The organism is Microtetraspora sp. AC03309 (assembly GCF_020826795.1).
GTDB classification, from domain to species: domain Bacteria; phylum Actinomycetota; class Actinomycetes; order Streptosporangiales; family Streptosporangiaceae; genus Microtetraspora; species Microtetraspora glauca.
The window spans coordinates 1-48,338 of sequence record NZ_JADDIL010000076.1 but is presented as its reverse complement, the minus strand read 5'-3'; the positions used below and the strand labels follow the sequence as shown (position 1 = coordinate 48,338).

Genomic DNA, 48,338 nt, shown 5'->3' with positions numbered 1-48,338 from the left:
AGGCTCCACGCCTGTTTCCGGCGTTCTCTGTTCGTCCGCGTGTCTGCCCGCGTGTGATCGTTTCTGCCCAGGAAAGCCCTACTGTCCGAGTCGATCACGCTGAGAAAACGTCATTCCATCGGGAATGCGCGCTAACTCGGGCATCACGGTCTCCCCAATTACGCCTATATCAGGCCGACCATGATCATAGCGATGCCACCCTGGGCGGTACAGGTGTCCTCACGAGGCTCTGCCGGCCGCGCTCCTTTAATGACGGACGTCCGCCTTTGCCGCGCGATTATTGACTCTCCGGGTTAATACGCGTTACATCCTATTCCACCCATCATCATCCGGTCGCGTGATGGTCGTGGCGACGACGACCGTTCCCGACCATCGGCCATTACCTGACGTGGAGATCCCCTGCGGAGAAGCACCTCGACGGAGCACCCCGTCCCGCGCGGCCGTCCGGACCGCCGAACAGGGACGATGCGGCCACTGATCCAAACGGCGGCAACACAAGTCTTTACTTACACTAAATCAGAATAATTCGCACTATGCCGTCAGTTAAAAGCTATTCTATTCGACCGCATTTTCAATGATTTGCGACACTACGGGTGATAGTGTCGCAATTGAAAGATCACGGAAGCCAGTCTGAGGGAGGCACCAAATGAGCCTTACCAAAGTCTTTCCGACAGGGCAGTTCGGTTCCTGGGGTTGGGGCGGAGGCTGCGGAGGTGGTGGCTGGGGATGCCGCCGTCGCTGCTGCTGGCGCCGCCGTAGGTGCTGCTGGCGTAGCTGCTGGTAAGCCCTGGCTGATCTGAAAGAGAGCCGGCGGGATTTCCCGCCGGCTCTCGGTCATCACAGAACAGGTATCCGACGTGGAAAAGAACCGACCTACCGACGAGAAATACGAGGGGCGTGCCGGGGACCCCACCTCCCCCACCGGGGAATCGCCGGCGAACCCGGCAGGTCTTCCGGCAGCACACCCGGCCCCGGCCTCCGATACGGCGCCGGCCACCACGCCGATCGTCTCGATCCGCACCACGCTCAGGGAGTTCTGGCCGCAGACCCGTGGCGTGCGCTGGCTGTTCGCGGCCGGCGTCGTGGCCGCGGTCGCGGCGTCCGTCTGCGAGGTCAGCGCGATCGGCCTGTTCGGCCTCATCACCGACCGCGTCCTCAGCGCGGGGAACCTCGGCGCCTTCTGGGCTCCGGCGGGGGCCTGGGTCGGCGTCGCCGTACTCGCCGGGTTGATGTCCTTCGCCGGCGCGTACGCCACGGCCCTCGCGGCGGAGCGCTTCCTCCTGCGACTGCGCGACCGGGTGTTCTCCCACCTCCAGACGCTCACCCCGGACTATTTCGAGAACCGGCGCCTCGGTGACCTGATGGCCCGCCTCACCGACGACATCGAGGCCATCGAGGAACTCGTCGGCTCCGGGCTGGTACGGATCATCACCACGGTCGCGGGCGCGGTTCTCTTCTCGGGGGCCGCGTTCTTCATCCGCTGGGATCTCGCGCTGGTGACGTTCGCGATGGTGCCGCTCTTCCTGCTGGTCTCCAGGGGGTTCACGTCGAGGTTGCGCAACGCGTCCGCGCGCGAGCGTTCGAGCAACGGCGCGATGAACAGCGTCATCGAGGAGAGCCTGGCCAACCAGTCCCTCGTCCAGGCGTACAACCGCCAGGACGCCGAGGCGGCGCGGCTGCACCGGGAGGGCCGCACGTGGCTGCTCGCCAACGTCGCCCAGGCCAGGCTGTCCGCACTGTACGGCCCGGCCGCGCAGATCGTCGAGACGCTCTGCCTGCTCGTGATCATCGGGGTGGGCGCGTGGGAGATCGCCTCCGGCCGGCTCACCATCGGCGGGCTCCTCGCCTTCGCGGCGTACCTGGCCTACCTCTACCCCACGTTCCAGGGACTCGGGGAACTGGCGCTCAGCGTTTCCTCGGCGGCGGCGGGCTCGGACCGTGTCATCGAGGTGCTGCGTACCGAGCCCGCCGTCACCGACCCGGAGGACGACGGCGTGGGCAAGGGCACGGGCCGCGCGGCGACGCGGAGCCGGGGCCGGGGCCGGATCGAGTTCCAGGATGTCGGCTTCACGTATCCGGGCCGGACCAGGCCGACCCTGACCGGTCTGTCCTTCGGCGCCGAACCGGGCGAGCTCATCGTGTGCACGGGCCCGAGCGGCGCGGGGAAGACGACCGTGGCCAAACTGCTGCTGCGGTTCTACGACCCCACGGGGGGTCGCGTGCTCCTCGACGGAGTGGACATCCGCGAGATGCCGCGCCGGGCACTGCGCGAGAACATCACGATCCTCCAGCAGGAGAGCCTGCTGTTCTCCGGGAGCGTGCGGGAGAACATCGCCTACGGCCGTCCGGAGGCCGGCCTGGCCGAGATCGTCCGGGCCGCCGCGATGGCCGACGCGGACGATTTCATCCGTGCGCTTCCGGAGGGGTACGACACTCCGGTCGGGCAGCGCGGACGGCTGCTCTCGGGCGGGCAGCGCCAGCGGATCGCGATCGCCCGCGCCATCCTGCGCGACGCGCCCGTGCTGATCCTCGACGAGCCGATGACCGGGCTGGACGCGCCGACGGCGGCGCGGATCATGGAGCTTCTCCGCCGGCTCATGGCCGGCCGGACGACGATCCTCATCACCCATGATCTCCGGCACGTGCCGGAGCCGAGCCGGAACGTCGTGCTGGAGCCCGCGCACCGGCCCTTCACTGTGGGCAGCCCGGTGGACCGCCCGGTGGATGGGGATCCGGCCGCCCTGTCGTGAAATCAGCCGACGAAGTTCCTGGCGTATTCCAGCAGGTCGATGCCCAGGGTGAGCTTGAGCGAGATCCAGACGATGGCGGTCGCGAGCGCGGCGGTGAGCAGGGTGGCGACGATGCGTACGAACCAGTTCTGGCGGCCGAGCCAGTCGGTCGCGGCCGTCACCGTGCGCTTGGCGAATCCGAGCAGGCGGTGCGCCCACGCGAACTCCGTGGCCAGTACGGCGAGGCCGGCGAAGACGACGAGCCAGCCCGGCCCGGGGAACGGCACCATGATGAGACCGGTGACGACGAGCGCCGCGCCGATCACTCCGACGATGATCTTCAAGGTCAGGCGGCCACCGGGACGGGCCCGTACGTGATCGAGCCAGCTCCCCGGGCCGGACGCGTCGTGCGCGGGCCCCCGTGCCCCGGTCGATCCGGTGCCGCTCTCCTCGTCGCCGCTGAGCGTGTTCTCGGTTATGGCCACCTGGTCACCCCCTGAGAACAGGATAGACAGGCAGACAAAAGCCGATCTCGTCCTTCCGGACGAAACGGTCTCCACCCACGGACGGGGGCCCGGGACGGGACGGCGCAGGCGGGAGCGGCCCGGGGCCGTGCGGGGCCCCGGGCCGTCCCGGTTCAGGTGCCGCAGCCGGTCAGGAGGCTGTGCACGTCACGGCCGCGGGGACCGCGTTGGTGCCGGACCAGCCGGCGTTGAAGCCGAACGTCGTGCTCGCGCCGGAGCCGAGGCCGCCGTTCCAGCTCAGGTTCGTCACGGTCACGGCGGAGCCGGACTGGGTGAGGTTGCCGCTCCAGAGCTGGCTGATCGTCTGCCCGTTGGCGTACGTCCACGTGACCGTCCAGCCGGAGATCGCCGCGGTGCCGCTGCTCTTGACCGCGACCTCGCCCTGGAAGCCGCCCGGCCACTCGTTGACCACCTTGTACGTGGCCGTGCACGCCTTGCCCGCCGACGGGCTGGCCGAGGGGGACGGGCTGGGTGAGGGGGACGGGCTGGGTGAGGCGCTGGGGCTCGGCGACGCCGACGGGCTGGGACTGGCCGACGGCGAGGCGCTCGGTGAAGCGCTGGGCGAGGAACTGGGCGAGGAACTGGGTGAGGCGCTGGGCGAGGGCGACGAGGTGCCGGTGCGGTCGCCGTAGATGATCCCGCGGCCGTTGGTTCCGATGTAGACCCGACCGTAGATCCGCGGGTCACCGGTGATCGCCTCGCCCCAGTTGCCGTACTGGTGCCGGTCGTCGTTGATCCGCACCCAGGTCGCGCCCGCGTCGTCGGACCTGAACGCCCCGCGGACGCCGTCGATCTTGGCGATCGCGTAGAGGGCCATGGACGACTGTCCGGGTGCGGCCTTGCCGAAGCCGATGTTGTCGGCCTCGGTCACGTTGGCCAGCTTCGTGAACGACGCTCCGGAGTTGGTGGAGTGCCACAGGCCGTACGTGCCGCCGGTGCCGCCTGCCAACCAGATGTCGCCTTCCTTACCGGGTACGGCCTTGAAGTGCACGTTCCCCGATGACGGCAGCCCGGCGGCCGCTGTGGCGGTGAACGTGGCGCCGCCGTTGGTGCTCACGTAGAACGTGCCGCCCTTGAAGGCGTAGAACTTCTGCGCGTTGACCCGGTCGGACTCGACGATCGCGTTGGCCGGAACGCCGCTGGACGCCGTCCAGGAGTTGCCGAAGCCGACCGAGTAGACGACCTGGAGGCCGGAGTCGCCGGGCGCCCAGACGAACCTGCTGCCGTCCGCGGCCGCCGCGACGGTGCCTCCGCTGTTGACCCCACCGGGCTCGGTTCCCTGGAACCAGTTGCCGCCGCCGTCGGTGGAGAAGGCGACGTGGCTGTCGTTCGGCCGGTCGGCGTCGGTGAAGTTGCCGGCCCGCACCATCACGCTCGGGTTGGTCTCGGCGTAGTCGAGCGAGGTCGACGACGTGAAGTTGGGCTGGGTGAACATCATCGACGGCACCGCGTCGAGGTTGGTGTGGCGGAAGCCGCCGATGTCGCCCAGGGCGCTGACCAGCGGGGCTCCGCTCGGCGGACTGATCAGGTCGAGGACCGCGGTCTCCTCCAGGCCCTTCACCATCGGCTTGATCGTGAACTGGCCACCCGAGACGTCCCACTGCCTGAGGTCGGTGGTGCCGTAGATCGTGGCGCCGGTGCCGTACATCATGCGGTTGGAGTCGAACGGGTCGATCTCCATCGACTCGGTCATCCAGCCGAGCTTGGGCGTGACTTCGGGCGGCGAGGGGTTGCCGCCGAAGGTCAGCCACGGGGCCGAGGAGATGTCCATCTTGTAGCGGAAGCTACGGCTCGGGTACGAGGTCCAGTCCCAGACCCTGGTCCAGGTGGCGCCGCTGTCGGTGCTCCTGAAGAAGATCACGTCCGGCCACCAGGAGATCTGGGTGGCGACCATGAGCGTGCCCGGGTTCTGTCTGTCGACCGTCAGGCCGCTGTAGCCGAAGTAGTCGTCGGAACTGCTGGACGGGATCGGGCTGATCTGGGTCCAGGTCCCGGTCGCTGTGGCGTAGCGCCACACATCGCCCTTGGCTCCGTCGTACGGCCCGCCGGTGTCGCTGGTGGCGATGTAGAGGTAGCCGCCCGCGGTGTCGAGAACGCCCTTGTGCGCGATGTAGCCGGTCGGCTGGCCGGCGACGCGGGACCAGGTGGCGCCGCCGTCGGTGCTCCGGTAGACGGTGTTCTGCTTGTCCGCCACACCGACGTAGACGGTCTGGGTGGCGTTGCCCGAGGTGCCGGTGCGCTTGTCGAAGGTCACCCAGACGACGCCCTGGTTGTCACCGAGGTACTCGCCCTCCCCCGCGACGTAGTTGCCGGGGTTCGGGAACGCGGCCACCTTGGCCCAGGTCGCGCCGTAGTCGGTGCTCTTCCACAGGCCGTTCCCGCTCGGCGCGCCCAGGTAGAGGATGCTGTTCTTGTTCGGGTCGACGGCGAGGCGTTCGCCCATGCCGCGGCCCGGCATGTTCCCGCCGAGCTTGAACGGCAGCGGCGTGACCTGCCAGGTGTCGCCCTTGTCGGACGAGCGGAGGACGGCCCCGTTGTTCGGGTCCCAGCTGTTGGTGTACATGCCGGCCGCGACGTAGACGCGGTTGGCGTCCACCGGGTCGGCGGCCAGGCTCACCACGCCGTTGTAGCCCCAGTCGGTCCAGCCGACCCAGTCGAGCAGCGGGGTCCAGGACTGGGTGGACTGGCTCCAGCGGTAGGCGCCGCCGATGTCGGTGCGGGCGTAGATCAGGTCCTTCTGGGCGGGGCTGAAGACGATGCCGGGGACGAATCCGCCTCCGGCGATCTGGACGTTCTTGAAGGCGTACGGATCCGCGGCGACGGCGGCCACCGGCGCGGTCCTGATCACCGCCGTGAGTAACGCCACGACGGCGATCGCGAGCAGGCTGACGAGTTTTCGCATGGACGGATATCCCTTCGGGCGTGGACAACCGCCATGCACGATCAGGTGGGGACCCTGACCGTCCGCCCAGCGCGTGCATGGAACTGCCGAGAGATTCACACAGGCGTCACGACTCCGTCAATAGTTTGGAGTATGAACAAAGCAAGCCCGCTGCCGCGATCCCGACATATCACGATCATGGGCTACATTTCGGGCGGCCAGCGGCCCCACCGGATCACGCACGAGGACGTCGGACCCGATCCGACGCTTCAATAGTTTACCTACACGACTAATTCACGGCCCCGGAGGGAACCGCGATGGAGAACACGCCGACCGGACGTACCTGACGGGACCTGACAGTCGCTCCGGCGAGCATGGTGCCCATGGACCAGATCCGCGAACTCAACAAGAAGACCATTGAGCAGTTCCGGGAGCACAGGGGCGACGGCCCGCTCAGGGGGCGGCCGCTCCTGCTGCTCACCACCCGTGGCCGAAAGAGCGGTCGGCCGTACACCACGCCCGTGATGTACCGGCCTGACGGCGACCGCCTGCTCGTCTTCGCGTCCTGCATGGGCGCTCCGTCCCATCCGGACTGGTACCTCAACCTCGTGGCCGACCCGAAGGTCACCGTCGAGGTGGGGGCGGAGACCTATGAGGCGACCGCCGTCGTCGTCACGGGCGAGGAGCGGGAGCGGCTCTGGGCGGTAACCAAGGAGCAGTACCCCTTCTTCGCCGAGCACGAGGCGCGCACTGAGCGCGAGATCCCCGTCATCGCTCTCGAACGCCTTCCATAGCTCGCCGTACCGGCGGGGAGGGCGAACGAACGCCTCCCGACAAGATCGGCCAACCCGGCCGATCCCGCTGACGACCCCGCCTACCCGAGGACGGCCGCCTCGACCTCCGACGCCTGGCGCTCAGAACAGCCCCGCGGATCGGCACGCGGCGCGAAACTGGGACGCGCATATCTCGGCGGCCGTCCAGTAGCCGTCCTTGATCACTGTGCTCTTGATGTTGCCCCTGTCGACCACGATCGGTGCGATCATCGCGGCCGGGATCGAGGTCACGGTCCCGTTGGACAACGTGGTCGTGCCGGACACGGTCCTGCCGACCCCGAGATCGATCGCGATCTTGGCCGCGCTGCGCGCCACGGATCTGATCGGCAGGTAGACGGTCATCGTCTGGGTCCCCAGCAGGATCCGCCGTACGGCGTCGAGCTCCGCGCCCCGGCCGGTGAGCGGGGTGCCGCGCGCGGCGCCCGCGCTCCGCATGGCCGTGGCGATGCCGCCCGCCATGACGTCGCTGGCCGCGTACACGCCGATGACCCTCTCGGCCCCCAACGCGGTGAGGGCACCGTTCACCGCGGCGCCGGCCCGGTCCGGGTTCCAGCCCGGCGCGTCGTACTCCTTGCCGATGGTCACCTGCCCGTCCAGGACCTGATGCGCCCCCTTCTTGAGGTCGCCCGCGTGCTGGTCGGCCGGCGAGCCGTTGACCATCACGATCTCACCGCGCCTGGGGTCCCCGCCGATCCTGATCGCATCCAGGAGGGATCGCCCCTGCATCCGGCCCGCCTGGATGTTGTCGAACGACGTGTAGGCGTCCACGGGACCGCCCGCGAGCCGGTCGTACGCGACGACCCGCGCGCCCTGGTTCTTGGCCAGGGCCACCCAGGAGGCGATACCCCTGGCGTCCACCGCGTCGAGGATCAACACCTTCACACCGTCCGCGAGCATCGAGGCGAGCTGGCGCTGCTGCCGCTTGGGGTCGCCTCCGGCGTTGCTGTGGATCACCTCGCATCTGGGGCATAACTGCGCGACGCGCTGGATGATGTACGGACGGTCGAACTTCTCGTAGCGTGCCGCCTTGGCGTCCGGCAGGAGTAAGCCGATCGTGAAACCGTCGCTCAGCGAGCCGACGGCGACGCTGGTGGGGCCACCTCCCGACTGCCCGGCCGTACCGCACGATTCCAAACCCAAAAGGACGACGACCACGACGCCCGGCACGAGCCGGCGAACCAGATTTCTGCCCACGGCGAAACCCCTTCAGCCTGTTCGGCCGTGCCGTACCCGGACATCGAGGACATAACGCCTGATCACGGACGCAGCGGAGCCGTTCTTTGCGACCGCCGTACCAGGGCCCGGGCAGGCCATGGGCAGGAACGAGAGCGATCAGGGTGCGTGAACCGTTCCCACGTCGGCTGCCTCCAGCTCGACTGTCGGTCTCATTTCGATGTGATCGGCTGATCCGCTCAGGCGCTAAGTTGTGAGAGACTCCACCATTGCGGGGCGGTAGCTCAGCCGGTCAGAGCATCGGACTCATAATCCGTGGGTCGTGGGTTCAAGTCCCACCCGCCCTACTCATAGAAGTACGCCCCGCCTGGGGTTTCTTGACCCTCACGGAATCCGTGAGCTCGCCGCGGCCCTTATGGGAGACCGAAGGGAGACCGCCAGTTCCGGACGCCTCCCCCACGGCAACTGCACGGGGCACCAGAGCGGCGCTCGCCTCGGCCGCTTCATGAGCCACCTCCGGAAGAACCGAGGTGTACGTGTCGCTCGTGATCGACAGGCTTGAGTGACGAAGCATCGCCGACACGATCTTCATGTCGGTGCCAGCCGCGAGCGCCAAAGTCGCGGCGCCATGCCGAAGGTCATGCAGCCGGATCGGCGGAAGGTTGGCCGCGAACGTCAACCGCTCGAACTGCTCACTCACCCAATCCGGCTTGAGCTCGGAGCCGTCCTCTCGTGTGAAGATCCTTCCGGAGTCCTGCCACGCCTCACCCCACGCCAGGCGCTCCTCGTTCTGCCGCCTCCGATGCGCCTTCAACACCGCAACCGTGCCCTTGTCGAGCGCGATCGTGGCGTCGCTCGCCTCGGTCTTCGGATCGCCTTCCTCGACCACCTTGCCCACGTGAACGAGCTGCTTTGCCACGGCCAACAGGCCCTCATCGAGCTCGGCGTCGATCCACCGAACACCGCACGCCTCGCCGCGGCGAAGGCCCCGAAACGCGATCAGGTGGTAGAGGGCGTACAGCCGATCCGTCACGGCGTGGTCGAGGAACACGCCGAGCTGCGCAGGGGTCCACACCATGACCGGAGACGGCCTCGGCGTGCCGAGCCACACCTTCAAGGCACTCATTGACTTCGTCTCGGGATCGTTCCGCAGCTCAACCAGACGCCGCTCATAGTCGGCGGAGAACGCCTCGACGCGCTGCTTCGTCCACACCAGCCCCTTGGCCTTCTTACCGGGGTCGAGCTTGACCAGCTTGGCCGCATTGAAGCTGACCAGCCGCTCCCGCTCCGCATCGCTCAGGACCGTGCGAAGCGTCGCCCGGATTCGCTGCTTGGTCACCGGGCCGGTCGGCCGCCTGCCGCGCACCGACGCCCGCACAGCGGGGTCCGACGACTCACGGGCCTCGATGATGGCGGCGTTCTTCTCGTCGATGCGCGTGAAGACGCGCTCCACGACGTTCACCCATAATCGGTCCATGCGGACACCCGCGAGGACCTCCTTGATGTGTACCTCGTAGTGCGAGATGTAGCCGAGGAGAGTCGTCTTCCGTATGTCACCCAAGCGCCGGCGTCGCTCGACCCATCCCGCGAAGTACTCGCCGAACGTGACGGATTGAAGGGGCTGGCCGGCCTTGAACTTGCGGTGCAACTCCTCGCGGTCCGGGAGAGGCGCCTGCTTCTTGTGCGCAGCACGGATCATCTCCAGGATCTCCATACGCGCCTCATGGCCATCATGTCCGGCATCCGGAATGTCGAGCAGGCGCGCGGCCTGCACATAGAAGGTGTCGAGGTCCGCTTCGCTACGGAACCCGCCCAGTCGGAGATAGATGCGCTTACCGTCCGGGCCGGCGGGCACCTCTTCCTTGCCGTACCAGGACCCGTGGTTCGGGTTCCACGACCCGTTTGCACGCCGGAGTTTGGGGCACTTCGCGCCCCGCTCTCGGCCGTTCTCGTCGCGGCACTTACACCGCTTAAAGCCGTTGCTACTCACCTTCCCTCCCCGGCCCGATGGCCATCTGCTCGACCCGCTGCGCAGCTAATGCCGCCTGCCCCTGCTCTGCCCTGGCCGCTTTCAGTTCGTCTGTCCGCTGCTCGTAGCGCTCTCGAACCTCCCTGTGTGAGATGAAGACGTAGCTCCGCTCCTCGGGCGAGAACGACAGATAACCTTCCCGAGCGTCGATTAGGGCCTTTTCCACCAGCCATTCCGCCTTTTTGATGCTCTTGGCGATGGTCTTGACGTCCTCCCCTGCACGGAAGCGCTGCACGACGGTTCTCGCAAGCTTCTCCGGGAGACGCTCGGCGTAGGCCAATCCGAGTCTCTCGTGGAGGTCCTCTTGAACTGCGCCGATGTCGCCGAGGACTTGACGAAGCGCCTCGTAGTGCTGCCTGGCCCGTGCAAGCTTCTCCTCGAGCAACTCGCGCTCCGCTTGTTCTTGCCAGGGAACACCCCACGCTTCCTGTGCGTATGTTGGCTCGGCGCCGCCCTCGATGACCTCTCGGCGATAGAAGGTCAAAGCTGCGTCTAGCCGGTCCCGGTATCGCTCGTTCACCTTCTGGAGGGTGCGGAGCGTCTCTATCAACTCCTCGCCGTATTCCTCTTCGTCGCCTTCCTCCTCGGCCCACTCGGATCCGCCGGTTTGGGTGAGTACGTCGATGAGGTCCCACATGGTCGTGCAGTTGGTGAGGGCGTCTCCATGAGGCAGATCCATTAGGTACCGCTGCTTCACACCGTCGTCTTCAGGAGGCAGAAAGAACGCGATCAAAGGAAGGCCGAAGATCGTAGCCAGGCTCAGGATCACGTCTGCATCAAACTGCCGTACACGCTTGCCGTCCCACGATCTCTCCGCGGCGCTGACGGATGCGTTGGTCCACGGCGCACTCTTCTCGTAGAAGGCGTTCAGCTTCTTGGCCAGCTCGTCCTGCGTGTAGCCGGCCACCTTGCGCCAGTAAGCCATGTTATGGGCGACCAGCCTGTTCGGCGTGATGTGCACGCCAGGGAGCTCGGTGTACTCGGCCCCGTCCTCCGCCACCGTGACGCTTGTCGATCGGCTGCGCACCTCAGGCTTTTCGGTCTCAGTGAGTTGAGTCTGTTCGGTCTCGGTCACGGACCGACTGTAGCCGCAGAATCAACACTGGTCCAGAAAGCATCGGCATGACTTGGCACGTTCTGCCTACAGGTTGAAATTCTGGATCACATGCGGCACTCTGCTCCCATGCGGAACGCCGAGGAGGATCCGTCTACAGACGGACTCGCTCCGGACGCGGGGTCGCTACGCAACACCCGGATTCGGTTGGGCCTATCACTCAGATCGGTCGCGAGCAGGGCAGATGTTGATCCCGCCCACCTCTCACGCATCGAGCGCGGCGAAGCCAACCTCACCGTCGATGTGCTCTACCGGCTCGCGGTGGTCCTGGAACAGTGCGACCTCGCTCAACATCTACACCCCCACCTTTCGAGAAGGCAGCGACAGTTATGAACGACTGCGAGATGACCGAGGAGGAGCTCTTCGCTCTCCCTGTCAGCGTGCCCCTCGTGACCGCTGGCCGCGCTCTTGGGATGGGCCGCACGAAGGCCCACGAACTGGCCCGGCGGAACGAGTTCCCTTGCCGCGTGCTTCGGCTCGGCGGCACCTACCGCGTACCGAAGGCAGACCTTCTCCGCCTGCTGGGCCTCGAGCGGGAGGCCCGCCCCCGGGAGATGGCAGGCATCGCCTCGTAAGGCGGGTTCCAGTGCACCGTTCCCAGATCAAGCACTACCCGAGGGCACCCATGAAGTCCGACCTTGTCAACAACGTCCCAGACCAGAACCGGCTGGAGAGGTGGGCGTGACTGTGGGGATCAGGCTCGTCGCCGAGGTCCTCGACAACGCGCCCATGGACCTGACGCCTGCCGAGCGGCTCATGCTCGTCGCCCTGGCGGAGGACGCACGCGATGAGACCCGCGTCTGCTGGCCCGGCATGGACAAGCTCGTCCGCCGCACGGGCCTGCAGCCGGACAGCATTCGGCGCGTCTTCCAGCGTCTTGCAAAGCGGGGCCTCGAGGTCCGGGTGCCGATCGGGAAGGACAAGCAGGGCCGGCCGATCTTCGCTCGCGAGCACGTCCAGACGAACTATCGGCTTCCGGTCCTCATGAGGCGGGACGAGGGTGCCACCTCTGAGGCGGGACCAGAATCCCCCCTGAGTGGCGGGACGACAGTCCCCCCTCAGAGCCGGGACGAGAATCCCGCCACGCTGTTTGAGGCGGGACCACAGTCCCCCCCGGAGGCGGGACGAGAATCCCGCCCATCCCCTCAACCCCCTCACAGCTTTAGAGAAGAACCAAATCCTTCTCGTTCCAGATCCCGCAAGAAAGCCGCATCGGCCGAGGAGCCGACGCGTATCGACGTTGAGCAGCTCTGCAACCGGATGATCTCGTGGCTGGAGGTCAAGGACTACCGGAAGCGCCCCAAGGCCGTCACCGACGCCTGGCGCAAAGAAGCCCGACTCCTGCTCGACGAGGACAAGGTCGACCTCAGTGAGGCTCTCGACGTCCTCGACTGGTCCCAGCGGGATCACTTCTGGAAGACAGTCCTGCACAGCATCCCGAAGTTCCGCAACAAGTTCGCAGACCTCGAGGTCAAGTCCCGCGGCCTTCGCGGCGGTGCCCCTGCGCGCACACCCGGCCGCACCCAAGCCCCTGGGGCCGACCCAAGGAATTACAGAGATGAGGAGTTCCATGTCGACAACTTCGGATGAAGAAGTCACCCCACCCACCCCGATCAGGCCACAGCAGATCGTCCCGCCCCACCCGGACGGCTGCGACGGCCACGGCTGGGTCGACCCCGACGGCGTTGGCGGCGCCTACCGGTGCCCCGGCTGCGAAGCCACGAGGGTCCTCCGAGGGCTCGCCGGCTTCGTTCCGCCGCGGTTCAGCAAGCCGATCGAGTTGCCCCCGGAGATCTTCGCCTGGATCCAGAAGGGTCGCGAAGCCGAGGGGCTCTACATCTGCGGACCAGTGGGAACGGGGAAGACCCACACCGCCTACATGACTCTCGCCGCCTGGTGTCTCGCCACTGGCACCGTGCCCGCGAACGCCGAAACCTCGCACAACTACGGCGAGACCCGCCGCTACGGCCCCTCCGTCGTGTTCCTCCGTGCCACAACGCTCTTCGACGAACTCCGCCCAGGCAACCAGCCAAACCGACAGCTCATCGTGGACTGCCAGCGGGCCAAGCTCCTGGTCATCGACGACATCGGCGCGGAGAAGCCGTCCGAGTTCACGGCCGAGAAGCTGTACGAGATTGTTGACGAGCGATACGCCCAGGCTAGGCCGTTCATCGTGACCAGCAATGTGCCGCCGAAGAAGCTGGCGGATCAGGTGGGCGAGCGGGTCGCGTCCCGGTTCTCCGAGTCGTGCGACATCGTGCCCATGACGGGCCCGGACCGGCGCAAGACCGCGTGACCGGGAGAGCTAAACCGTGACCACCCCAGTCCCCCGACCGCGGCGCCTGCCGCTCCTCGCCCGCGCCATCCACACCGCAGGGCCTTGCCGAGCCTGCTCACGCCTTAAGCGGGCCGACACCGACGGGTGGGAAGCCTGCGAGTACTGCGACACCAACAACCCCTACGAGCTGCAAGGAAGACCGTGAGCATCTCCACTTCAGGCGGCGAGTCCGCAGTGGCCGCGTCCGAGCGTGAGCCCCGCCACCTCGGCTTCACCTCAGAGGAGAACTGACCGTGTCCGCAAACCAGATCCCCGGACCACCGGCTTCCTACAGCCGCCCGACCGAGCACTCATGCCCCACCTGCTGGAAGAACGGCGGCCCCGGGCACCCGCACCGCGAGATCGCGGCTGCCCTGCGAGACGAGATCGCGTGGACCGGCCTGACGACATGGGCGGACGGCTGGCCAAAGGCCGACACCAGAACCACCTCATCGGGACGGTTCTGATGGAAACCGTGATCGCCCTGCTCGTCTTCGCGCTCATCGCCGCCACCGGCTGGGCTGTTTGGCTCCGCGCCGAACGGAACGGCCTCAGGGAGATCCTCAAGCGTCACGAGCAGGCCCGCACATCCACCCCGATCGAAAGGACCCTCCTGTGACCATCACGATCAACCCGAAGGACTTCGGCCACGACGGCCAGTGTGACAACGAGGGCGACTTCTCACCCGACTGCGACCGGCCGGCCGTCGCCGCTGTACTGTCCGCCACCCCGCCGGACATGTGGACTCTCGGCGCCCCCGCCGCCTCGATCGCCTTCTTGTGCGCCGACCACCTCGACGCCGAGCCGATCGCCCACCGCGAGCACGCCGAACACAACGCCCGCGGGGCTGAAGGCGGCTCCCGGCGGATCTGGCAGGCGCTGCTGGACAGCTACCCGAACCCGATCCCGCTCATCCCGTGAATAAGGCTTCGGCCGCCCCCGCTGGACCCGGGGGCGGCCGCCCCAAGGTAACCACGGCCACAACCGAGAGGTGCAATGTGACCCCCTCGACGTTCACCACCCCGACCGAGACCGACATCCTCCGCTTCTGCGTCGCCCTCTGCGAAGCCCGTAACGACGAGGACAAGGTTGGACAGGTCATCAAAGAGCGCCTCGCCGGCCTACCCGGATTCCTGCACGCGGCGTTCCTCACGGTCACCGTGCGGGTCGTCGTGGCCCAGTTCCTCGCCCCGGCCGCCCGCCGACTCGACCACGAGCTCGGCTTCGACTTCGTAGACGCGGGCCTCCGCCTGCAATCCCTGGCCAACGACGGACTTCCCGAGAGTGTCACGGGTGACACCCTCCAAGCTCCGACTCTCACCGTCGTGCCCAAGCCCGAATCCTGATCAACCCGGGCCGGGGACATCGCGTCCCCGGCCTCCCAGCGCCAGCCGCACACCAAGGGGGACCGCTTGAGCACCACAGATCGCAGCTATGAGGCACTGTCCGCCGTCCGCACCGCGCTTCCGCTCTTGGGCGCGGCCCTGGTCCCCGGAACCCCGCGGCGATGGTCGCAACGCGACCTCACAGACGAGCAGCGGGCCCGCCTCGACCAGCTCGCCCGCGCCGAACGCGAAGCCAAGCACGCCAACCTGGCCCGCGGCATCAAGGTCCTCGGCACCGGCCCCGCACCGCTCCGCCTCGACGTCCTCGACGTCCAGGCGGACATCGCCGCGGGCGTGACCGAGCTCGAGGACGCCGTCACCGAGAAGCTGGAGCTCACCCTGCTCGCCGGGGCCTCCACCGCCGAGCGCATCAGCCGGATCATCGGCCTCCTCGACCGGATCGCCGTCCATGAAGACCTCGCTGACCACGTCCACGCGGAAGCCGTACGGCTCCGCCGCCTGGCCGCCCGCGCCCTGGGAGAGGATGAGCAGGTGGTCAGGCTCAACGCCAGATGCCACGTCTGCGATGCCCGATCACTGCGTGCCTTCCCGGAACGGGAGGTCGTCGCCTGCCTGAACAACGCCTGCCGCTGCGACGACAAGGAATGCCCCTGCCACGACGACCCGCCTCGGCGCCATCGCTGGGCCTTCTCCGAGTGGCCGTGGCTCGCCCAGGTCATCGCGGAAGAGATCGGCGTCCAGCCCATCAACGCCCTGGCCGACTACGGCACCCTGAGCGGGCGCGCATGACCACGGAGGAGCTGTTCACCGCAGCGGAGGCCGCCGCCGAGGTCGGTGTCGAAGTCCAGACGATCTACACGTGGACCCACCGCGGCGCCCTCGCGCCCGCCAGCAAGCGGGGCGCATCTAACCTCTACCGGCTCGCCGACGTGTTCCAGGCGGAGAAGACACGCTCACGAAAGCATCGCAAAAGGTCACAGACGTGCTAGCCTCTAACTGAAAGATCAAAAGGCGTGCGGTAGCCATGCCTAAAGCCCGGCCACCGAGCCGGGCTTTTGCATATCCGGCCCCTGCCTGCTCGCCGCTCGACTACTTGGAGCGGGTCTTGCCGGTGCGCTCCAACCAGGGGCCGATCTGGGACCACAGCCAGGCTGGCGAGCCGTTAACACTCGCCGCGATCGGGTCCGGGAGGGGCTCGTGGTCGGGGCGGGAAGCACTGCGTACGGGGCGGCCAGCCTTTTCCCAAGCGGCGCGGCGCTTCTCCCAGCTCCTGGCGGTGTCGGCGGGAATGGTCACACCGTAGGTCTCGTGGGCACGGGCGACGATCTCGACGTAGCCCACGACGTCATCTGCCTCGATCTTCATGCGTGGGACTGTACCCCAGGCGCGATGGTGACTGTGCCGGAATGGCGAACATCACAGACATGTCACAGTGTCGTGAAATGAATACCATGACTGTCGTGAAATCGGTACAGTGGAGTCATCGCCACGAAGACCGAGGAGGACAACATGACCGCCACCGCCACCATCGCCGACACCACCACCGAGGCCCTCGCTGACGCCGTCACCTACGCCATGCACACCCGGATGCGCGCCGACGCCCGCGCCGAGATCCTCGCCGAGATGACCCCCCGCGACCGCCGCCGCGTCGAGGCCGCCATCGCCCGCCACAGCCTCCGCCAGCGCACCCGCAAGGCGTGGAGCACCGAGCGCGTCACCACCCTGAAGGTCACCGACGAGTACAGCGTCTGCATCTACCCCGGCGACCACGGCGGCTGGACCATCGCCACCGAGTGCGACTCCATGACCCTCGCCGCCGACGGCCGCTGGATCGACACCGCCAGGCTGATCGCCCGCGGCGACGACGCCCCGCAGTTCGCCACCCAGGCCGACGCCGTCGAGGCCCTCCTCGCCACCCTCTGACCGCCCCGCGGCAGCCCCCCGAAAGCCAGCCCCGCCTCCGAGCGGGGCTTTCGCATGTCCGGCCTCACGCTGCCGCGACCTCGAACAGTAGGCCAGGTGATCCGATGTCGTACGGCATGATCAAGCAGCGCAGCCGAGCCGCCCGAGGCCCCCTCCCCCGAGGCACGGTCACTCTCGTATGCGGGCCACCCTGCGCAGGCAAGAACACCTACGTCGACCAGCACCGGCGTCCCGGCGACCTCGTCTTAGACTTCGACGCCCTGATCACCGCCCTTGGCGGCGCAGGCGATCACACCGTGCCCGAGCAGCTCAAGCCGTACGCCTACGACGCGCGGGACGCAGTGCTCGAACGGCTGCTCAACCGCCCCACCCCCGTACGCGCGGCATGGATCATCCTGTGCGCCCCCACAGCCGCCGAGCGCCGGCGCTACCGAGCACAGGGCGCGCGAGTCGTACTACTCAACACCGACCAGGCGACGTGCCTCGAACGCGCGGCCGCGCACCGGCCCCCCGAGTTCGCCGGCCACGTCCTGGAGTGGTTCGACACCTACGAGCCGGGCCAGGCCGACGAGATCGTCGTCCCCAGCCGTACGGCCCCCCTGTAGGCACGGCCGGACATGCCGCGCCGGCTCCCGCCGCCCTGCAGCGTCCCGTCCTGCCCGAACCGCAAGCCCTGCCCCACCCACAAGACCAGGCGCCGCAGCGCCCGCGCCAAGGGCTACGACACGCGCTGGGAGAACACCCGCCGCGAGTTCCTCGACGAGCACCCCCTCTGCGAGTGCGACCACTGCCTGCCCCTCCCACCCGACCAGCGGACGCCGGCCGAGCACGCCGACCACATCGACGGCCTCGGCCCCAACGGACCACGCGGCCACGACTGGGACAACCTGCGCGCCATGTCACAGCGCTGCCACGCCCGCCGTACCGCACGCGACCAGCCCGGAGGCTGGAACGCCCGGTAACGACCCCAGGAGATCACCATGGCCTCAACGCCCGACAGCGACTTCGACTTCGGCCGCGCGCTCGACTACCTCCGCCAGGGCGCCCGCGTCACCCGGGATGGCTGGAACGGCAAGGGCATGTGGCTCGCGCTCCAGGTGCCCGACGAGCACTCGAAGATGAACCGGCCGTACATCTACATGCGGGCGGTCAACCGCGAGCTCGTGCCGTGGGTCGCCTCGCAGACCGACCTGCTCGCGGACGACTGGCGGATCGCCTGACGCCGCACCCTGATCTCCTGGCCTGTCCGCTGCCGCTGGGGTACCGGCGGCGGCCAGGCCAGGCCCCACCCCTGCTACCCCGCGGAGAAGCTCATGCAGCTCGTCGGACGCCACCCGTCGACCAACCAGATCGCCCGCTACTTCGACTTCGAGCACCTGCCGCCGCACCTCCAGGCGATCAGCCGACCGTGCCACGACCTCGCCGCCGCGATGATCGAGCAGCTGCCCGACGGCCCCGAGCTGACCACCGGCCTGCGCAAGCTGTTGGAGGCGAAGGACTGCTTCGTCCGCGCCGCGCTGGACAAGTCCTGATGGCTGTCTCCACAGGCAAGCTGCCCATCTATCTCCGCGTCGGGATGAGTCCCGAACGGGAAGTCGGCCACATCGAGGTGCCCCTCAACTACACCACCGGCAGCGGCCAGGTGAGAGTGACGATGAACGTCGATCAGGTTGAGATCCGGCGCCACACGGCGGCCGCCCTGCGAGCTGTCGCCGACGTACTGGAATCCGAGGCGCAGCCATGAAGATCTACTACGACACCGAGTTCGTCGAGGACGGCAAGACGATCGACCTCGTCAGCATCGGCATGGTGGCCGAGGACGGCCGCGAGCTGTACGCCGTCTCCTCGGAGTTCAGCATCTCCGGCCTGCTCGGCAACCCCTGGCTTGCCGAGAACGTCTGGCCCTCTCTGCCGCTCAAGAAGCACGATCCCGGCGTGCCGTGCCAGTGCTCGCGTCGGAAGAACGGGCACCTGGACTTCGACCACCCCGACGTGCGACCCCGCGCGCAGATCATCCGCATGGTCGAGGCGTTCATCCTCGCCACACCCGACGTCGAGCTGTGGGCCTGGTACAGCGCATACGACCACGTCGCCCTCGCCCAGCTGTGGGGACGCATGATCGACCTGCCCAAGGGCGTGCCCATGTGGACCAACGACCTCAAGCAGGAGTGCATGAGACTCGGCAACCCGACCATGCCCAAGCAGGGCGAGGGCGAGCACCACGCCCTGGCCGACGCTCGGCACGTCAAGGTCATGGCCGAGTTCCTGGCACGCGAGACTCATCACACTGCGTGACGCTCACGTTTGCGCAGGTCAGGGACTTGCCGCACGTTTCCGCAGGTCAAGGGGTGGGGGATGACCCCCAACCGCGTGGGGGGACGGAACGCGGGGGAGGCGAATCTCTGGCGCCGCAGCTAAACCACTTTGCGCGGGAGCGCCCCTGACCACAGAGAGTGAGGTGGACCGTGGCCGATCCCCATCGGAAGCGCCCGACCCTCTCGGTGGTCCGCGAGGGCAACCCGGGCAAGCGGCCCGTCAAGGCCGGCGTCGTGCTGCCGGCGGCCGAGCTCGCCGAGCCGCGCTGGCAGGACACGTTCCCGGTCCTGCGGGACAAGGCGCAGCAGGCGCTGAACCGGCGGGCCCGTGAGGTCGCGCGGCGGGAGTGGCGCCGGATCGTGCCGGTGCTCCGCCACACGGCCGGCCTGGCCGATGTGGACGCGCACCTGCTCCTGGACTACTGCGTGTGCGTCGCCCGGATCGACCAGTGCGAGCGGGAGCTGTCGCTGCGCGGCCTGCTCTTGGAGGGCGAGCGGGGCTGGCAGAAGAACGGCGCGACCACAATCGCTTCCCAGTACCGGGCGCAGCTGAAGGTCTACATCCGGGAGCTGGGTCTGTCGCCGTCGGCGCGGGCGGGGATGACGCCGCCGGGAGATGGCGACGATGACGAAGATCCATTCGATTGAAACCCCCGGCGGACGCTGGCGGCGTCCCCGGGGCTGGCCGATCTGATGAGGAGATCGACATGGCCAAGACTATGGCGGAACGGTTCTGGGAGAAGGCCCGCCCTGCCAGGAACGGCTGCATGGAATGGACCGCGTACCGAAACCCGAAGGGCTACGGCCAGTTCAGGGCAGATGGGGCGATGGTCCTTGCGCACAGGTGGTCTTACGAGGCGTTCCATGGGCCAGTGCCTGACGGGCTTCAACTGGATCACCTTTGCAGGAACCGCGCGTGTGTAAATCCTGAGCACCTGGAAGCCGTGACGCCCCAGACAAACACGCTGCGAGGTGAGGGCGTGGCAGCCGTCCGAGCCGCGCAATCCACCTGCTCAAGCGGGCATCCGTTGTCGGGAACGAACCTGTACATCGACCCCCGCGGCTATCGACGGTGCCGTTCCTGTGTCGCCCGCTGGCAGCGGGAGTACAAGGAGCGATGCCGTGTCAGGACCTGCAGCACGGACTGAGGTTGCGCTCCCTGTCCCCCGTGAGGCGCTGCTCGAGCTCGGCCTGATCGAGGAGCAGATCGACGAAGCCGCGGCGGCCGCGCCTTTGGTGGTCGCCTTCCAAGCCGATCGGCAGCCGGGCGCGTACTTCGACGTCGGCCGGGTGAAGAAGGCGCTGCGGGCGCTGGCGGCGTTCAAGCACACGAAGGGCCGGTGGGCTGGCCTGCCGTTCCGGATCGGGCAGGGCCTGGCGCCGTGGCAGGTCGTCTGGGTCATCGCCCCGGTCTTCGGGTGGGTGTACTGGGACGACGAGGTCGAGGCCGTCGTCCGCGTCATCCGCGCGGTGTGGGTCGAGGTCCCCCGCAAGAACGGCAAGAGCACGATCAGTTCCGGCATCGCGAACGTCCTGCTTCTGGCGGACGGCGAGATCGGCGCGGAGGTGTACGCCGCGGCCGGATCGCTGGAGCAGGCCCGCCGCGTGTTCGACGACGCCAAGCGCATGGCGTCGACGTCGACGGCGGCGCGGCGGAAGATCCAGGCGCTGGCCGACGTGATCCGGGTGCCGAAGACCGGCGGGATCTTCCGCGCGCTGTCGCGGATCGCCGAGGCCGCGCACGGCCTGAACGTGTCCGGCGGCGTGATCGACGAGGTGCACGTCCATAAGAAGCGGGACCTGGTCGACGCGATCGAGACCGGCACCGGCGCCCGAACCCAGCCGCTGATCATCTTCATCACCACCGCGGATGAAGGCGACGAGGGCTCGATCTACGACGAGAAGCACTCCTACACGCGGAAGGTCGCGGACAACGTCGTCGAGGACCCCTCGCACTTCGGGGTGATCTGGGGCGCCGCCGAGGAGGACGACCCGTTCGACGAAGCCACCTGGCACAAGGCCAACCCGGGACTCGGCGTATCCCCCACGGTGCGGTACCTGCGCAAGGAGGCCAACAAGGCGCGCACCACCCCGTCGTACTTCCCGACGTTCTGCCGTCTGCACCTGAACCGGCGGATGCGCGGCCAGTCGAGGCTCATCGACGTGCGCGTGTGGGACGCGATGGCCGGCATGTGCGACATGGAGCGGGGGCACCTCCGCCGCGCGTGGGGCGGCCTGGACCTGTCCGCGGTCTCCGACCTGACCGCCTGGTGGATGGGCGTTGAGTCCCGGCAGCCCGGCGTCGAGCTGGACATGTTCTGGCGGTTCTGGGTGCCCGGGGATCGAGTCGAGGACCTGGAGCGGCAACTGCAGGTGCCCCTATCGAAGTGGATCCGGGAGGGCTGGATCACCGCGACCGAGGGCGACGTCATCGACTACACCGCGGTGCAAAAGGAAGTGCTGGCCGACTGCCGACGGGTGGACATGCAGCGGATCGGCTACGACCGGATGTTCGCCGGCCAGATGGTGCAGGAGATCGACAAGGCGCTGAAAGGCGTCGAGGTCGTGCCAGTCGCACAGACGTTCTTCGGCCAGTCCCCCGCCGTCAAGGAGCTGCAGCGGCTCATGGGCCGAAGCGGCAAGCAGGCCGGACCCGGACGGTTCCACCACGGCGGCAACCCGGTGGCGCGGTGGATGGCCTCGGTCGCCGAAGTCAGGGACGACGGCCAGGACAACTACCGGCTCGTCAAGCCGGAGCGGCTCAAGTCCCAGGCACGTATCGACGGCATCGCCGCGTGCGTGATCGGGCTGGACGGCTACCTGCGCCGCCCGGTCCCCAAGACCTACCAGGCCCACACGGCGTGAGGAGGGCGATATGGCAACCGCGGTAGAAGCACTGGCCCTCCTCGACAAGCTGTCTCGCGAGCTGGACCGGCGACAGCCCGAGCAGCAGCGGGCCGAGTCGTACTACGACGGCGAGCACAACCTGCTGTTCGCCTCCCCGCAGTTCCGCCAGTACTTCGGCGGCCTGTTCTCCTACTTCGCCGACAACTGGTGCCAGGTCGTCGTCGACTCGGTGGCCGAGCGGCTCACCGTGCGCGGGATCCGGCTCGGCACCGGAACCGACGCCGACACCGGCGCCTTGGCGGACGCGGAGTCGCGGCGGGTATGGCTGGAGAACGAACTCGACGCCGACTCCGGGCTGGCGTTCGTCGACACGCTGACGGCCAGCCGTACGCACGTCCTGGTGTGGGGCAACCTCGACGACGAGAAGACTCCCGAGGTCACGTTCGAGGCGCCGGGCGAGACGATCGTCGGCTACGAACCCGGATCGCGCCGACGGCGCCGGGCCGCGCTGAAGAAGTGGCGCGACGACGACAACGAGTACGCCACCCTCTACCTGCCCGGCGAGGTGTGGAAGTTCGTCAAGCCCGCGCTGAGCGTGCCCGTGGTCGATGGCCGCACCGAGTCCGGGCTGATCGTGGCGGGCACCGTGAGCCTGGCAGGCGAAGGGTGGCAGCTTCGCGAGGTGCCCGGCGAGCCGAACCCGCAGAAGAATCCGATGGGCGTCGTGCCGATGGTGGAGCTGCCGAACCGCTCCCGCCTGGCCAAGGACCCGGTGTCGGAGATCCGTAACGTGATCCCGCTGCAGGACGCTGTCAACCTCCTGTGGTCTCACCTGCTGACGGCGTCCGACTTCGCCGCCTTCCCGCAGCGCGTGATCATGGGCATGGACGTGCCGAAGAAGCCGATCCTCGACAAGACGACCGGCGAGATCGTCGCCTACGAGCCGATCGACTTGGCCAAGTACGCCGTCGACCGGGTCGTCTGGCTGGAGGACCCAAACGCGAAGATCGGCGAGTGGACTGCCGCTGACCTGGCCAACTACACCAACGTGATCGAGGTCGCGGTTGGGCACATCGCTGCCCAGACCCGGACTCCGCAGCACTACCTCATCGGGAAGATGGCCAACATGTCGGCCGACGCCCTGAAGGCGGCCGAGACCGGCCTCGTGAGCAGGGTGCGTGAGCGGCAGGTGTACCTCGGCGAGGCTATCCGGGAGATGTGGCGCCTCGTCGCGCTGGCCCAGGGCGAGGACAAGCGCGCGAAGGCGATCAAGACCGGCACGGTGCTGTGGGCCGATCCCGAGTCCCGCTCCGATGCCGAGCTCGTCGACTCGCTGGTGAAGCTCAAGGGCATCGGCGTCCCGGATGAGGCGCTGTGGGAGCGGTACGGCGCCGACATCGACGAGATCGAGCGGTGGCGGCGTATGCGCGATAACGCGGCATCCCGGATCCTCGCCGGCGACCTGGCCGCGCTCTACGGCCCGAAGCCCGACCAGCAGGCTGACGGCGAGAGCGACAACCAGCAGGACGGCCCGCCCGAGGACGTCTGACCATTTCGGTGACATCACCGAGGTGCCTGGTCACAGCCAACTGGAAAGAAATCCTTTCTAGTTCGGGGAGGTCGCCATGGCCACCGACGACGTCGCCGCCGCGCACTACCGGACACAGGCCGAGCTCGCGCGGCAGGCCGCCGTAGCGGGGCAGGAAATCTGGCAGCAGGTCGACCCGACGGCTGTGCTCGACTCGTGGCGGCCGCTCGCCGGGAAGGTAGCGAGCGTGCTGACGGCCGCGCAGCACGCGGCGGCGGCCCGCGCCCAGCCGTACGTGGCCGACCTGGCCCACAGCATGGGCGTGCAGCCCGACCCGGCGGCGATGGTCGACCCGGCCGCGTTCGCTGGCACCACGGCGGACGGCGGGGACCTCGCCTCGCTGCTGATGATGCCTGCGGTGCAGACCGCGCGGCTGCTCGCCGTCGGCGCCGACGACCCGACTGCGCTGCGGGCCGGGCTGGCGGCGCTGACGCGGATGCTGGCCACCGAGACGGCCGACGCCGGACGGGTCGCGACCTCGGTAGCCATGACCGCCGACCGGCAGTTCGTCACGTACGTGCGCGTCGTGCGCTCGCCCGCGTGCGCGCGGTGCATTGTCTTGGCCGGCAGAGAGTACAGCTGGTCGACGGGCTTCCAACGGCATCCGAAATGCGATTGCCAGATGGTGCCCCGGGTGCACCGGCCCGGCCAGGGGTACGACGTGCCCGCGCCGGCGAGCCCGGACGAGCTGTTCGCGCGCATGTCCCCCGCCGACCAAGCCCGCGCCTTCGGCAAGGCAGGAGCGGAGGCGATCCGCGACGGCGCCGACATCGGCCAGATCGTCAACGCCCGCCGCGGCATGCAGACCGCCGGCGGCCGTCTGGTCACCACGGAAGGCACGACCAAACGGGGCGTCGCTGGTCGCCGCATGGGAGCGACGTCGAAGCGCAAGGCCCCGATCCGCCCTATGCCAGAGCAGATCTACAAAGACGCCGGTGGCGACCGTGACGAGGCGATCCGGCTGCTGCAGAAGTTCGGCTACCTGGACAAGGGATCGATCGCGCGGCGCGAGCGGGCGGCCGCGGCGGCTGCCAAGCCGTCCCCGGCCGACCTGCGGCAGCGGATCGAGCAGCTGCGGCAGCAGGCGCAGGAACAGGCTCGCCGGCAGTTGGAGGAAGCACGCAGGGCCGCTGAGGAGGCTCGGCGCGCGGCCGAGGAACGCGCCCGCAAGGCAGCTGCCGAGGCGGCCCGCCGCCAGGCTGCCGAGCAGGCGCGGCGGGACGCGGTGCCGGTCGGCGCCCGCCCCTACCACCGGACCCTCGATGGCCTGGAGGACCTCGCGCGCCAGGTCGAAACCCAGAAGGTCACCGAGACTCGTCGCTTGGGCGGCGCGTCGGCCGAGACCGAGCTGGTGACGTTCGCGGACGGCACGAAGGCCATCCGCAAGCGGGCCCGTACGGGACTCGCCGACGCCCAGGACGCCGCGGCCGAACACGCCGCCTCACTGATCGCGCGGAAGCTCGGGCTCCGCGCGCCGCAGGTGTACCGCAACGACGCCACCTCCATCTGGATGAAGTTCGTGAAGGACGGCGTGACGGCGGACGAGGGCAGCATGATGAAGCGTCTGCGCGACCGGTTCACCAACGTGCCGGACTCCGCCCAGGGCAAGATCATGGGTCTGCTCGACCTGCTGACCAACAACGTCGACAGGAATGCCGGCAACTGGATGCTCGACAGCGACGGGCATCTGATCCCGATCGACCACGGCATGTCCTTCGGCGAGTTCATCGAGCCGGGCATGAAACCGACCTTCGAGTGGGTGCATTCGGATTTCGCCGCCCACTACAAGGACCGCGACACCGACAAGCCGAAGGCCAACCCGCTCACGAAGGCGGATGTGGCCGAGGTGCGTCGCCGCCTGGAGGAGCTCCGCGAGGACTTCACGCACCTTGGCCGGGGGCACTGGCTCGACTACTCGCTCAGGATGCTCGACGTCCTGGAGCGGCACGCGAACGGTGACCGGAACCTGATCGCGGGAGTACGGTGACCGCCATGACGACCATGAGGATCGTGTCCGTCCGCACCGGCGATGAGGTGTCTCGCGCCGAACTCGCCGCGGACGGCACGGTCACCTACTCGGGTGGGGAGTCGGCGGCCGCCGCCGTACGCGCATGGCGGCGCGGCCGCGAAGGGGCGACCGAGGCCGACGCCGTGCGCGCCCTGGTGGCCGAGGGATGGTCGAACGGCTATCTCATGGTTCAACTGGACGGCTAGGACCGACACCAGCCGCCCTGTTCGATCAGCTTCACGATCGCCTCCGCGTCGGCCACGTCGATGTCGGCCACGCCGTCGAACCGTAGCCGCGTCTTCTCGACCACCTTGTTTCGCTCCTCGCCTTGTAGGAGATCAGAGCAGGTGTTCCGGGCGCGGTCGATGGAGCGGGCCCGGTCGAGTTCCTTGTCGATCTGACGCAGCCCGTAGAGGAGATCTTCCGTCTGCTGCGCGTCAGGCTTCGGGATCGCTATCACCGCCAGCGGCGTGCTTGACGGCTCTGCTGTCCCGCGCGCGGCAGGCTTCTCCCCGGACCCGCTGACGGCCTGGAGGATCCCGCCCACCATGGCGAGGCCGACCACGACCGCAGCGACGATCATCCACATGCCCGGCCCGCGCCGCCTCTGAGGGGGTGGCGGCGCGGGCCGCCGCTGTTGCAGAGGCGGACCTCCGTACGGCTGCTGCTGGTATCCCTGCCACTGCTGGACAGGCTGCTGTGGTGGCCACTGCTGAGGCTGCTGCGGGGGGTGCATGCCCGCACCGTACGGCGGCCCCCATCGACTTCGCCCGGATTCATCCGGACGGATACCCAAAACGGTGCATTCCGTGCACCACCAAACCGCGCCAGCGGGAAGCGCCACGGCCGCGCTCAAGGCCGGTAGGTACTGCCGACGGGCTTACGGAGATCACATGAACACCATTATTGACCTGCCCATTCACCCTCGTACTGGTCTGCGCGCCATCGGCGTGCTGCCGTCCGGCCGCATCGTGTGGCCCGTCCTCGGCGGGTCCGGCGACGGCGACGGAGGAGACACGGGGCAGGGCGGCGACGGCGGCCAGGGCGACGCCGGCCAGGACGGCGGAGGGGACAAGACCTTCACCCAGGCCGACCTTGACCGGGTCGTCGCCGAACGACTCGCCCGCGAGCGGGCCAAGTACGCCGACTACAACGACCTGAAGACCAAGGCGTCCGCGTTCGACAAGGCGCAGGCCGACCAGCAGTCCGAGAATGAGAAGGCGATCGCCAAGGCCCGCGAGGAGACCAGGACCGAGGTGCTGACCGAGGTACGGCGCGAGCGGCTCCTGGACAAGATCGAGGTCCTCGCCGCGGGCAAGTTCGCCGACCCCGAGGACGCCCGGCTGCGGCTCGCCTCTCGCGTCGACGAGTTCATCACCGACGGCCAGGTCGACGTCAAGGCGATCGAGGGCGCCCTCGCGGCGCTGCTGAAGGACAAGCCGCACCTGGCCGGCGGCGGCCGCCGCTTCGAGGGTGGCGGCGACGGCGGCCCGCGCGGCGGCGGCAAGCAGCCGACGCTGGAGGAGCGGATCCGCGAGGCCGAGTCCAAGGGCGACTGGAAGACCGCGCGCCAGCTCAAGACGCAGCTGATGCTGCAGCCCAGCAAGTAATCATCAGGGCAGGCCGTCCGGCCGTGCCCGACCCAGTAGGGAGGACACCCCATGGCGGGTATCACCGGGCAGGGCACGACCTTCGGCCTGCCCAACTACGTCGGCGAGCTCTTCGCCGTCACCCCCGCGGACACCCCGTTCCTGTCCGCGATCGGCGGGCTGACCGGCGGCGAGGCGGCCGACGCGACCCTGTTCACCTGGCAGGGCTACGACCTGCGCGACGCCGACGACTCCCGGCAGCGTGTGGAGGGTGCGAACGCGCCCACCGCCGAGTCGCGGGTGCGGTTCAACGCGCACAACGTGGTGGAGATCCACCAGGAGGCGATCGAGCTCTCCTACACCAAGCTCGCCGCGACCGGTCAGTACGCCTCGACCGGCTCCAACAACGCCAACGCGGTTTCGGTGAGCGGGTCCAACCCGGTCATGAACGAACTGGACTGGCAGATCGAGCAGAACCTCAAGCAGATCGCCCGCGACATCGAGAAGTCGTTCATCACGGGCACGTTCGCCAACCCCGGGACGAACGCCACCGCGCGGCGCACCAGGGGCATCCTGGAGGCCACGGAGACGAACGTGGTCACCAAGGGCACCCTCGTGGGCACCGCCGTCATCGAGGCCGACGACGAGACGTTCACGATCGCCGCGCACGGCCTGGCCAACGGCGACGCGGTGGCCGTGTCGTCGCTGACCGGCGGCGCGGTCGGCGTGCTCAAGCCGAACACCCTCTACTACGTCGTGTCCTCGGCGACGAACACCTTCAAGGTCGCGGCCAAGCCGGGCGGGACCGTGATCGCGTTCAGCACGGACGGCGGCGCCGTGGTCACCAAGGCGACCGCACTGACCGAACCGATCGTGATCGACCTCATGCAGGACGTGTGGGACAACGGCGGCATTCAGGAGTCGGAGACCGCGACCCTGATGTGCAACGCCACCCTGAAGCGGGCCCTGACGAAGATCTTCATTACGGACAAGAACTTCCAGGAGACCAGCCGCACCATCGCCGGAGTCCGGGTCACCACGATCGAAACGGACTTCGGCGTGCTGAACATCATGCTGGACCGGCACATGCCGACCAGCGTGCTGTCGGTCGTCTCCCTCGAGGAGTGCGCCCCCAGGTTCCTTCCGATCCCGGGCAAGGGGTTCCTGTTCGTCGAGGAGCTCAGCAGGACCGGCGCGTCGGAGAAGCGCCAGGTGTACGGCGAGATCGGCCTGAAGTACGGCAACGAGCGCAAGCACGGCAAGGTCCTCAACGTCACCGCGCCCGCCGGGGCCTGACGATGAGCGTCTTCCGCTGCGAGCGCTTCCCTACGGGGGACGTGCCGATCCGGACGGCGGCCGGGATCGTCTGGTTCCGGGACGGCCTGGCCGTCGTCGACGACCCCGAGATGGCGGCCGCGCTCCCCGATCTGCCGGCCGTGTTCGGCATCACCGAAGACGACACCCGGGAGCAGCCGGCCAAGACCAGGCGGCCGCGCCGAAGCTGAGGAGGTCGCCGTGGCACTTCCCCCGCTCGCCGAGCCGGCTGACCTCGCCGTACGGCTGCGCACGACCTTCGCCTCTGGGTCGGTCGAGGAGCAGGCGGCCGAGGCGCTCATCGAGGACGCCTCGGCCCTGGTCCGGTCGGCGACCGGTCAGCACATCTACCCGGTCGAGACCGACACGGTAGAGCTGACCGGCGGCGACCGGGTGCTGAACCTGCCCCAGTGGCCGGTCGTCGTCGACGACACCCATCCCCTGGTCGTGGTCGAGTTCGACGACTACTGCACCTCGTCGATGCCGCTGGTCGACGGGCTGGACTTCGTACGGCACGGGCACCAGCTGATCCGCGCGCCGGGGCCCGCCTCGTGCACCGACGGTGCGGTACGCCGCGGCGGTGGCATGTGGGCGGAGAAGGTCGTCGTCACCTACACGCACGGCCTCGCCGAGGTGCCGACCGACGTCCGCGCCGTGGTGCTCGGCATCGCGGCCCGCGGCTACGTCAACCCCGGCGCGCTGCGATCCAGGACGCTCGGCAGCTACTCCGAGACCTTCGCCACCGAGACGGTGGGCACCGGGGAGCTGACCGAGGGGGACATGCGCCGCCTGGCCCGGGCCGGTTGGGCGGTGCGTGTCCACAGCGTCCGGTCCTCCCGAAGGGGGCCGTGGTGAGCCTGCCGGCGGACATGCTGCCCCACCAGGTGCAGGTGGAGCCGTACCAGGGGGCTGGCCCGGCCGGGCCGCTGTACGGCGGCACCGTCACCTACCCGGGATACGTGGAGGACAAGCGGCAGCTCGTCCGCTCCGCAACCGGCGATGAGGTGATCTCCGAGACGACGGTCTACCTCAACCCAGGAGCCGTCATCCCCACCGAGTCGCGGGTCACCCTGCCGTCCGGCCGCCAGGCCACCGTGATCACGGTGGCCACCCGCGAGGGCCCCACCGATTCCGGGATGGATCACCTGGAGGTGACGCTGACGTGAGCCGCAAGTACGTCCGGGTGAAGTGGAACGGCGACCGGATCCGGGCGCAGGAGCGGAAAGCGGCCGCGCGAGGCCTGCGCCGGGCGGTCGATCACCTGAAGGACAAGGCGGTCGAGATCACTCCGGTCGAGGATCTGAGCCTGGTGCGATCCGCCACCGCGTCCGTCGACGAGAAGAAACTGACCGGGGCCGTGTCGTTCGACGGCGAGCACGCTGTGAAGCAGCACGAGGACCTCGAGCTCAAGCACGACCCGGGTAAGCAGGCGAAGTTCCTGGAGCAGCCCATGGACACCGAGCGGCGGGCCATGCTCGCCATGGTCGCCGACGAGCTCAGCAGAGGCTTGAAATGACCCTCCTGGAGGAGCTCGCGCAGCTGCTCGCAGGGCTCGGCCTCGGCATCTACAAGGTCGACGGGACAGCGGGCGGCACGATCTTCCTGACCGTCCTGCCCACGTCGCCGGATCGCGCGATGGCGGTCGCCCGGTACGGCGGGGCGGAGTCTGACGCCACGGACGACTACGACGAGCCGTCCATCCAGGTGCGCGTACGCGGGCCCGCGACGGACGCGCGGATCGCCGAGCAGGACGCACAGGCCGTCTACGACGAGCTCCACGCGATCGGCTCCCGCTCGCTGGCGGGCGGCACCTGGTTGCAGGACGTGATCGGCACGCAGTCGGGGCCGATCTACATCGGCCGTGACCAGTCCGGCCGCCCGGAGTGGACCGTCAACCTCCGCTGCGAGATCAGCAGACCGTCCCCGAACAGGAGTTACCCGTGAATCACACGCGCCCCGACGATCCCGAGGAGACCTGATCCATGGCACGCACTGCACTCACGCCGGTCGCCCTCGGCGCGGCCGGGGCCGTCCTCCCCGACGCCGGCAGCGCGGCGAACATCGCGGACGGCAACAGCTTCCCGTGGCGGTCGCGTCGGCAGGTGTGGATCAGCAACGGCGACGACACCGCGCTCACCGTGACGGTGCCGACGCCGGGCACCGTCGGCCGCCAGGCGCTGCCGATCGGCGACGCCACCTTCACCGTCGCGGCGGGGAAGGCTCGTCTGCTGCCGCCGCTCGGGGACGAGTACCGGCAGGCTGACGGCTCCGTGCACCTGAACTACGCGGGCGCCGACGCGTCGGTGACGGTGGCCGTCCTCGACCCGGCCTGACGGCCGGACACCCCCATTTGGCTGCGAGATCAGCCGGCCGAGTACGAACAGGAGTAGCTACTCATGACGCAGCGGAAGATCAACGCCCGCGACATCATCATCGAGGTCGAGGACGACACCCCGGACACCTGGCTCCGGATCGAGAACCTCGCCACCGTCACGCACAACCCGGGCGAGAACGAGGAGACCGTCGACACGACGGACTACGACAGCGAGGGCGCGTACGAGCAGGAAATCATGCAGAGGGGCTCATCCCTCGCCCTCGAGGGCCAGGCCAAGAAGGACCACCTCACGGGAGCCCTTCAGCCCGGCCGCGCCCGCGTCGAGGAGATGGCCGGCGAGGACAAGGTCGGCTACGACTCCCTCGGCCGGGTGCGGTTCCGGCACCCGATGGACGCGAAGTGGCGCGTCTGGGACGCGACCTTCAGCCTCGGTGAGCAGGGCGGCGGCCCCAACGACAAGACCTCGTGGTCGGCCACGATCACCAAGAGCGGCAAGACGACCCTCGTGGACGTGGTCTGATGGCCAAGCAGGACGACCTCGACGACGAGCAGGACGGCCAGGACGAGGCGAAGGCGTACGCATCCTGGGACGGGTTCTGGGCCGAGGTCCAGCGCGAGGAAGAGGCGGAGCGCGGCGGCCCGGCCACGGAGGTCATCCGCGGCGTCACCGTGGCCGTCCCTCATGACCTGCCGCTCCGGTTCGACCGGCGCGCGGAGCAGCGCCGACGGTCTTCCAGTGAGGAGGACATGAAGCAGCTGCTCGCCGACCTGTTCGGCGTCGACGTCCTCGACGCCTGGGTCGAGGCGGGCATGACCCACGATGAGATCCAGGTGGTGCTCATGTGGGGCTACGCCAACGGCAAGGGCAAGCCCACAAGCTTCCGCGAGGCGTACGAGCTGGTGCGCGAGATGGAGTCGGGAAAAGCCAAGAGCTCGACCCAGAAGAGCGGCGGAGGCGGCGGCTCTGGTGGGCGATCGAAGCGGACTTCCGCGCCCGGTACGGCATCGGGCCGCAAGAACTCGCGAACCTGACCCACCGCCAGTTCGCCGTTTACCTTGCCGGGCTCTTGCCCGAGTCGTCCATGTACCGGCGGATCGTCGACAACGAGCCGATCGAGCTCGTCGGCGAGCAGGCGCAGGCGTTCATCAGCACTCTCTGATCGCGCATGGGAGGTGAGGCTCCCGTGGGCAGGATGACGATCGGTGAGCTGGTCGGCTTCATCGACCTGGAGGACAAGGGGTTCGGCAAGGGGGTCGACGCGGCCGGGAAGGGCCTCGACAAGCTCCAGTCGGCCACGAACGGCTCCATGTCCTCGATCGAGTCGACGGTCTCCTCCGCGCTGTCGAAGATCGAATCCGAGCTTGCGAGCGGCATGGACCCGGCGCAGGCAATCGCCGACCTCGACAAGCTGGAGAAGGCCCTCGACGACAGCCTCGCGAGCATGGTCGACGAGGCCGACCAGTTCGCGGCCGAGCTCGACAAGGCCATCGACGACGCGTTCGACGACCTAGACGACAAGGCCCGGCGCGGCGGCGAGGACGCGGCAAAGGGCCTCGGGGACGGCCTGGAGGGTGCCGGCGGCCCACGGATGCGCGGCGCCGGGTCAGGGCTGATGACCGCGCTCAAGGGCCTCGGCTGGATCGCCGCTGGCGCCGCGATCGGCCAACAGATCATGGACGGCCTCACCTCGGCGATGGACGCCGAGTCGGCCAAACAGAAGCTGTTCGCGCAGCTCGGCACTACACCTGCCGAGTCCGAGAAGATCGGCCGGGTCGCTGGCCAGGTCTACGCATCGGCGTACGGCGAATCCATGGGCGACGTCACGGATGCGATCCGCGCCGTGGTGCAGAACATGGACGGGCTGCGCGGCGCCTCAGAGAAGTCCCTGTCGAAGGTCGCGAAGCGCGCCATGGACGTGGCCACGATCATGGACGAGGACGTCGGCGCCGTCACCCGGGCCGTGTCCCAGCTCATGCGGACCGGCCTCGCCAAGAACGCCGAGGAAGCCTTCGACATCATCGTCAAGGGCACCCAGATGGGGCTCAACAAGAGCGAAGACCTCCTCGACTCCTTCAATGAGTACGGCACCCAGTTCCGGTCGATCGGCCTCGATGGCAAGACCGCGCTCGGCCTGATCCAGCAGGGCCTGAAGGCCGGCGCCCGGGACGCGGACGTCATCACCGACACGATCAAGGAATTCGCGATCGAGGCCGTCAAAGGCGGCGACAACGTCAAGAAGGGTTTCAAGGACCTCGGCCTCAACGCCGACGACATGGTCGCGAAGTTCGCCAAGGGCGGTCCTACCGCAGCGGCCGCCTTCGACACCGTCCTCGACAAGCTGCGGAACATCGAAGACCCGGCGAAGCGGAACGCGGTCGCGGTCGAGCTGTTCGGCACCAAGGCCGAAGACATGGCTGGTGCGCTCTACGCCCTCGACCCGTCCACCGCCGTCGAAGGGATCGGTCAGGTCGGCGGCGCGGCGAAGGACGCCGGCGACAAGCTCCACGACACCGCCGCGAACAAACTCGAGGAGTTCAAGCGCGGCCTGGAGCAGAAGGTCGTCACCTTCATCGGCGACAAGGTGCTCCCCGCCCTGGAAGACCTGTGGGAGGGCTTCGACGGCGGCGAGATCGGCGCGAAGCTCCAGTCCCTCGCAGACACGGTCGGAGAAAAGCTCCAGGCGATCAAGGACAAGACGCTCGGCTGGGTCGAAGACCACAAGGAGCAGCTCCAGGAGCTGAAGGACAAGTTCGATACAACGTTCGGCGGGATCCTCGGCGCCGTCGAGGAGTTCACGAACCTGGTCGGCGCGATCTGGGACGAGTGGGGCGACGAGATCCTCACCGGCGCGACGGCCACCCTCGATCAGGTGCAGTCCGCGGTGGGCGGATTCTTCACCATGATCGGCGGGATCTTCAAGACGGCGACCGCGATCATCAAGGGCGACTGGTCCGGCGCCTGGGAGGGGATCAAGCAGATCTTCTCTGGCGCGACGGCCAACATCCGCAACATCGCCGACACCGTGATGCGCCAGATCGTCGGCGACTGGGGCGGCGGCTGGGATCAGATGAAGAAGCGCGCCGGGGAGAACCTCGGCAAGATCGAATCGACGCTGAAGGACTGGGGCTCAACCGCCAAGAAGGCCATGTCGAAGGCCAACGAATGGCTGGTCGGGGTCGGTAAGGCGATCGTTGATGGCCTGATCAAGGGCATCAAGTCCAAGATCAACGAAGCGGTGTCGGCCGTGACGTCGCTTGGCCGAATGGCGATCGACGCCGCGAAGAAGGTCATCGACTCCCACTCCCCGTCCCGGGTGTTCGCGCAGATCGGCGCGTGGACGGTTGAGGGCTTCGTCCTCGGCATCCGCGGGAACCAGGAGAAGGCCCGCACCACTGTGGCGGGGATGCTCACGATGGTGAAGGACGCCTTCAAGGCCGCTCCCTCCGCCCCCGACGCGCTCGTGGAGTGGGTGAGCAAGGAGACGACCCGGCTCCAGGACGTCGCGAAGAAGCGCGAGGGGATCATCCAGGCGATCGCGGACGCGAAGAAGTACGCGTCCGACATCGCCAAGCAGATGGTCGACTTCGCCAATGTGACGGACCTCGGCCTGGGCGAGGGCGCGGACGCCAGCAACGTCGTCGCCGGGCTGAATGCGAAGCTGAACGCGATCAAGCGGTTCGCGTCCGATATCCAGAAGCTCGCGAAAATGGGCCTGAACAAGACCACTTTGCGCCAGATCATCGAGGCCGGGCCCGATAAGGGCTTGGCGTTGGCGGACATGCTGGTCGGCGCCGACGGAGCGGAGATCAAGGCGATCAACCGCGCTCAGAAGCAGATCGACAAGGTGTCGAAGCAGATGGGCAAGAACAGTGCGGACGCGCTGTACGACGTCGGCAAGCAGGCAGGTCAGGGCTTCTTGAAGGGTCTTCAGGGGCAGCTCAAGGAGACCGAGTCCATGATGGCGAAGATCGCGAAAGCGGTCGTCGCCGCGGCGAAGAAGGAACTCGGCGTCAAGTCGCCCAGTCGTGTCTTCATGGGGATCGGCGACAACACGATGCTGGGCTTCATTCGCGGCATCGTCGGCCAGGCCGGGACGCTGGATGCGGCCATGTCCGGCGTGCTCAAGAAGCTCGTCGACCAGGCCAAGGCTACGGCGATCCCCCTGCCGAGCGTGTCGTCCAGTCCCGCTCTGGCGAGCCTTGGCGGTCCCTCGCCGAGCTCGACGCCGGGCCTGGTGGACGGCTCCCAGTCGTCCAAGCCCAGCATCACGAACAACTTCTACTCGCAGGAGTTCAGCCCGGCCGCCGTGACGAACCACATGTGGTTCTCGGCGCACGCCGCCGGCTACTAATCCCCCATCCCCCTACGAGAGGTGGTCCTCCCATGCCCGGATACGACCCGGCGTGCGGCGTGCCGTACGGCGAATGGCTGCGCGCGAAGGGCGTCGGCTTCAACCCGTCTGGGCTCGTCCGTACCGAGCGGGTGATCGACGAGGGCCACCTCTCCACCGGGGAGCGCTACAAGACCGTCCAGGACGGGGTCGGGAACCGGGTCCGGGAGCGCTCCGCCTCCATGGGCGTGTCCACGGGCCAGGACGTGACGATCCGCGCCCCCCACCTGGCCACCAGCACCGCAACCACAGAGAGGCGGCAGCCGTGAGTACTGCAGCAGATGAGGCGGCGCGCCTGCGCGCCCAGGCCGACGCTCTGGAGCGCGTCGGCACGCTGACGGAGGAGCTGGAGACCGCCCGCGCGGCCTGGCTCAAGAACAAGACGCCGAAGGCCAAGGCCGCCTATCGGGCGGCCGCCCAGGCGCTGGAGGCGGCGCGCGAGGAGCACGCCACCACGGCGACGGCGGTGATCTCCGAGCCCGGCAGCGTGACGATCACGCCCGGCGGCGTCGCAGTCCAGGGAGGGGCGAACTGACATGGCGGTCACCAAATCAGGGCTGTACGTCCCCACGTGGATGGACATGCTCGACACGTCCGATCTGGACATCGACCTGGACGCAACCACGCACAAGGTCGCCATGTTCAACAACTCGGTGACCCCGAACTTCAGCAGCGACACGGCCTACGGCAGCGCGCCGTACAACGCTAACGAAGTGTCCGGCACCGGCTACACCGCCGGCGGAACCCTCCTCCCCTCCCCGACGCTGACCGAGTCCCCGGCCGGCACGTTGAAGTGGAACAGCGGGAACATCGACTGGGCCACCTCGACGATCACCGCCGCCCGGGCGGCGCTCATCTACGCGGACGCGCTGCTCGACCAGGCCATCGCGCTCATCAACTTCGGCGCTGACTACAGCACGGTGTCCGGCCTGTTCAGGATCCAGCCGCACGCCAATGGGTTGGTCACCATCCAGATCGTCCCGTAGCCGCCGCGTCCGACTCTGGGCGCCCCTCCCGCCGACCCGCTGATGTGAAAGGGGGGTGACACATGGCTATCGCGATCGACTCGTCGAGCCCGCTGATCGCCTCGACGAGTGGGACCACAGTGACCTCGGCCTCGTTCACGCCCCCGGCCGGAAGCGTCCTCGTCGTCATAACGCACTCGGGCGGGTCAGGCCGGACCGTAACAATCTCCAGCTCAAACAGCCTGACGTTCACTCAGCGGTCGTCGAAAACCAACCTGACCAACAACAGCATCGTGATCGCGACCGCCGTGGTCACAACGTCCACGGCGATGACGGTCACGGCCGCATGGAGCGCCACGGGTGGGGCCAGCCTGAAGGTCTTTGTCGCGACAGGTGCGGACACAGCCAGCCCGGTCGGGGCTACATTCGCAGGTCCGGCAAGCGCCACAAGTTCGCTCACCTGGTCGCCGACGGTTTATACCAGCACCGTGGCGAACTCGCTGATGCTTTTCGGTGCTGGGACCGGTACGGGCGCGGACACGCTCTCGTCGACCGACACCTACGAGGCCACAGCCTCGTCCGCTGTGGTGCTGGACTTCATCGTCGTCCGCAAGGCAGCAACGACACCGTCATCCGGCACGGTCGTCAGCACGTCGGTGACGTCCACGGATGTGAGCGGGTCGTGGGCTGGTGTGGGCGTCGAGCTCCGTCCGCTGGCGTCTCAGCCCGCCACGGCCACACCGGCCGCGCTCGCCGCAACCGCCACCGTGCGGACACCCACGGTCTCGACCGGGCAAGCCGTCACCCCTGCCACACTCGCGGCGGCGGCGACGTTCCCGGCCCCGGTGGTATCGGGATCCGCGAACGCAACACCGGCCACGGTCGCCGCCACGGTGTCCGTCCCGGCGCCAACGCTGTTCACCGGCGGCAACACCACCGTCCCCGCACCCTCCATCGCCGCCACGGTGAGCATCCCGGCGCCGACGATCGCCCGCGGCACCACAGCGGCGCCGGCCACCGTCGCCGCAGTCGTCTCCGTCCCTGTGCCGAAGGTCGTCATCCCGGTCGACACCACGGTGTCCCCGCCGCCGCTCGCTGTGGCCGCGACCGTGCTGCCCCCGATCCTGGACCTGCCCCGACTGCCCGGAGCGCTCATCACCCGCGACGGCCAGCTCGAATACGACGGCTACCTCCTCGGCGGGGGCACGCCGTACAGGCTGCTCGGCCTGGCGGGCTGGGACGACACCCCCGGCGTCGACTCGGGGAACATGCCGAAGCCGGCACAGCACGGTTCCTGGCCCGGATCGAAGTACGGCCAGGAGCGGTTCGTCACCTTCACCGGGCTGCTCAAGGCACCGAAAGCGCTGATGGCCGACTACGTCGACGCGTTCGTCGAGGGCACCCCAATCAGCGAGGGGGCGGAGGAGCTGCCGCTCGCGATCCGCACCCTCGACGGGGTGACACGGCTCGTCTACGGCCACGTCATCAACCGGTCCCTGCCCCTGGACAAGCTGTACAGGCTCGGGCTTGGGCAGATCGCGGTCCAGTGGGTATGCAGCGATCCCCGCCGGTACGGGATCGACATCCAGACGGCCGACCTCGCCCGCGGCTCGTCGATCCAGGTGACGAACATTGGAAACACGCCGACCCACCCGACACTGCGGATCAACGGCCCGGCCACGAACCCGGTCTTCACGATCGTCCAGTCCGGCCGGAAGCTCGGTTTCAACATCGCTCTCGGCCCGGGTGAGTGGATCGACGTCGACTGCAAGGCCGGCCGCGCGCTGTGGAACGGCGAGACGAACGTGCTCGCTGGCCGCACGGCCGACTCGGTGCCGCCGCAGCTGTTCGTCTTCCCGCGCGGGGTCAGCACCTTGACGTACGCGGCCTCAGGCGGCGCCGTGCCCGTCGCAAACGTCCTCCATCGGGACGCCTGGATGTAGTCGGGAGTGAGCCGTGTCCGCGTGGATCTACGAGTTCTGTGACCTCCTCACCGGAGTACCGATCACCACACTCGAACTCGACAAGCCGCAGTTCGCGTCGCAGATCATCGTCCCAGGCTCGTTCTCGGCGACGATCCAGGTGACCAACAAGGGCGAGGCGGAACGCGTCCGGCAGGTGTTTCCCGCGCCGCTCGAATGGCCGCCGCCTGCCGGGTCCGGGCGCGTCCGCTGCGACGTCTACCAGGGCCCGACGTACGAGGAGCCTTGGGACTCCTACATCGTGTGGGAGGACACCACCAGAGGATCCGATCGCACCGACGGCGGGACCATCGAGATCCGCGGCGCGCAGATCGCGTCCTACCTGCACCATCGGACGATCTGGGACGACCTGGCGTTCGCCCAAGAGGACCAGATCGACATCGCCCACGCGCTCGTGGCGGACATGCAGGCCGAGCCCGGCGGAGACCTCGGCATCGGCATCCAGGGCGCCCTCTCCGGTGTCCTCCGGGACCGGACCTATCTCGCCTCGGAGGCGGCGACGTACGGCCAACGCCTCACCGAGCTCGCGTCCGTCGATGGCGGGTTCGAGTGGATCGTCCGCACCTCGCTCGGCGTCGGCGGCCGGCCGGTCCACGACTTCGTCACCGGATACCCGAACCTCGCCGATCCCGCCACGGACCCGCTGACCGAGCTGGAGGTGTCCAGGCCCGGCAACCTGCTCGCCTACAGCGTGGGTGCGTCCGCGCTCAACACCGGAACCCGCTGGCGCGGCCGAGGCGACACGGTCAACGACGACATCACCCAGACCTCCGAGGCGCTGCTCGGCAACATCATGACCGCGATGGACTTCGTCGGCGCGGGCTGGCCATACCTCGACCAGACCCTCGACTACCAGGGCGTGCTCGAGGTGGCCACACTGGACGCGTACGCGCGCTGGTGGCGGGACACCCGCTCTGGCGTCGTCCGGGTACCGGACCTGACCGTGCGGTTCGACGACACGCTGCCGATCCATCCGCACCTGCTCGGCAACTACGTCCAGGTGACGATCGTCGACCTACTCAACCCGCTGAACCCCGACGGGTCGCCGAGCTTCCGGGCCCGCTGGCGTGTCGTCGGCATGGAGGTCACCCCCAAGCAGCGCGGCCAAGGCAGCGACACCGCCCGGCTGGTTCTGGAGGAGGCAAGAACCCCGTGACCGGCGTACCCACGTTCACCGACCGCTGGGCCGAGGAGTATCAGCGGCTCCGCGGTACGGTCCTCGCCGCGATGACCGCCGCCAGAAGCCACGTGAAGTACGCGAAGATCGTGGCCGCCGAGGTCACCGTCGCCGCGCTCACCGGGCACCGGATCATCATCAACCCGGCCGGCGACGATAAGCCGGCGATCTGGCTGATCCCCGCCTCGGGTGGCGGGAACGTCTCCAAGATCCGATCCCTGGACACGGTCTATCCGGGCGAGGCCGTACTCAGCATCACCTCGGGCGTGAACCAGGCCGGGACCGCCTCGGCCGAGCTGCAGCTCGGCAGCGAGTCCGTACGCATGCAGATCCGCGACCCCGACGGCACCGGGAACAACGGCGGATTCGCCGACTGGGGATCGCAGGCTGCCTCATTCGGGTACCGGAATGACGGCGGATCGCAGAACTATTTCAGATTCGGCGAGAACATCTGCCGTCACTTCGGCAAGTGGGATGACTACGGGTCGCTGGCGTCCAACGCCGGCCTGCTGTGGGGCTCGACGACCATCGGCGGATCCAACCTCGGATGGATCATCGTCTACCCCCACACGATGGACAGCAACATGGGCCCGATCATCGGCTTCCGGCCCGGCAGCACGACGGACGGCAAGGTCGAGTGGGCCATCACCGCCTCCTCCAACGACCGGTACACGGTTTCCTGGTCCATCGCCCAGTCCGTCGCGATCTACCAGTGCTCTTTCCGCCACTGACCAGGAGATACATATGGAGCTCGGGCAGATCTGGGACTGCGAAGCGTCCTACTCGGGAGCGCTCGGGAACGTCCAGGCCGACCTGGACGACGTGCATCCCGCGTGGGGGCTGCATTTCCACTGGCCGGACCTGCCGCACCCGGAGGGCGGCACGGGTGTGAACAACGGGATGACCATCCCGCACGCCAGGCTGGAAAGCATGTGCGCGACGTACGGGTTCGACGTCGACGACCTCGAGGGCATCGTCGACACGATCCTGCACCTGCCCCCGTTCCAGCTCGACGACCCCCTCGCGCTCGAGAGCCCCGACCCGGGCGTGCACAAGGTGGTCGCGGCGCTCGCCGACATGCCGGACCCGCGCACGCCGCGGATGCCCTACGACGAGCGGCGGGAGATTATGCTCGCGCACGCTGACGCCGTGCGGGCCCATCTGATGCGGTACGAGCACGCCCCGCGCGCCGACCGCCAGGCCGCGCTCGACTTCCGGTCTGAGGTCATCGACGTCTACGAGGAGCAGTGCACCGCCGAAGAGCGTCCGCTGCCCGCGCGCTTCCGCCTCGGCCGCAACATCCAAGCGCCTGCGCATCCGCTCGCGCCACTCCTCGAGGGCGGCCCACTGGACGCCCGCCGGGTCGCCGCTCGACGCGCGCGGGACGAGTTCCTCATCGACTCGGCCGAGAAGGCAGCCGACAAGGCCGCGCTCGCACTTCGCCGGCCGCTGGTCTTCGGCTTCTCTCGGGACGTGCCGAAGCTCGTCCCCGCCGGGGCCGAGCTGACGTCGGCATCGCTCGGGCGCGGAGCTGCGGCGCTGGTCGCTGCCCGTCAGCGCCGCAACAGCAACGCGGGGCTGACCGGATGAGCCGTCTTCGCGTGCTTCTGCGCACCCTCGACGACCTGGCCCGGACCGAGCAAGGCCGCCTTGCCCTCGCCTGGTGGGCGACCGCCGTCAAGGGGGTCTGGTGACGACCACAGGGGAGCCGACGCTCTACGAGCTGGCCCGGACGCTGGAGCGCATGGACACCGAGCTGAACCGGCGCCTCGCCGAGGTCGCGCAGACCATCTCTCAGATGGTGACCAGAGACCTGTACGAGGCGCACCGGGCCGGGCTGGTGGAGGACATTGCGCAACTCCGGGAGGAGCTCAAGGCCGAGCGGGATAAGAAGACGGCCGACCGGCGGATGGTCGTCGGCGCGCTCCTCGCCGCTGGGCTCTCCCTGATCGTCACGATCGTCGGCGCCGCGCTGGTGATCGCCTTCAAGCTCAACCCGTAGGAGGTCTGACCATGGCTCGGATGCCAGGCGCCGAGTGGTGCCCGATCGACGTCAACTACACCCGGGGCGGCCAGGTCGAGGTCCGCGGCGTGGTGCTGCACATCATGGCCGGCACCCTCGCCGGAACGGACGCATGGTTCCGGAATGAGCGCGCGCAGGCCTCGTCGCATTTCGGCACCGGGCGCGCCGGTGCGCTCCGTCAGTGGGTGGACACCCGGGACAAGGCCTGGACGCAGGCCGCCGGGAACCCGCACTGGATCAGCATCGAGAACGAAGGCCACGGTGGGGACATGCTCACCGACGAGCAGCTCGACCGGTGCGCGCAGGTCCTCGCGTGGGCTCACAAGGTGCACCGCGTGCCGCTCCAGATCGCGACCTCGCCGTCCGGCCGGGGGCTCGGGCACCACGCGATGGGCGGCCCCGCCTGGGGCAAGCATCTGTCCTGCCCGGGCCCGCGGATCGTGGCGCAGAAGGCCGAGATCATCCAGCGGGCGAAGGCGATCGTCGCGGGCAAGCCCGCCGAGCCGAAGGAGGACCTCATCAAGATCGTGCTGGAAGACGGGATCCCGAAGTGGCCCGGCCGGACGCTCAGGGTCACCTCGCCGATGATGCGGGGCGCCGACGTCCGGCTCTGGCAGGAGAAGCTCGCGCGGCGCGGCTGGACGATCGACGTCGACGGCATTTACGGCCCGCAGTCCCTCGCGGTGTGCCGCGGCTACCAGCGCGCTACCGGACTCAAGGCCACCGGCCAGGTCGACGAGCAGACGTGGGACATGACGTGGTCCTGGCGGCCGCCAGCGACCGGCGAGCCCGAGCCGGGCCAGATCGACGAGACGAACTGACCTTTCAAAAGCCGCCGATATTATCACCGGCTTTTCCACACTTGCCCTGACCTGCCCATACGCGGCGGGTCTTCTTGTTTTCCGCCCCGAAATGAGGGCGGCCATCCCCCCGAGGAGGGGCCCATGTCCCTGTCCGACTGGTTCGTGTCCTGGCTGCGCACCAACGTGGCCGCCTGGGTGCCGACACTCGCCGCGTGGCTGGCCAGTTTCGGCATCGACCTGCCCGTCGAGGCGTCCGCACTCGCGTTCGGCTCGCTGCTCGTCTCGGCGTTCTACACGCTGGTGCGGCTGCTGGAGGCCAAGTGGCCGACGGCCGGTGTCCTGCTCGGCTGGAAGTCCCAGCCGACCTACGCCGTAGCGAGAAGTACCGGGATCCGGCGCGCCCAGTAGGCCGCGCCCTCGAGGAGCCGCCCCTGCTCACCCTTCACGGGTGGGCAGGGGCGGCTTCGTCGTGCCCGGGATTGCACGCCTTAGCGTTGGCGCAGGGGTACGGCGTAGTCCGTACCCCTGCATATCCCTTGGGGATATGCAGCTCCCCGTTTTCGAAGGTGGCCTCAAAAACGGGGAAGCCCGTAACCCCTCGCGAGCGGCGGGGCATCGTCATGTCCAGCGTGATGCAGGGGGAACGAAACGTTCCCCCCAAGGGAACGGTTGTGGCCGTCTCGGCCACAACTGGCCTCGGTCGATGACTCCCGCAGACCTGCGGGAGTCGATTCCGTTTTGTCCGAAATACCTAATTCCCGGCGCCGGGAAAAAGCTTGGTCAGCCGCCTGCACGTCCGTTACAGCCGTGCAGGCTTCAAGATGTCTTGGTCCGTCAAGATCCGCTGAATCCCTCACATGCGTGTGGCGTACGTCATAGCCTCAACTCCGTACGCCATCCGACCCGGGCGACCGGAGGTACAGCGTGGACATGTGGATCACCTACCGCCTACTCGACGACACCGGCGAACACCAGTCCGGCAGCGAGCAGCGGAACCAGTTCACCTTCCCCGACACCGGAGACGGGTTCGAGCTGAACGGGAAGCACTACAGCTACGGCCCCAGCATCGGCCAAATGCTCACCGCGATCCGCGACCACCACGGCGGCACGGACGCGGTCATCATCAACACCGAGCGGGCTTAGACCCGCTGGCGGGCGTCCTCAAGTCGCGCCTCGTAATAGGCGTGATCTCTCGGGTACTCCGCCAGGCTCGGCAACGCCTCCCGGAACCCGTCCGCCGCCGTACGCCAGTCCCGCATCGCGTACGCCGCGTCCGCGTGATGCAGCCGGGCGCGGACCGGATCCAGCCAGTACAGCCAGTCCGGCCGCTCCTCAGCTTCCGGCGCCCGCAACGCCAGCTCGAACGCCTCATCCGCCAACCTGCGTGCCTGGTCCCGCTCGCCGACCGCCGCGGCTGCCATGGCGGCCGTGTGCGTCGCCACCGACAGCGCAGCTGGTGACAGCGACGACGGGCGGCGGGCCGTCTCAGCGGTACGCAGAGCCCGCGCAGGGTCCCCGTGGGTGAGGCTGTAGTAGGAGCGGACCCGCATCACCCATGAGGAGAGGTCGTCGTGGCCGGCGTCGGCCGCCCACCCGTGCGCGAGGTCAAGCCAGGCGAGTGCCGGCCCGTACCGGCCGTGCTCGGCGGCGACCCATGACAGCCAGTGGGCGTGTTCGCCGGCGAGAACGAGCAGTCGGTCGGCGGTAGGGCCGGATGTGCCGGGGATGAGTCGGGTGACCGTGTCGAGCTGGGAGCGGACGACGGGCCACAGGTCGCGGCCGCCGACGTTGTCTTCGGCGCGGCGGTGCTCGGCGAGGACTCGGCCGATCCAGTCCGCGGTACGGATGTCCGTGTGGCCGGTGGTGTGCGCGTGCGCGATCCGTTCCCTCAGTTCCGGGGATGGCGCCCACTCGGCCAGTTCCTCGTTGTTGCGTGCGACCCCGCCGAGTTCTTCGGGCACCTGCAATCCCCTCATGATCCGCGCGATCACGTCTGCTGAGGTGATCTGTCTGCGTCCATTCTCAATAGAGGACACATGCGGTTGGGGCATATCTACCAATTCGCCCAGCTTTAACTGGGAAATTCCGGCCGCCCGCCGGTATTCACGGAAAACCGCAGCCCAGTCGCTGCGCGCCCACGCGGCGCGTAGACGGACATCAGTCCAGGATGCCGACCGGCTCATAGCCGCGACAATACGCCGCCGATATACACCCTCGGTATCGAATCCGCGCCATTCGGTGCCCATCATGGGCGGAGCACGGCGCTGACCGGGGAAATGCCCGGCAGCGGAAAAGGCGGATCCGCCAGAACGCGCGGCACGCGTCTGACGGACCCTTGATCAGGAAGGCTGTCCTGACCCGTGAATTACCTTAATGCCCCCACCTTGGGCGGCGGCACGGCCACGATGATGCGCGCGGATGCCTATCTCGCCGTCGTGAGAGACCTGCCCGCCCAGACGGCGCAGGCGGACAGAAACCCGGCGGCGACCGCCGCGCGGCGGCTCCAACGGGCGCTCCGCCTCCGTCACGAGATCCTCACCGACGTCCACCAGGGCGACCGCGTCGCCTTCGTCTCCGTGGCGCACGGCCTGCTCGTGGTGACGAACGGCCGCTGGTACCGGTGGCCCACCGGCGAACGCGACGCCCGCGGGCCGCTAATGGCGCAGGGTCCCGCATCCGACCCGATCACCGCCGCTGACCGAGTCGCCGAGCGGCACGCGAAGATCATGAAACTCCATCCGCCGGCGGATCCCATCCCGGACTCGATGCGCAACCCCATCTGATAGCGAGGACCGCTGATGTACGACCTCATGCTGCGGCTGCACCTGACGGTCGCCGAGATGATGGCCAACCGCCGCCGGCCGGACACCATGCCGACCGCGGCCGTCGATGCTCCGGCCGCCGCCCCTCACGACTGCGACCACACCACGTAACCCCCCGCTCTCTGGCAGACCCCGCGCCTTCCATTCCGTCCGGCCCACGCCCAGCGGCCTGACACCGGGGTCTGCCAGGCACACCCCGTGGCCCCGGGGCGAACCCGGCTGTCCCTCCCCCGTGGGACGGCGGCGCGCACCACCCCGGGGCCGCGGCACCACAAGTTCCTTCCCCTCTCCTGAAAGGAACGCGCCGTGATCGACTTCATGTGGTTGGAGATCACCGGAAAGTGCCAGCTCGAATGCGGCCACTGCTACGCCTCCAGCGGCCCGAACGGCACGCACGGGACGATGACCAGCGAGGACTGGATGCGCGTCATCGACCAAGGGGCAGCCCTGGGCGTGTCCATGGTGCAATTCATCGGCGGCGAGCCGACTCTGCACCCCGACTTGCCCATGCTCGTCCGTCACGCGCTCGATGCCGCTGTCGAGGTCGAGATCTACACCAACCTCGTCCATGTCACCCCGGCCATGTGGCAGGTGTTCCGCCAGCCGGGCGTCCGCCTGGCCACCTCGTACTACTCCGACGATGCCAGCGAACACCAGGCCATCACCCGGCGGCCGACACTGAAAGTCACGACGAAGAACATCGCCCGTGCTCAGGAGTTCGGTATCCCACTCCGCGCCGGCGTGATCGGCGTCCTCGGCGGGCAGCGTTCCGGCGAGGGCATCGCCCTCCTGGAGCGGCTCGGCGTCCCCGACGTCGGCTACGACGACCTGCGCGAGGTCGGCCGCGGCGTCCGCGAGAACGGGCCCGGTGTCGAGCAGCTTTGTGGGCAGTGTGGTGACCGAAAGATCGCCATCTCGCCCTCGGGCGAGGTGTGGCCGTGTGTGTTCTCACGCTGGCTGCCGGTCGGGAACGTCCGCGAGATGTCCCTGGCCGACATCGCCACAAGCGAAACGTTCGCGCGGGTCATCGGCGACCTGCGCGGACAGTTCACCACCACCATGGGTGAGTGCGCCCCCAAGACGTGCAACCCGAAGTGCAGCCCATCGTGCAGCCCATCGTGCAAGCCCGCCAACAACTGCGGGCCGTCAGGGAACTGCGCGCCGAAATACTCGTGTGGGCCGTGCGCGCCGAAAGACCGGGTGTGTAATCCTGGCCTGAACTGCGTGCCGAACAAGTGCGGCCCGGACAGGTGCAAGCCGGAGAAGTGATAGCACGTGACCAGCCGAACCCGCTCTGCCGACTCCGGGCAGCGCCGCTTCCTGCGCCGCATCCTCCTCGAGGCCGCGGAACGGCTCGGCGTGACCCCGGTCGGCCCCGTCGTGTTCGGCTGGCGTGACCGCACCATCGGATCGGCCGCCCACGCCAAGGGCGGCCGGTTCTGGCTCCGGACGACAGCCGAACATGACGATTGGGCAGGCGGCGAAGCGTGGTTCGGCAACCGCGACGCCGCCGCGATCATCGGCGTCCCGAAACCGGCCCTGATCGACCGTGTCGAATGGGCCGAGCCGCCTGTCGTGATCTACGGTGAACTGCTGACGTACGTGCCGGATCAGCCGTGTTCTCTCACTCCCGAGCTGGCCGCACCCGTCGCCCTGCCAGCCGCCTGGTGGTCCGAGTTGCGCGGTGCGCTCGACGTCCTCGCGGCCACGCCGACGATGCGTGGCGACCATGACCCGCGCGACGCTGTCCGCCGCGTTGAGGAGTTCTACGGCCAGTCGATCGACACTCCCACGCCTGTGCTGCGGACGGAGCACACCGATCTGCATTGGGCCAACCTCACCCAGCCACAACTGCACATCCTGGACTGGGAGTACTGGGGCACCGCGCCGGCCGGGTACGGCGCCGCCGTCCTCTACCTGCACAGCCTCCCGATCCCCGACCTGGCCGCCCGAGTCCATGAGACGTTTGCCGACCTGCTCGACACCCCGACCGGCCGCCTTGCGCAACTCTCCGCTGCGGCGCACATCCTCGACCGGGCGACCGGAGGCGACTATCCGACGCTCTCTGGTCCCGTCCGGGCCTACGCGGCAGACCTGTTGCAACCTGCCAAGAGGAGGTAACGCGTGCTGCTCAGCCGCCTGCGCGTTCCCGGCCGCGTCCCGGACGAATGGCCCTTCACCCTCCCCGCTGTGCAGCAGCTCGCCCGCCGCGGTCTGAAGTTCACCGCGCCCGTGACGTTCCTCGTCGGCGAGAACGGCTCCGGCAAGTCCACGATCGTGGAAGCCATCGCTGACGCGTGCGGCATCAACTCCGAAGGCGGCAAGGCCGGCACGAAGTACGCCAGCCGCGGACCCACCACGCTCCTGGGCGAAGTCGTCGACCCGGAGCTGACCGTCGCCGGCCTGCGGCTGCTCCACGGGCCCCGGCTGAAGCGGCGGGGGTTCTTCTTCCGCGCCGAGACGCTGTTCAACCTCGGACAGAACGTGTCCGGTCGGCTTGGCTTCTGGGATGAGGACCTCACCGAGCAGTCCCACGGCGAGGGCTTCTTCACCGTGCTCGACCGCATGGTGTCCGGGCCGGGCCTCTATCTGATGGACGAGCCCGAGGCGGCGCTGTCGTTCAACTCGTGCCTGCGGCTGATCGGTCTCATGGATCATGTAGCCAAGGAAGGCGGGCAGATCGTGTGCGCCACCCACTCGCCGATCCTGGCGAGCCTGCCCGGCGCTCAAATCTTGGAGCTCAACGGAGAGGGCATTCACGCCACCGAGTGGGAGAAGTTGCAGGTGGTGGACCACTGGCGGCGATACCTGGCCAAGCCGGACTTCTACCTGCGTCACGTGCTGGCTGAGTAACTCCTGATCTCGCCGTAGTCGACGCTGTCGACGAGGCCGGGTCGACCCCCTCGAACACAGGGGTACGCCGCAGCGCGTACCCCTGCGCTCATTTTTGAGGCCATCCTCAACAATGCGGAAGCTGGCGTTATGGCCGTTAGGTCGCAGCTCAGAACGCGTGAGGGCCCGCGCTAGGTCATAGCGCGGGCCCTTGCCCTATCAGGCCCCTAACAGCCTGCTCTACCGGCTACGTCCGCCCGCTGATAGCCGCGGCCGATGTTCGCCCCGTCCCGCCACAGCTGCCGGACCGGCACCCCCGCAAGCACCTCGGCGACCTTCCCGCGCGACCAGCCCAGCCGCTCGGCCAACTCCCCCGGCAGCAGCTTCTCATCATCGCCGAACGCGGCCAGAACCTCGGCGACCGGCTTCACGCCGCGCATCTCCCTCGCGGGCAGCGTCCCGGCGGCCGCGCGGAGCG

At 68.4% G+C, this 48,338-nt stretch carries 61 protein-coding genes and 1 tRNA gene; 52 read left to right on the top strand and 10 right to left on the bottom strand.

The window, feature by feature from the left end:
• The first annotated feature begins 857 nt into the window (after nt 1-857).
• On the top strand, nt 858-2,750 hold the full coding sequence (locus IMZ11_RS34055; RefSeq protein WP_228646512.1) for an ABC transporter ATP-binding protein: 1,893 nt from the start codon (nt 858-860) through the stop codon (nt 2,748-2,750).
• Between the two features lie 2 nt (nt 2,751-2,752).
• Here IMZ11_RS34055 and IMZ11_RS34050 read toward each other — a convergent pair whose 3' ends face one another.
• Together IMZ11_RS34050 and IMZ11_RS34045 are read right to left on the bottom strand one after the other, a co-directional pair.
• Nucleotides 2,753-3,214 (bottom strand): TIGR02611 family protein, encoded by a 462-nt coding sequence (locus tag IMZ11_RS34050; protein ID WP_228646511.1) that lies wholly within the window; start codon nt 3,212-3,214, stop codon nt 2,753-2,755.
• A gap of 169 nt (nt 3,215-3,383) precedes the next feature.
• Complete coding sequence (locus tag IMZ11_RS34045; RefSeq protein WP_228646510.1) at nt 3,384-6,155, bottom strand: cellulose binding domain-containing protein; 2,772 nt, start codon at nt 6,153-6,155, stop codon at nt 3,384-3,386.
• A gap of 362 nt (nt 6,156-6,517) precedes the next feature.
• Between IMZ11_RS34045 and IMZ11_RS34040 the strand changes: the two genes are divergently transcribed.
• On the top strand, nt 6,518-6,928 hold the full coding sequence (locus IMZ11_RS34040) for a nitroreductase family deazaflavin-dependent oxidoreductase (protein ID WP_228646509.1): 411 nt from the start codon (nt 6,518-6,520) through the stop codon (nt 6,926-6,928).
• 120 nt (nt 6,929-7,048) lie between these two features.
• On the opposite strand, the gene IMZ11_RS34035 is transcribed toward IMZ11_RS34040, so the two are convergent.
• Nucleotides 7,049-8,161 carry a sugar ABC transporter substrate-binding protein gene (locus IMZ11_RS34035; protein ID WP_228646508.1) on the bottom strand — a complete coding sequence of 371 codons (1,113 nt, stop codon included), beginning with the start codon at nt 8,159-8,161 and terminating at the stop codon, nt 7,049-7,051.
• Between the two features lie 252 nt (nt 8,162-8,413).
• Between IMZ11_RS34035 and IMZ11_RS34030 the strand changes: the two genes are divergently transcribed.
• Nucleotides 8,414-8,487 (top strand) — tRNA-Ile (locus IMZ11_RS34030).
• Here IMZ11_RS34030 and IMZ11_RS46465 read toward each other — a convergent pair.
• Nucleotides 8,469-10,130: a site-specific integrase gene (locus IMZ11_RS46465; protein ID WP_228646507.1), complete on the bottom strand. Its 1,662-nt coding sequence runs from the start codon at nt 10,128-10,130 to the stop codon at nt 8,469-8,471. The two genes, IMZ11_RS34030 and IMZ11_RS46465, sit on opposite strands and share 19 nt — an antisense overlap.
• A complete protein-coding gene (locus IMZ11_RS34020; RefSeq protein ID WP_228646506.1) occupies nt 10,123-11,244 on the bottom strand; it encodes a hypothetical protein in 1,122 nt (373 codons plus the stop codon). The genes IMZ11_RS46465 and IMZ11_RS34020 overlap by 8 nt, the downstream gene beginning before the upstream one ends.
• 90 nt (nt 11,245-11,334) lie before the next feature.
• On the opposite strand from IMZ11_RS34020, the gene IMZ11_RS46815 reads away from it, so the two are divergent.
• The 9 genes from IMZ11_RS46815 (at nt 11,335) to IMZ11_RS33980 (ending at nt 15,935) form a co-directional block, all read left to right on the top strand.
• Entirely contained in the window at nt 11,335-11,616 is a 282-nt protein-coding gene (locus tag IMZ11_RS46815) for a helix-turn-helix domain-containing protein (RefSeq protein ID WP_374463111.1), read from the top strand.
• Entirely contained in the window at nt 11,613-11,858 is a 246-nt protein-coding gene (locus IMZ11_RS34015; protein WP_228646505.1) for a helix-turn-helix domain-containing protein, read from the top strand. The genes IMZ11_RS46815 and IMZ11_RS34015 overlap by 4 nt, the downstream gene beginning before the upstream one ends.
• Before the next feature lie 106 nt (nt 11,859-11,964).
• On the top strand, nt 11,965-12,873 hold the full coding sequence (locus IMZ11_RS34010) for a helix-turn-helix domain-containing protein (RefSeq protein WP_228646504.1): 909 nt from the start codon (nt 11,965-11,967) through the stop codon (nt 12,871-12,873).
• A complete protein-coding gene (locus tag IMZ11_RS34005) occupies nt 12,854-13,579 on the top strand; it encodes an ATP-binding protein (protein ID WP_228646503.1) in 726 nt (241 codons plus the stop codon). Before IMZ11_RS34010 ends, IMZ11_RS34005 begins: the two co-directional genes overlap by 20 nt.
• Nucleotides 13,580-13,991: 412 nt before the next feature.
• Complete coding sequence (locus tag IMZ11_RS34000) at nt 13,992-14,219, top strand: hypothetical protein (protein ID WP_228646502.1); 228 nt, start codon at nt 13,992-13,994, stop codon at nt 14,217-14,219.
• A complete protein-coding gene (locus IMZ11_RS33995) occupies nt 14,216-14,521 on the top strand; it encodes a hypothetical protein (RefSeq protein ID WP_228646501.1) in 306 nt (101 codons plus the stop codon). Before IMZ11_RS34000 ends, IMZ11_RS33995 begins: the two co-directional genes overlap by 4 nt.
• A gap of 77 nt (nt 14,522-14,598) precedes the next feature.
• Complete coding sequence (locus tag IMZ11_RS33990; protein WP_228646500.1) at nt 14,599-14,946, top strand: hypothetical protein; 348 nt, start codon at nt 14,599-14,601, stop codon at nt 14,944-14,946.
• A 66-nt stretch (nt 14,947-15,012) separates the two neighbouring features.
• Nucleotides 15,013-15,735: a hypothetical protein gene (locus IMZ11_RS33985; RefSeq protein WP_228646499.1), complete on the top strand. Its 723-nt coding sequence runs from the start codon at nt 15,013-15,015 to the stop codon at nt 15,733-15,735.
• On the top strand, nt 15,732-15,935 hold the full coding sequence (locus tag IMZ11_RS33980) for a helix-turn-helix domain-containing protein (RefSeq protein WP_228646498.1): 204 nt from the start codon (nt 15,732-15,734) through the stop codon (nt 15,933-15,935). Before IMZ11_RS33985 ends, IMZ11_RS33980 begins: the two co-directional genes overlap by 4 nt.
• 100 nt (nt 15,936-16,035) lie before the next feature.
• Here the strand turns inward: IMZ11_RS33980 and IMZ11_RS33975 are convergent, their stop codons facing one another.
• Nucleotides 16,036-16,311 carry a hypothetical protein gene (locus IMZ11_RS33975; RefSeq protein WP_228646497.1) on the bottom strand — a complete coding sequence of 92 codons (276 nt, stop codon included), beginning with the start codon at nt 16,309-16,311 and terminating at the stop codon, nt 16,036-16,038.
• 144 nt (nt 16,312-16,455) lie between these two features.
• Between IMZ11_RS33975 and IMZ11_RS33970 the strand changes: the two genes are divergently transcribed.
• The 13 genes from IMZ11_RS33970 (at nt 16,456) to IMZ11_RS33915 (ending at nt 25,833) form a co-directional block, all read left to right on the top strand.
• Nucleotides 16,456-16,869 (top strand): hypothetical protein, encoded by a 414-nt coding sequence (locus IMZ11_RS33970; RefSeq protein ID WP_228646496.1) that lies wholly within the window; start codon nt 16,456-16,458, stop codon nt 16,867-16,869.
• A gap of 104 nt (nt 16,870-16,973) precedes the next feature.
• Nucleotides 16,974-17,474: an ATP-binding protein gene (locus IMZ11_RS33965; protein ID WP_228646495.1), complete on the top strand. Its 501-nt coding sequence runs from the start codon at nt 16,974-16,976 to the stop codon at nt 17,472-17,474.
• Between the two features lie 12 nt (nt 17,475-17,486).
• A complete protein-coding gene (locus IMZ11_RS33960; protein ID WP_228646494.1) occupies nt 17,487-17,831 on the top strand; it encodes a hypothetical protein in 345 nt (114 codons plus the stop codon).
• Nucleotides 17,832-17,849: 18 nt separating this feature from the next.
• Nucleotides 17,850-18,089: a DUF2829 domain-containing protein gene (locus IMZ11_RS33955; protein ID WP_228646493.1), complete on the top strand. Its 240-nt coding sequence runs from the start codon at nt 17,850-17,852 to the stop codon at nt 18,087-18,089.
• A 93-nt stretch (nt 18,090-18,182) separates the two neighbouring features.
• Nucleotides 18,183-18,401 carry a hypothetical protein gene (locus IMZ11_RS33950; protein WP_228646492.1) on the top strand — a complete coding sequence of 73 codons (219 nt, stop codon included), beginning with the start codon at nt 18,183-18,185 and terminating at the stop codon, nt 18,399-18,401.
• Complete coding sequence (locus IMZ11_RS33945) at nt 18,401-18,613, top strand: hypothetical protein (RefSeq protein WP_228646491.1); 213 nt, start codon at nt 18,401-18,403, stop codon at nt 18,611-18,613. The genes IMZ11_RS33950 and IMZ11_RS33945 overlap by 1 nt, the downstream gene beginning before the upstream one ends.
• The gene (locus tag IMZ11_RS33940; RefSeq protein ID WP_228646490.1) at nt 18,610-19,164 is read left to right on the top strand and encodes a 3'-5' exoribonuclease; all 555 of its coding nucleotides are present in this window, start codon (nt 18,610-18,612) and stop codon (nt 19,162-19,164) included. The genes IMZ11_RS33945 and IMZ11_RS33940 overlap by 4 nt, the downstream gene beginning before the upstream one ends.
• Nucleotides 19,165-19,334: 170 nt before the next feature.
• On the top strand, nt 19,335-19,832 hold the full coding sequence (locus tag IMZ11_RS33935; protein WP_228646489.1) for a phage terminase small subunit P27 family: 498 nt from the start codon (nt 19,335-19,337) through the stop codon (nt 19,830-19,832).
• 59 nt (nt 19,833-19,891) lie between these two features.
• Nucleotides 19,892-20,332 (top strand): HNH endonuclease signature motif containing protein, encoded by a 441-nt coding sequence (locus IMZ11_RS46810; protein WP_374463107.1) that lies wholly within the window; start codon nt 19,892-19,894, stop codon nt 20,330-20,332.
• Nucleotides 20,307-22,049 (top strand): terminase TerL endonuclease subunit, encoded by a 1,743-nt coding sequence (locus IMZ11_RS33930; protein ID WP_228646488.1) that lies wholly within the window; start codon nt 20,307-20,309, stop codon nt 22,047-22,049. The genes IMZ11_RS46810 and IMZ11_RS33930 overlap by 26 nt, the downstream gene beginning before the upstream one ends.
• 10 nt (nt 22,050-22,059) lie before the next feature.
• Nucleotides 22,060-23,580, top strand: a complete 1,521-nt coding sequence (locus tag IMZ11_RS33925) for a phage portal protein (RefSeq protein ID WP_228646487.1) — start codon at nt 22,060-22,062, stop codon at nt 23,578-23,580.
• Nucleotides 23,581-23,656: 76 nt separating this feature from the next.
• Nucleotides 23,657-25,606 carry a phosphatidylinositol 4-kinase gene (locus IMZ11_RS33920; RefSeq protein WP_228646486.1) on the top strand — a complete coding sequence of 650 codons (1,950 nt, stop codon included), beginning with the start codon at nt 23,657-23,659 and terminating at the stop codon, nt 25,604-25,606.
• 5 nt (nt 25,607-25,611) lie between these two features.
• The gene (locus IMZ11_RS33915; RefSeq protein ID WP_228646485.1) at nt 25,612-25,833 is read left to right on the top strand and encodes a hypothetical protein; all 222 of its coding nucleotides are present in this window, start codon (nt 25,612-25,614) and stop codon (nt 25,831-25,833) included.
• Here IMZ11_RS33915 and IMZ11_RS33910 read toward each other — a convergent pair.
• The gene (locus tag IMZ11_RS33910) at nt 25,830-26,216 is read right to left on the bottom strand and encodes a hypothetical protein (protein ID WP_228646484.1); all 387 of its coding nucleotides are present in this window, start codon (nt 26,214-26,216) and stop codon (nt 25,830-25,832) included. The genes IMZ11_RS33915 and IMZ11_RS33910 overlap by 4 nt on opposite strands.
• A 304-nt stretch (nt 26,217-26,520) precedes the next feature.
• On the opposite strand from IMZ11_RS33910, the gene IMZ11_RS33905 reads away from it, so the two are divergent.
• The 14 genes from IMZ11_RS33905 (at nt 26,521) to IMZ11_RS33840 (ending at nt 36,242) form a co-directional block, all read left to right on the top strand.
• A complete protein-coding gene (locus IMZ11_RS33905; protein ID WP_228646483.1) occupies nt 26,521-27,237 on the top strand; it encodes a hypothetical protein in 717 nt (238 codons plus the stop codon).
• Between the two features lie 51 nt (nt 27,238-27,288).
• Complete coding sequence (locus IMZ11_RS33900) at nt 27,289-28,512, top strand: DUF5309 family protein (protein WP_228646482.1); 1,224 nt, start codon at nt 27,289-27,291, stop codon at nt 28,510-28,512.
• A 2-nt stretch (nt 28,513-28,514) separates the two neighbouring features.
• A complete protein-coding gene (locus IMZ11_RS33895) occupies nt 28,515-28,721 on the top strand; it encodes a hypothetical protein (protein ID WP_228646481.1) in 207 nt (68 codons plus the stop codon).
• 10 nt (nt 28,722-28,731) lie between these two features.
• Complete coding sequence (locus IMZ11_RS33890; protein WP_228646480.1) at nt 28,732-29,385, top strand: hypothetical protein; 654 nt, start codon at nt 28,732-28,734, stop codon at nt 29,383-29,385.
• A complete protein-coding gene (locus IMZ11_RS33885; RefSeq protein WP_228646479.1) occupies nt 29,382-29,696 on the top strand; it encodes a hypothetical protein in 315 nt (104 codons plus the stop codon). Before IMZ11_RS33890 ends, IMZ11_RS33885 begins: the two co-directional genes overlap by 4 nt.
• Entirely contained in the window at nt 29,693-30,046 is a 354-nt protein-coding gene (locus IMZ11_RS33880; RefSeq protein WP_228646478.1) for a hypothetical protein, read from the top strand. Before IMZ11_RS33885 ends, IMZ11_RS33880 begins: the two co-directional genes overlap by 4 nt.
• The gene (locus IMZ11_RS33875) at nt 30,043-30,474 is read left to right on the top strand and encodes a minor capsid protein (RefSeq protein ID WP_228646477.1); all 432 of its coding nucleotides are present in this window, start codon (nt 30,043-30,045) and stop codon (nt 30,472-30,474) included. The genes IMZ11_RS33880 and IMZ11_RS33875 overlap by 4 nt, the downstream gene beginning before the upstream one ends.
• Before the next feature lie 38 nt (nt 30,475-30,512).
• The gene (locus tag IMZ11_RS33870) at nt 30,513-30,863 is read left to right on the top strand and encodes a hypothetical protein (protein WP_228646476.1); all 351 of its coding nucleotides are present in this window, start codon (nt 30,513-30,515) and stop codon (nt 30,861-30,863) included.
• A gap of 63 nt (nt 30,864-30,926) precedes the next feature.
• Nucleotides 30,927-31,385 carry a phage tail tube protein gene (locus IMZ11_RS33865; RefSeq protein ID WP_228646475.1) on the top strand — a complete coding sequence of 153 codons (459 nt, stop codon included), beginning with the start codon at nt 30,927-30,929 and terminating at the stop codon, nt 31,383-31,385.
• On the top strand, nt 31,385-31,897 hold the full coding sequence (locus IMZ11_RS33860) for a hypothetical protein (protein ID WP_228646474.1): 513 nt from the start codon (nt 31,385-31,387) through the stop codon (nt 31,895-31,897). The genes IMZ11_RS33865 and IMZ11_RS33860 overlap by 1 nt, the downstream gene beginning before the upstream one ends.
• A 161-nt stretch (nt 31,898-32,058) precedes the next feature.
• The gene (locus tag IMZ11_RS33855; RefSeq protein WP_228646513.1) at nt 32,059-35,217 is read left to right on the top strand and encodes a phage tail tape measure protein; all 3,159 of its coding nucleotides are present in this window, start codon (nt 32,059-32,061) and stop codon (nt 35,215-35,217) included.
• Between the two features lie 32 nt (nt 35,218-35,249).
• Nucleotides 35,250-35,525 carry a hypothetical protein gene (locus IMZ11_RS33850; protein WP_228646473.1) on the top strand — a complete coding sequence of 92 codons (276 nt, stop codon included), beginning with the start codon at nt 35,250-35,252 and terminating at the stop codon, nt 35,523-35,525.
• Nucleotides 35,522-35,791 (top strand): hypothetical protein, encoded by a 270-nt coding sequence (locus IMZ11_RS33845; RefSeq protein ID WP_228646472.1) that lies wholly within the window; start codon nt 35,522-35,524, stop codon nt 35,789-35,791. Before IMZ11_RS33850 ends, IMZ11_RS33845 begins: the two co-directional genes overlap by 4 nt.
• Nucleotide 35,792: 1 nt before the next feature.
• On the top strand, nt 35,793-36,242 hold the full coding sequence (locus IMZ11_RS33840) for a hypothetical protein (protein ID WP_228646471.1): 450 nt from the start codon (nt 35,793-35,795) through the stop codon (nt 36,240-36,242).
• Between the two features lie 232 nt (nt 36,243-36,474).
• Here IMZ11_RS33840 and IMZ11_RS33835 read toward each other — a convergent pair whose 3' ends face one another.
• The gene (locus IMZ11_RS33835; protein WP_228646470.1) at nt 36,475-36,681 is read right to left on the bottom strand and encodes a hypothetical protein; all 207 of its coding nucleotides are present in this window, start codon (nt 36,679-36,681) and stop codon (nt 36,475-36,477) included.
• A gap of 28 nt (nt 36,682-36,709) precedes the next feature.
• Here IMZ11_RS33835 and IMZ11_RS33830 point away from each other — a divergent pair, with 28 nt between their 5' ends.
• From IMZ11_RS33830 to IMZ11_RS33795, 8 genes are all read left to right on the top strand, one after another.
• A complete protein-coding gene (locus tag IMZ11_RS33830) occupies nt 36,710-38,164 on the top strand; it encodes a phage tail domain-containing protein (protein WP_228646469.1) in 1,455 nt (484 codons plus the stop codon).
• Nucleotides 38,165-38,177: 13 nt separating this feature from the next.
• Complete coding sequence (locus IMZ11_RS33825) at nt 38,178-39,359, top strand: hypothetical protein (RefSeq protein WP_228646468.1); 1,182 nt, start codon at nt 38,178-38,180, stop codon at nt 39,357-39,359.
• The gene (locus tag IMZ11_RS33820) at nt 39,356-40,111 is read left to right on the top strand and encodes a hypothetical protein (protein ID WP_228646467.1); all 756 of its coding nucleotides are present in this window, start codon (nt 39,356-39,358) and stop codon (nt 40,109-40,111) included. The genes IMZ11_RS33825 and IMZ11_RS33820 overlap by 4 nt, the downstream gene beginning before the upstream one ends.
• 13 nt (nt 40,112-40,124) lie before the next feature.
• Nucleotides 40,125-40,970: a hypothetical protein gene (locus IMZ11_RS33815; protein WP_228646466.1), complete on the top strand. Its 846-nt coding sequence runs from the start codon at nt 40,125-40,127 to the stop codon at nt 40,968-40,970.
• A 100-nt stretch (nt 40,971-41,070) separates the two neighbouring features.
• Nucleotides 41,071-41,382, top strand: coding sequence for a hypothetical protein (locus tag IMZ11_RS33810; protein ID WP_228646465.1), 312 nt, complete (start codon nt 41,071-41,073; stop codon nt 41,380-41,382).
• Nucleotides 41,383-41,393: 11 nt separating this feature from the next.
• Entirely contained in the window at nt 41,394-42,224 is an 831-nt protein-coding gene (locus IMZ11_RS33805) for a peptidoglycan-binding domain-containing protein (RefSeq protein ID WP_228646464.1), read from the top strand.
• Between the two features lie 123 nt (nt 42,225-42,347).
• Nucleotides 42,348-42,614, top strand: coding sequence for a hypothetical protein (locus IMZ11_RS33800; protein WP_228646463.1), 267 nt, complete (start codon nt 42,348-42,350; stop codon nt 42,612-42,614).
• A gap of 516 nt (nt 42,615-43,130) precedes the next feature.
• Nucleotides 43,131-43,349, top strand: coding sequence for a hypothetical protein (locus tag IMZ11_RS33795; RefSeq protein ID WP_228646462.1), 219 nt, complete (start codon nt 43,131-43,133; stop codon nt 43,347-43,349).
• Here IMZ11_RS33795 and IMZ11_RS33790 read toward each other — a convergent pair.
• Nucleotides 43,346-44,389 (bottom strand): helix-turn-helix transcriptional regulator, encoded by a 1,044-nt coding sequence (locus tag IMZ11_RS33790; protein ID WP_228646461.1) that lies wholly within the window; start codon nt 44,387-44,389, stop codon nt 43,346-43,348. The genes IMZ11_RS33795 and IMZ11_RS33790 overlap by 4 nt on opposite strands.
• A 177-nt stretch (nt 44,390-44,566) precedes the next feature.
• Between IMZ11_RS33790 and IMZ11_RS33785 the strand changes: the two genes are divergently transcribed.
• The 5 genes from IMZ11_RS33785 to IMZ11_RS33770 all read left to right on the top strand — a co-directional run bounded on the left by IMZ11_RS33785 (nt 44,567) and on the right by IMZ11_RS33770 (nt 47,881).
• Nucleotides 44,567-44,989 carry a hypothetical protein gene (locus tag IMZ11_RS33785; RefSeq protein ID WP_228646460.1) on the top strand — a complete coding sequence of 141 codons (423 nt, stop codon included), beginning with the start codon at nt 44,567-44,569 and terminating at the stop codon, nt 44,987-44,989.
• A 15-nt stretch (nt 44,990-45,004) separates the two neighbouring features.
• Entirely contained in the window at nt 45,005-45,139 is a 135-nt protein-coding gene (locus tag IMZ11_RS45715) for a hypothetical protein (protein ID WP_255707492.1), read from the top strand.
• A gap of 195 nt (nt 45,140-45,334) precedes the next feature.
• Entirely contained in the window at nt 45,335-46,297 is a 963-nt protein-coding gene (locus IMZ11_RS33780) for a radical SAM protein (protein ID WP_228646459.1), read from the top strand.
• A gap of 6 nt (nt 46,298-46,303) precedes the next feature.
• Entirely contained in the window at nt 46,304-47,149 is an 846-nt protein-coding gene (locus IMZ11_RS33775; RefSeq protein WP_228646458.1) for an aminoglycoside phosphotransferase, read from the top strand.
• A 3-nt stretch (nt 47,150-47,152) separates the two neighbouring features.
• A complete protein-coding gene (locus IMZ11_RS33770) occupies nt 47,153-47,881 on the top strand; it encodes an AAA family ATPase (protein WP_228646457.1) in 729 nt (242 codons plus the stop codon).
• Between the two features lie 206 nt (nt 47,882-48,087).
• Here the strand turns inward: IMZ11_RS33770 and IMZ11_RS33765 are convergent.
• Nucleotides 48,088-48,338, bottom strand: a 251-nt coding sequence (locus IMZ11_RS33765; protein WP_228646456.1) for a hypothetical protein, incomplete at its 5' end; no start/stop codon positions are given.

What these genes read in the sequence shown, in the direction of transcription:
- IMZ11_RS33860 (WP_228646474.1), top strand. Translation starts at nt 31,385, where the DNA reads ATGGCCAAGCAGGACGACCTCGACGACGAGCAGGACGGCCAGGACGAG.
- IMZ11_RS33915 (WP_228646485.1), top strand. Translation starts at nt 25,612, where the DNA reads ATGACGACCATGAGGATCGTGTCCGTCCGCACCGGCGATGAGGTGTCT.
- IMZ11_RS33970 (WP_228646496.1), top strand. Translation starts at nt 16,456, where the DNA reads ATGACCGCCACCGCCACCATCGCCGACACCACCACCGAGGCCCTCGCT.
- IMZ11_RS33840 (WP_228646471.1), top strand. Translation starts at nt 35,793, where the DNA reads ATGGCGGTCACCAAATCAGGGCTGTACGTCCCCACGTGGATGGACATG.
- IMZ11_RS33895 (WP_228646481.1), top strand. Translation starts at nt 28,515, where the DNA reads ATGAGCGTCTTCCGCTGCGAGCGCTTCCCTACGGGGGACGTGCCGATC.
- IMZ11_RS33800 (WP_228646463.1), top strand. Translation starts at nt 42,348, where the DNA reads ATGTCCCTGTCCGACTGGTTCGTGTCCTGGCTGCGCACCAACGTGGCC.
- IMZ11_RS34040 (WP_228646509.1), top strand. Translation starts at nt 6,518, where the DNA reads ATGGACCAGATCCGCGAACTCAACAAGAAGACCATTGAGCAGTTCCGG.
- IMZ11_RS46815 (WP_374463111.1), top strand. Translation starts at nt 11,335, where the DNA reads ATGCGGCACTCTGCTCCCATGCGGAACGCCGAGGAGGATCCGTCTACA.
- IMZ11_RS33790 (WP_228646461.1), bottom strand. Translation starts at nt 44,389, where the DNA reads ATGAGCCGGTCGGCATCCTGGACTGATGTCCGTCTACGCGCCGCGTGG.
- IMZ11_RS34005 (WP_228646503.1), top strand. Translation starts at nt 12,854, where the DNA reads ATGTCGACAACTTCGGATGAAGAAGTCACCCCACCCACCCCGATCAGG.
- IMZ11_RS33980 (WP_228646498.1), top strand. Translation starts at nt 15,732, where the DNA reads ATGACCACGGAGGAGCTGTTCACCGCAGCGGAGGCCGCCGCCGAGGTC.
- IMZ11_RS33900 (WP_228646482.1), top strand. Translation starts at nt 27,289, where the DNA reads ATGGCGGGTATCACCGGGCAGGGCACGACCTTCGGCCTGCCCAACTAC.
- IMZ11_RS33945 (WP_228646491.1), top strand. Translation starts at nt 18,401, where the DNA reads ATGGCTGTCTCCACAGGCAAGCTGCCCATCTATCTCCGCGTCGGGATG.
- IMZ11_RS33805 (WP_228646464.1), top strand. Translation starts at nt 41,394, where the DNA reads ATGGCTCGGATGCCAGGCGCCGAGTGGTGCCCGATCGACGTCAACTAC.
- IMZ11_RS34015 (WP_228646505.1), top strand. Translation starts at nt 11,613, where the DNA reads ATGAACGACTGCGAGATGACCGAGGAGGAGCTCTTCGCTCTCCCTGTC.
- IMZ11_RS33855 (WP_228646513.1), top strand. Translation starts at nt 32,059, where the DNA reads ATGACGATCGGTGAGCTGGTCGGCTTCATCGACCTGGAGGACAAGGGG.
- IMZ11_RS46810 (WP_374463107.1), top strand. Translation starts at nt 19,892, where the DNA reads ATGGCCAAGACTATGGCGGAACGGTTCTGGGAGAAGGCCCGCCCTGCC.
- IMZ11_RS33910 (WP_228646484.1), bottom strand. Translation starts at nt 26,216, where the DNA reads ATGTGGATGATCGTCGCTGCGGTCGTGGTCGGCCTCGCCATGGTGGGC.
- IMZ11_RS33955 (WP_228646493.1), top strand. Translation starts at nt 17,850, where the DNA reads ATGGCCTCAACGCCCGACAGCGACTTCGACTTCGGCCGCGCGCTCGAC.
- IMZ11_RS33965 (WP_228646495.1), top strand. Translation starts at nt 16,974, where the DNA reads ATGTCGTACGGCATGATCAAGCAGCGCAGCCGAGCCGCCCGAGGCCCC.
- IMZ11_RS33960 (WP_228646494.1), top strand. Translation starts at nt 17,487, where the DNA reads ATGCCGCGCCGGCTCCCGCCGCCCTGCAGCGTCCCGTCCTGCCCGAAC.
- IMZ11_RS33950 (WP_228646492.1), top strand. Translation starts at nt 18,183, where the DNA reads ATGCAGCTCGTCGGACGCCACCCGTCGACCAACCAGATCGCCCGCTAC.
- IMZ11_RS34045 (WP_228646510.1), bottom strand. Translation starts at nt 6,155, where the DNA reads ATGCGAAAACTCGTCAGCCTGCTCGCGATCGCCGTCGTGGCGTTACTC.
- IMZ11_RS33975 (WP_228646497.1), bottom strand. Translation starts at nt 16,311, where the DNA reads ATGAAGATCGAGGCAGATGACGTCGTGGGCTACGTCGAGATCGTCGCC.
- IMZ11_RS33850 (WP_228646473.1), top strand. Translation starts at nt 35,250, where the DNA reads ATGCCCGGATACGACCCGGCGTGCGGCGTGCCGTACGGCGAATGGCTG.
- IMZ11_RS33925 (WP_228646487.1), top strand. Translation starts at nt 22,060, where the DNA reads ATGGCAACCGCGGTAGAAGCACTGGCCCTCCTCGACAAGCTGTCTCGC.
- IMZ11_RS33815 (WP_228646466.1), top strand. Translation starts at nt 40,125, where the DNA reads ATGGAGCTCGGGCAGATCTGGGACTGCGAAGCGTCCTACTCGGGAGCG.
- IMZ11_RS33920 (WP_228646486.1), top strand. Translation starts at nt 23,657, where the DNA reads ATGGCCACCGACGACGTCGCCGCCGCGCACTACCGGACACAGGCCGAG.
- IMZ11_RS33905 (WP_228646483.1), top strand. Translation starts at nt 26,521, where the DNA reads ATGAACACCATTATTGACCTGCCCATTCACCCTCGTACTGGTCTGCGC.
- IMZ11_RS45715 (WP_255707492.1), top strand. Translation starts at nt 45,005, where the DNA reads ATGTACGACCTCATGCTGCGGCTGCACCTGACGGTCGCCGAGATGATG.
- IMZ11_RS33870 (WP_228646476.1), top strand. Translation starts at nt 30,513, where the DNA reads ATGGCACGCACTGCACTCACGCCGGTCGCCCTCGGCGCGGCCGGGGCC.
- IMZ11_RS33940 (WP_228646490.1), top strand. Translation starts at nt 18,610, where the DNA reads ATGAAGATCTACTACGACACCGAGTTCGTCGAGGACGGCAAGACGATC.
- IMZ11_RS33875 (WP_228646477.1), top strand. Translation starts at nt 30,043, where the DNA reads ATGACCCTCCTGGAGGAGCTCGCGCAGCTGCTCGCAGGGCTCGGCCTC.
- IMZ11_RS33865 (WP_228646475.1), top strand. Translation starts at nt 30,927, where the DNA reads ATGACGCAGCGGAAGATCAACGCCCGCGACATCATCATCGAGGTCGAG.